Here is a 41,740-nt window from a genome sequence, read left to right on the forward strand (position 1 = left end):
GCCCATGCGCAAGGTGACGTTATAGGTCTGCCCCACTTTCAGCGCGCCGCGCGCCGCCACCAGCCAGCGGCTGGGCCGCCGGATCAAAAACAGCGCGTCGTCCAGGGTAGCGAAGCTTTGCTGCAGGCCGCCCAGCGAGACATGGTATTGCCGCGTCAGCACGTTGTATGACAGGCGGCTGGTCTGGCGCGCCACGATGGCTTTTTCATCGAACCAGTACCAGCGCGGCCGGGTCAGTTCGATTTCCGTCGTGAAAAACAGCGGCACGCCATGCTGCACCGCGTCGTCGAGGTCGTGATTGAGGTCGAATGAATAACTGGCGGCCAGCTTGTAGCCCTCTTCGCCCGACTCGATATAGGCGCGCGTGATCTCGACCACATCGGCGGCATGCGCGCGTGGCGTCAGGCATGCCAGCAGCATCAGCAGGGACAGGAATCGGAAAAATGTCACGTGGTGGCCGGTGGTATCCGTGAAAAAAGGGGCGACGTATCGCTCAAGCCGCATTTTTTTGAAATAGCGCATAGAACAAACCGTCATGGTCCTGCTCCGCGCTGCCGGTCGGCAACAGCTGGCCAGGGGCTGTCAAACGGGTCGCGTTATTGCGCACCGCAAATGCCGCCGCCTGCGCCTCGGACTCCTGTGGCCACAGTGAGCAGGTCACGAACAGCAATTTACCATCGGGGCGCAGCATCTGCCACAGATTGTCCAGAATTTTGGACGAAAGTGTTGCAAGTTGCAATGCATCACCCTTGCGGCGCAGCCAGCGGATGTCCGGGTGGCGGCGCACGATGCCCGAGGCGGTGCACGGCACGTCGGCCAGGATGCGGTCGTACTGCTGGCCGTCCCACCAGGCGCTCGATTGCGCGTCCTGCGCCTTCAGGGTCGCGTCCAGGCCCAGGCGCTCGAGGTTTTCGGCGATGCGCGGCAGGCGCTTGGCGTCGGCGTCGATGGCTGTCACCTGCACGTCGGCCAGTTCCAGGATATGGCAGGTCTTGCCGCCGGGTGCGGCGCAGGCGTCAAGCACGCGCATGCCATCGTGCAAGTCGAGCAGCGGCGCGGCCAGCTGCGCGCCGGCATCCTGCACCGACACCACGCCCTGTTCGAAGCCGGGGATCAGCGCCACGCCGATCGGCTTGTCCAGGCGCACCGCAAACGGCCCGACCTGGCGTGCGGCGATACCGGCTTCCGCCAGCACGGCCAGGTAAGCTTCCACCGTGCTCTTGCGGCGGTTCACGCGCAGGGTCAGCGGCGGCACGGCATTGCCGGCCGTCAGGATCGCCTGCCAATCACGCGGATAGGCCACGCGCAGCGCGTCGATCCACCACTGCGGATAATTCCATTGCGCCAGCGGCTGCTGCAAGGCCGCTTCCAGCAAGGACTTGCGTTCGCGCAGGAAACGGCGCAGCACGGCGTTGACCATGCCCTTGGCGTGCGCCAGGTCCGGGTGCGAGGTGGCCACCGTAACGGCCTGATCGACCACCGTGAATTCCTCGTACGGCTGCTCGCCCGGCTCGGGCGACATCAGCGACAGCGCGCAGCACAGCAGCGCGGCCAGCATCGGCGGCTCGGGCGCCTTGGAAGTCATCAGGCCGACCAGCGTCTCGCTGCGGCCCAGCTGGCGCATGGTACGGTAGGAAATATCCTGGATCGCGCCGCGCGCCTGGGCGCTGGCATTCGACTGCGCAAACACTTTGGCCAGCGCCTGCGGCAGCGCCGTGCCGGTGCGCACCTGGGCCACGGCATTGGCCGCGCCCAGCAGGCAAAAGGCCAGCGAATCGGCGCGCAGGTCAGGCTGGAAGCCTGGCTGCAAGACCGGTTTCAGGTCGGGATGGTAGCTGGGACGCAATTTTGCGGCGGCAGGCGCGGCGGCAGGCGCTGGCCTGGTTTTCAGTTTCAGCGTGGGGCGCTTGTTCATAAATTATCCGGTGTGGCTGCGCGCGGCGGAAAAATCACGATCGCGCGTCATCATAAAGGGACGATTGTAGCGTTTGTCAGGCCCTCTGCACCAATCGATTGCAGCGATCCGGGCATTTCGCTGCAAAAAAGTGCATATATACAAGCGGAACTGGCCAGGTTGATGTTTTCATGCACCAATGGCCGCGTATTGTTCCAGCCGGCAAACCAGTATAATTACCGCAGTCCGGGCGACGGCATCGACCGTCGTCCGTCTTGCATTCTGATCCATTCTATTCAATCTTAACGCGGTTCCGCCGCCATCCTGCTCATGCTCGCCCAACAGAAACAAGAAATCATCGCCCTGTTCCAGGCCGCCCTCGCTCCCGTACTGGCCGGCACCTCGCTCGCGCCTGCCGTGGTGCTGGAGCGACCACGCGACGCATCGCATGGCGACGTCGCCTGCAATATCGCCATGCAACTGGCCAAGCAGTTGAAACAGAATCCACGCGAACTGGCGCAAACCATCGTCGCCGCCGTGCTGGCCAACCCGGCCGGCAAGGGCCTGATCGAGGCAGTGGAAATCGCCGGCCCCGGCTTTATCAACGTGCGCGTGTCGAACGCCGCCAAGCAGGCGGTGGTGGGCACCATCTTGCAAGAAGGCAGCAACTACGGCCGCAGCAACGCTGGCGCCGGCAAGCAGGTGATCCTGGAATTCGTCTCGGCCAATCCGACCGGCCCGCTACACGTGGGCCACGGCCGCCAGGCGGCGCTGGGCGACGCCCTGTCGTCCCTGTTCGACGCGCAAGGCTACAAAGTCACGCGCGAGTTCTATTACAACGACGCCGGCGTGCAGATCCAGACCCTGGCCAATTCGGTGCAGGCGCGCGCGCGCGGCTACAAGCCGGGCGACGCCGAGTGGCCGGAATCGGCCTACAACGGCGACTACATCCAGGAAATCGCCGACGATTTCAAGGCCGGCAAGACGGTCTCGGCCAGCGACGGCCAGCCCGCCACCGCGAATGGCAATATCGAGGACATCGATTCGATCCGCCCGTTTGCCGTCACCTACCTGCGCAACGAGCAGGACATCGACCTGCAGGCCTTCGGCGTGAAGTTCGACAATTACTATCTTGAATCTTCGCTGTACAAGGACGGCAAGGTCAACAGCGCCGTGGAAACCCTGGTCAAGGCCGGCCACACCTACGAACAGGACGGCGCGCTGTGGCTGCGCACCACCGACTATGCGGACGACAAGGACCGCGTGATGCGCAAGACCGACGGCACCTATACGTATTTCGTGCCGGACGTGGCATATCACCTGGTCAAGTGGCAGCGCGGTTTCGTGCAGGCGATCAATATCCAGGGCAGCGACCACCACGGCACCATCGCCCGCGTGCGCGCCGGCCTGCAGGCGCTCGACATGGGCATCGCGCAAGGCTACCCCGACTACGTGCTGCACAAGATGGTCACCGTCATGAAGGATGGCGAAGAGGTGAAAATCTCGAAACGCGCCGGTTCCTACGTTACCGTGCGCGACCTGATCGAATGGTCGGGCGGCGGCGATATCGCCAAGGGCCGTGACGCCGTGCGCTTCTTCCTCATCTCGCGCAAGGCTGACACCGAATTCGTGTTCGACGTCGACGTGGCCTTGAAAACCACCGATGAAAACCCGGTCTATTACGTGCAGTACGCGCATGCGCGCATCTGCCGCATCCTGGAAAACTGGGGCGGCGACGAAAGCGCGATTGCCGGCGCCGACCTGTCGCCGCTGGTGGCGCCAACCGAAGCGACCTTGCTGGCCACTCTGGCAGCCTATCCGGAAATGCTGGCGCGCGCGCAGGCCGAACTGGGACCGCACCAGGTGGCGTTCTACCTGCGCGACCTGGCCGCCAACCTGCACAGCTTCTATTTTGCGGAAAAAGTGCTGGTCGAGGACGAGGCCGTGAAAATGGCCCGTCTGGCGCTGGTACTGGCCGCGCGCCAGGTGCTGCGCAACGGCCTGGCACTGATCGGCGTCTCCGCGCCAAACAAAATGTAAACGCAAAGGTCCAAACCTTCATGAATCAAGCTTCCCGCTTTACTTCCAGCCGCCGCCAGCAGGGCAATACGCTGGTCGGCATCATTATCGGCCTGGTGGTCGGCCTGGGCATCGCCGTGGTGGTGGCGCTGGTCATTTCCAAAGGCAATTCGCCGTTCACCGACAAGTCGGGCAAGGTGGGCAAGTCGGCTGAGCCGACGGCCGGCCAGATCGCCGACCCGAACAAGCCGATGTATGGCAACAAGGAAGCGGCGCGGGAAGCGGCGCGCGATTTCTCGAAGGAGCCACGCGAACTGGCCTTGCCGGGCCAGATCACGGCGCCGGCGGCGCCACCGACCACGCCACGGCCGCCACCGCCGGACGCGCTGCAGGAATTGATCGGCACCCTGAAGGACAAGCCGGCGCCCAAGGCCACGGCTGCGGCGCCGACCGTGCCAGCGGCAGCTCCGGCGCCCGCCGTATCAGCCACACCGCCGGCGCAAGCCAAGGCCGATGCAGCCGGCGACAAATGGATTTATTATCTGCAGGCCGGCGCTTTCCATGAGATGGCGGACGCTGAAAGCACGCGTGGCAAACTGGCCCTGCTGGGCTTTGAGGCAGCCATCAGCGACCGCAGCACCGATGCCGGCGTGCTGCACCGCGTGCGTGTCGGCCCCTTCAACCAGCTCGATGCGATGAACCGCGCGCGCACCAAACTGTCCGAAAACGGTGTCGATGTCGCCGTTGTCAGGAATTCCAAATGAGTCATCAAAACAAGGAAGCAGCATGCGTTTTCTGAATACAGTATTGTTTGCCGTCGCCCTGTGCAGCGCCGCCTTCGCCCATGCGTCGCCAGCCGAGCCGAAGAACGGCGTCGAGTACGAAACCCTGGCCACGACCCAGCCGACCGAAGCGGGCAAGAAGATCGAAGTGACGGAATTTTTCGCCTATTACTGCCCGCATTGCAATGTGCTGGAGCCGCAACTGGCGGCCTGGGTCAAGAAGCAAGGCGACAATATTGTCTTCAAGCGCGTGCACGTGTCGCGCGACGCCAGCGTGGCGCCGCAGCAGCGGCTGTTCTTCACCTTGCAGGCGATGGGCCTGCTGGACCAACTGCATGGCAAGGTCTTCCAGGCCATGCATGTAGAGCATAACCGCCTGAACAGTGACGACGCCGTGTTCGACTTCGTCGCCAAGCAGGGCGTCGATCGCCAGAAGTTCATCGACACCTACCGCTCGATGGGCACTGCGGCCCGCGTGCGCAAGGCTGACGCCATGATGCAAGGCTATAACGTCACTTTCTGGCCGATGATCGCCATCGATGGCCGCTACATCACCTCGCCATCGCAGGCCGACCAGGGCAGCAAATCGGCGAAGAACGAAGAACAGCTGAACGCCCAGGCCCTGACGGTGATGGACGTGCTGGTGGCCAAGGCCAAAGCGGAAAAGAAATAAGCATGGGCATCACCTGATGCAACGGGTCTTTATCACCGGCGCGTCCAGCGGCCTGGGCGCCGCGCTGGCGCGCCAGTACGCCAGCGAAGGCGCGCAACTTGGCCTGCTGGCCCGCCGCGGCGAGGCGCTCGGTCAGCTGATCGCTTCCCTGCCCCGGCCCGAACTGCACCGCGCCTACGCCGTCGATGTCTGCGACCATGGCGCGCTGAAGCAGGCCGCCGACGATTTCCTGGCCCATGCCGGACGCATCGACGTGGTCATCGCCAGCGCCGGCGTCTCGGTGGGCACCCTGACCGAACACGCGGAAGATTTATCCGTCTTTGCCAGTGTGATGGCCATCAACGTCAACGCCACCGTGGCCACCTTTGCGCCATTCATCACCGCCATGAAAGCGCAAGGCAGCGGGCGCCTGGTCGGCATCGCCAGCGTGGCCGGCATCCGCGGCCTGCCCGGCGCCGAAGCCTACAGCGCCTCCAAGGCGGCCGTGATCAGCTACTGCGAATCGCTGCGCCTGGAATTGAAACCTGCCGGCATCCGCGTCGTCACCATCACGCCCGGCTATATCGATACGCCGATGACGCGCCACAACGCCTACCGCATGCCGTTCCTGATGCCAGCCGACGCCTTTGCGCGCCGCGCCGCGCGCGCGATTGGCGACGGCGACAGCTACCGCGTGATTCCCTGGCAAATGGGCGTGGTGGCCAAGCTGCTGCGCCTGCTGCCCAATGCCGTCTACGACCTGGCCTTTGCCAGCGCTCCCCATAAAGCCCGCCAGCCTGCGGCTGGCACGCAGCCGCTCCCATGACCCTCCATTCTGATTTGAACAGCGCGGCCATCGCCGCCCTTTGCGCCACCGGCGCCTCCCATGTCGCCATCGAAGTGGTCGACGAAACCGGCTCGACCAATGCCGACCTGCTGGCGCGCTGCGCGCAGCTCAGAGGCCCCACCCTGCGCATCGCCGGCCAGCAGACGGCCGGCCGCGGACGCGCCGGCCGGCCGTGGCTGTCGCAGGCGGACGCCAGCCTGATGTTCTCGCTGGCCTGGCGTTTCAAGGGACCGCTGCATGCGCTGGTGGGATTGCCGCTGGCTGTCGGCGTGGCGCTGGCCGAGACCATGGGTACGCTGGGCGTGCCGGTGCAACTGAAATGGCCGAATGACCTGATCAAGGACGGCAGCAAACTGGCCGGCATTCTGGTCGAAACCCGGCAGGCTCAAGATGCCGGCGTGTGGGCGGTGATCGGCTGCGGCATCAACCTGACCATGCCCGACGCGCTGGAACAGCAAATCGGCCGCAGCGTATCGGCCGTGCCCTGGCTGGCGCAGATGGAGCGCAACGCCCTGGTCGCCGCCTTGCTTGGCCGGCTGGCCGGCATACTGGCCGAATTCGACGATACCGGTTTTGCGCCGTTTACCGAGCGCTGGAACCAGCTCCACGCGTGGCAGGGCCAGCAGGTAAACATCCTCGACAACGGCCAGCTGCTGCAGCAAGGCATTGCCGCTGGCGTCGACCAGCAAGGCCGGCTGCTACTGGCAACTGAAGCGGGCCTGGTGGAAATCATGTCCGGCGACGTCTCCTTGCGCCTGGCGCAGGAGTGAGCACATGCTACTGCTGATCGACGCGGGCAATACGCGCATCAAATGGGCGCTGGTGGCACACGACAGCAGCTTGGGCGGCTGGCTGGCCAGCGGCGCGGTGGCGCATGCGCAGCTCGATACCCTGGGCGCGCAGTGGGCGCCACTGGCCGTCACGGAGGCGCTGCTGTCGAATGTGGCCGGTGCATCGATCAGTTCGCGCCTGCGCGCCATGCTGCCGGTCGCCGCCGATGATTTTATATCGCTGCCGCAGCTGGCCGGCGTACGCAACGGTTATCGCAATCCAGCCCAGCTCGGCTGCGACCGCTTTGCCGCCGCCATCGGCGCGCATGCGCTGGCGCCAGGCCAGGCCGTGATTGTCGCCAATTGCGGCACCGCCACCACCATCGACGCCATCACGGCCGACGGCGTGTTTTTGGGCGGCATGATCCTGCCCGGGCTGGGCCTGATGGCCAGCTCGCTGGCGCGCAATACGGCGCAGCTGCCGCAGATCGCCAGTACTTCCCCGCTGCCGGCCGGCTTTGCCGACAATACCGACGACGCGATTCTTTCCGGCTGCCTGGCTGCGCAAACCGGCGCCATCGAGCGCGCCGTGCGCATGCATGGCGCGCAAAGCTGCCTGCTGTCGGGCGGCGCCGCGCCGCGCATCGCCCAAACGCTGGCATTGCCGTTTCAACTGGTGGACAATATCGTCATGCTCGGCCTGCAGACGGCGGCCAGGGCAAACCGCGCGCAAGGAACACAACCATGCTGAAATTCGTCTTCTGGCTGCTGGCCGCCATCAACCTGCTGGTGCTGGCCATCGGCCAGGGCTACCTGGGCAGCTTTCGCACCGAAACGCGCGAACCGGCGCGCCTGAAAAACCAGCTGCACGCCGACAAAATCACCTTGCTGACACCAGCCCAGGCGACGGCGCCGGCAGCGCCGCCAACCGCAGCTGGGCCCGCACCCGCGCCAGCCGCTGCAGCGCCACAGCTATATGCCTGCACCGAAGTGGGCAACTTCGTGCTGGCCGACGCGCGCAAGTTTGAAGCCAGGCTGGAACCACTGGCGCTGGGCGAGCGCCAGTCGCGCCGCAACGTGGCCAGCCAGGATATTTCCAGCTATATGGTGTATATCCCGCCGCAAGGCAGCAAGGAAGGCGCCGACCGCAAGGCCGGCGAACTGAAGCAGCTGGGCGTGACGAATTACTTTATCATGGGCGAAGGCAGCCCGCAGCGCTGGGGCATTTCACTGGGCGTGTTCAAGTCCGAAACAAGCGCGCAAAGCCATCTGGCGTCGCTCAACAAACAGGGCGTGCACAGCGCCCGCGTGGCGCCGCGCTACAGTTCCAGCAAGCAGCTCGCTTACCAGTTCCGCGACCTCGATACAGCCACGCGCACGCGGCTGGCCGAGATCACGAAGCAGTTCGAGGAACAGGAACTGCGCAGCTGCAAATAACTAGCGTTCGATCACTATCGGCTTGACGCCGGCCGATGCCGGCAGGCTGGCCGCCGCGCGCGCCGCATCGGCGCGGCTGCCAAACGGCCCGCCGTACAAACGGAACAGCGGGCCGGCCGGCACCACGTCCAGCGTGCCCAGTGTTTGCGCATACGGCGCCAGCTGCGTGCGGCCCTCTTCGGCATTATCAAGACGCGAGTAGGCGCCCAGCTGCAGATAAAAACCGGTGGCCAGCGCCGTTGGCGCGGGCGCCGCGACGGTCGCGTCGAGCATGGCGGTGATTTCCGGCTGCACTACGGCGCGCATTTCCGGCTCGCTGTCAGCCGGCGTGTCGATCGACCTGGCGACAACTGACGGCACCGGTTTCGGCGCTGCGCGCGAGGCCAGGATGGCGTCGATATCGGCCGGCAGCAGCCGCTCGACGATTACCTGGTGGCTGCCCTTGCCGAGGAAGCCCAGTTTCAGCGCCGCCGTGTACGACACGTCGATCACGCGCGTGGCGTGGAACGGTCCGCGGTCGTTGATGCGCACGATGACCTGCTCGCCGCTGTCGATGCTGGTCACGCGTGCATACGACGGTATCGGCAGGGTCGGGTGGGCCGCCGTCATCTTGTACATATCGTAGATTTCGCCCGACGAGGTACGCTGTCCATGGAATTTCTTGCCATACCAGGTGCCCGTGCCGCGCTGGGTAAACGGCTCGTTGCCGGTGATCGGCGTATAGGTTTTGCCGAACACCACATAGGGGCGGTTCGAGCGCGTGGAATATGGCTCGTTGCGCACTTCCGCGTCGGGCACGTCGCGCAGGTTGGCCGGCGGATTGTCGCCCGGGCCGTCATCCTTGTAGTAGCCGCCACGGCCCGAACTGGCGGCCGGCAAGGCCGGCAGGGTCGGGTCCTGGCGCACCGGAATCTTGACCTTGCCGCCATGCGGCATCTTGACGTTATCGGGCTTTTGCGGCGCCGTGCCACAGGCGGCCAGGGTCAGCAGGACGGCCAGGCCAACCCCACGCGCATACAGGCGATCGAAGGGCGCGCGCATCAGGTCTGCACCAGCTTGCGGTGGCGCTGTATGCTCATCAGGATGCCGGTGGCCACGCCCAGCGTGATCAGGGCGGTGCCGCCATAGCTGAGGAAAGGCAAAGGCACGCCGACCACCGGCAGGATGCCGCTGACCATGCCCATGTTGACGAAGGCGTAAGTAAAGAAAATCATGGTAATCGCTCCTGCCAGCAGGCGAGTGAAAAAACTGGGGGCGTTGGCGGCAATCATCAGGCCGCGGCCCACCAGCAGCAAATACATCAGCATCAGGATCAGATTGCCGGCCAGGCCGAACTCTTCGGAATACACGGCGAAAATGAAGTCGGTGGTGCGTTCCGGCACGAACTCCAGGTGGGCCTGGGTGCCATGGGTCCAGCCCTTGCCCGTCATGCCGCCCGAACCGATGGCGATGATGGACTGGATGATGTGAAAGCCCTTGCCCAGCGGGTCCTTGGTGGGGTCGATCAGCATCATCACGCGGTCGCGCTGGTAGTCATGCATGTGCGACCAGGCAATCGGCAGATAGCAGCTGACGACAATCACCAGCCCCAGCATGATACGCCACGGCAGGCCTGCCAGGAAAATCACCGTAAAACCGGCCGCCACCACCAGCAGCGACGTACCCAGGTCGGGCTGGCGCGCGATCAGGTACACGGGCGCGAGCAGCAGCACGGCGGCAATCGCGAAAGACTTCCAGCGCAGCGCACCGGCATTGTGCTGGAAGAACCACGCCAGCATCAGCGGCGCGGCGATCTTCAAAAATTCGGAAGGCTGGATATCGATCACGCCGATATGCAGCCAGCGCCGCGCGCCCAGCTTGATGGTGCCGAACAGCGCCACGGCAATCAACAGCAGCACCGAGATCGTGTACGCCGGCACGGCGATGCGCATCATCATCTGCGGCGTGACATTGGCCGTCAGCCACATCACGAAGAAGCACAGCACGATATTGCGCAGGTGGTCTTCGATCTTGCCCGGAATGCCCAGGCTGGCCGACGCCAGCGTCAGCAAACTGGTTGCCAGCAGCATCAGGATGATCAGCATCAGCGGCGGATCGAATACCGCCAGATAGGGCTTGGCGCGCCGCCACAGCGAGCGCCTTTCGTTAATCGACATGCAGTTCCTTATTGCCTGGCAGGCGGCGTGCCAGCCTGTTCATCGGTGATTTCTTCGAGCGTGCGCACCTCGTCGACATCTTCCTTCGGCACCTTGGTGGTGTCCCTCTCCTTTTCGCCCGGGCGCTTGCCCAGCAGGTAATAGTCGAGCGCCTTGCGCGCGATCGGCGCGGCCACGCCGGCGCCAAAACCGGCGTTTTCCACCACGATCGCCATCGCGATGCGCGGCTTGTCGGCCGGCGCAAAGGCGGTAAACAAGGCATTGTCGCGCAGCCGTTCGGCCAGCAGCTTGGCATTGTACTTCTCGTTTTTCTTGATGCCCACCACCTGCGCGGTCCCGGTCTTGCCGCCCACCGTGTACTGCACGCCGGTAAAGATTTTCGCTGCCGTGCCGCCCGCTTCGCTGGTCACGCCGACCATGGCGCGCTTGATGGTGTCGATGTTTTCCTGTTTCAAAGGAATCCGGTAGCTTTCCTTGGGCACCGTCAGGGTGCGCGCGCGGGTAGCGGGGTCTTCGATGATCTTCACCAGGTGCGGCTTCATCACCACGCCGTTATTGGCCAGCGTCGCCGTGGCGTGGGCGATCTGCAGCGGGGTATAGGAATTGTAGCCCGAGCCGTTGCTGACCGAAATCGTGTCGCCGCCCACCCATTTCTTTTGCTGCGCCGTCTTGAAGCGGTTGCGCTTCCATTCGGTCGACGGCAGCACGCCGGTCTTCTCGTTATTGAGGTCGATGCCCGTCAGTTGGCCGAAACCGAACGGCTTCATGAAGTCGTGAATGGCGTCGATACCCATGTCGCGGCCCAGCTGGTAATAATAGGTATTGCACGACACAACGATGGACTTGTGCATGTCGACGGTGCCGTGGCCGCCGACCTTGTCGTCGCGGAACATATGCCCGCCCAGCATGAAAAAGCCCGGGTCGGAGATAGCCTGACTCGGCGTGCGCTTGCCCAGTTCCAGCGCGGCCAGCGCCATGAAGGGCTTGAAGGTGGAACCGGGTGCATAAGTGCCCGACAAGGGCCGGTTGACCATCGGCCGGTCCAGCGAGGTATTGAGTTCGTTCCAGCTTTGCTGGTCGATGCCGTCGACGAACAGGTTCGGATCGTAGCCGGGCTTGGAGACATAGGCCAGGATGTCGCCGGTGGCCGGGTCGATCGCCACGGCCGCGCCGCGCCATTCGCCGAACGCCTCTTCCATCACTTTCTGCAGCTCGATGTCGATCGACAGGATCAGGTTATTGCCTGGCACGGCGGCCGTGCGCGACAGGGTGCGCATGGCGCGCCCGCCGGCCGACACTTCCACCTCTTCGTAGCCGGTGGTGCCGTGCAGCTGCTTTTCGTAGCTTTTTTCCAGGCCTTCCTTGCCGATATGGTCGGTGCCGTTGTAATTGGCGGCGTCGTCGCCCTCTTCCAGCGCCTTCGACTCATTGCGATTGATGCGGCCGATAAAGCCCACCACGTGCGAGGCCACTTCGCCCATCGGATACTGGCGGAACAGGCGCGCCTGCACCTCGACGCCGGGAAAGCGGAAGCGCTGGGCCGAGAAGCGCGCCACTTCCTCGTCGGTCAGGCGCGTGCGCAGCGGCACGCTGACGAAGTTTTTCGACTCTTCCAGCAGTTTCTTGAAGCGGCGGCGGTCCTTGACGTCGATCTGTATCAGGGTGCCCAGTTCGTCGATCACCGAGTCGAGGCTGGCGCTCAGCTTGGACGGCGTGATTTCCAGGGTAAACGCCGAATAATTGCGCGCCAGGACCACGCCGTTACGGTCCAGAATCAGGCCGCGCGTGGGCACGATGGGCACCAGCGCGATGCGGTTGTCCTCGGCCTTGGTGGCGTAGTCTTCATGCTTGATCACCTGCAGCCAGATGAAGCGCGCCAGCAGCAGCGAAAAGCAGACGAAGACCAGCGCGCCCAGTATTGTCAGGCGCAGCCGGAAGAAATGCAGTTCGCGCTCGGTGTTTTTAAGTTCGGTCATGACAGGTCAGGCTCAGATCGGCCGGTTATGGTCGCGGTCCACGGCGCGGCGCTGCGGCGCCAGCAGCATCCAGGTGATGATCGGCCACAGGATCACGGCGATAAAGCTTTCGATGAAATTGAGCCAGCCCGGAAAACGGCCCGACACGATCAGCCGCGTCACCAGTTGCAGCGCCTGTATCAGCAGCAGCAGCGGCAGCACGTGCAGCGCCTGCGTCATGACCGGGAACCACAGCACGCGGCGGTGCATCATGATGGCGAAATACGACAGCAAGGTATAGGCCAGCGCATTTTCACCCAGCAGTGTCGAATCGTGCACGTCCATCATCAGGCCCATGAAAAACGCCACGCCAATGCCGACCTTGCGCGGCTGGTGGATGCCCCAGAAGACCAGCACCAGCGCGACGAAATCGGGCACGCCGACGAAATGGCCCCAGGGCAGCAGGTTCAGCAGGAACGCGCACAGCAGCGAAAAGCCGATGAACAGGGGGCTGACCGGCAACAGGATGTAATGCGGGCGGTTCATCGCGTGGTCTCCGTCGGCGCGGTGGCGGGCTTGGCGGCCGGCGCCGTGGTTGCCGGTGCCGGTGCGGTGGCTGCCGGTGTGGTGCCTGGCGCGGCGGGCGTGGTGGCGGGGGTGGCGGCCGGCTTGGGCGTATCCTTGATCGGCGCCATCTTGCCTGCGATCTTGCGGCCGACCTTGATTTCTTCGACCGGTGGGCGCGGTGGAATGTCGGGCGAACTGGTCAATATCAGCAACTGGGTATTGCGCTCGATACCGGCCAGCGGCTGGCACACCACGCGGCCGAACGGCCCGTGCGCATTGCGCTCGACCAGGGTCACGCGCGCCACGGCCAGGCCGGCCGGGTACAGGCCGTCGAGGCCGGAAGTAATCACGATATCGCCGATCTGGATGTCGGCCGTCGGTTCGGTAAAGCGCAGCTCCATGGTGCCGGACTTGCCGCGGCCATAGGCCACGCTGCGCACGCCCGTGCGCAGCAGCTGCACCGGAATCGCCTGCTCTTCATCGGTCAGCAGGGTCACTTCCGAAGTAAAGGGAAACACGCGCGTGACCTGGCCGACCACGCCCAGGTTGTCGATCACGGGCCGGCCCAGCTCGACGCCGTGCTGGATGCCGCGGTCGAGCACGATCTTGCGGGTCGCCGAATCGCGCGTGTCGTACAGGATTTCGGCCAGCATGGATTTGACCGGCACGCGCTCGCGCGCTTCCATCAATTTGCGCAGATGGTTGTTTTCCACGATATTGAGCTGCGCCTGCTGCAGGATCTGCGCCGAGGCGATCTGTTCGTGCTTGAGGTCGCGCACCTGTTTTTCCAGCGCCGACAACGACGAAAAATACGTGCCGACGCCAAGCGCCACGTCGCGCGGCACCAGCGCCGCCATCTGCACCGGATAGAGCACGGTGCCGACCGCCTGGCGCACGGCGGTCAGCGCGTGCATGCGCGAATCGACCAGCAGCAAGGCGATCGAAATGCCGGCGAACACCATCATCTTGACGCGGGCGGAGGCGCCCTGTTTGAAAAGTGGCGGAGGACTGTATTCCATGACTTCCAATAATCAGGCCAGGCGCAGAGCGCCAACGTGCGGGCCCCGGCCACATGCCGGCGCCTAAACCAACGCCGGAAACCCGCTTTCCGGCCGTTGATCCGATTACTCGTAGGAGAAGATCGAGCCGAGCTTGTCCATGCGCTCCAGCGCCATGCCGGAACCGCGCACCACGCAGGTCAGCGGGTCTTCGGCCACCAGCACCGGCAGGCCGGTCTCTTCCATCAGCAGGCGGTCCAGGTCGCGCAGCAGCGCGCCGCCACCTGTCAGCATCATGCCTTTTTCAGCAATGTCGGCGCCCAGTTCCGGCGGCGTCTGTTCCAGCGCGTTCTTCACGGCCGAGACGATATTGTTCAGTGGGTCGGTCAGCGCTTCGAGGATCTCGTTCGACGAAATGGTAAACGAGCGCGGAATGCCTTCGGACAGGTTGCGGCCCTTGACTTCCATCTCTTTCACTTCCGAACCCGGGAAGGCCGAACCGATGGCCTTCTTGATCGCTTCGGCCGTCTGTTCGCCGATCAGCATGCCGTAGTTGCGGCGGATGTAATTGACGATGGCTTCATCGAACTTGTCGCCGCCGACGCGCACCGAACCTTTGTAGACCATGCCGCCCAGCGAAATGATGCCCACTTCCGTGGTGCCACCGCCGATGTCGACCACCATCGAGCCGGTCGCTTCCGACACCGGCAGGCCGGCGCCGATGGCCGCGGCCATCGGTTCTTCGATCAGGTAGACCTGCGAAGCACCGGCGCCAAGCGCCGATTCGCGGATCGCGCGGCGTTCCACCTGGGTCGAGCCGCACGGCACGCAGATGATGATGCGCGGCGACGGACGGAAGAATTTCGAATCGTGCACCATGCGGATGAACTGTTTGAGCATCTGTTCGGTGACGGTGAAGTCGGCGATCACGCCATCTTTCATCGGACGGATCGCTTCGATATTGCCCGGTACCTTGCCCAGCATCTGCTTGGCTTCCTTGCCGACTGCCTGGATGGTCTTCTTGCCGTTCGGGCCGCCTTCCTGGCGGATCGCGACGACCGACGGTTCGTCAAGGACGATGCCCAGGCCGCGTACATAGATCAGAGTGTTGGCCGTGCCCAAGTCAATGGCCAGATCGGTGGAGATATACCTGCGTAAAAAACCAAACATGAGTGTCCTGTAGCGCATCGAGCTGCGCAAAAGCTGTTTATGGGGAGTTTCAAAGCGGGCGCTTTCAGGCTCCTTCGAAAACCCATGCAGGCGTTTTTCGGCGGTTCGCTTGGCGCTTGCGCAATCGTTTCTATGCTGCGGCAGCAGTCCATCGGCGCCGGCAACGCATTAACCCGCCATTCTACCTTATAATTTGAATGCGATTTGCCCAAAAACCATGGAAAAGTGCGACCCCGGCCGCCGCGAATTAGGCGGCATTCCCGAGTTTTTGTGAGCAAAAGAGCAGTAAATACCCGCGTTTTATCAAAGCGCCAACTTAATACTTATTGCGTGCCCCGCGCACCTTTCGCCATGTCCCTGACACTCTCCGATGTAAAACGCATTGCCCATTTGGCACAACTTGACATGGCCGACGACCAGGCCGCCACGTCCCTGGAACAATTGAATAAAATTTTTGCGCTGGCAGAACAAATGCAGGCCGTCAATACCGATGGCGTGGCGCCCCTGAGCCATCCGCTGGCCGCCCATATGGACAATATCGCGCTGCGCCTGCGCGAAGACCGGGCCACGGAAAGCAACCACCGCGAGGACTACCAGGCGGTGGCGCCGAAAGTCCAGGATGGGCTTTATCTGGTCCCCAAAGTGATCGAATAAAGCAGCGCCAGCTCACTCGCCCATTTGCCGAATACACCACACTAGAAACGCCATGCATACAAAATCCATCAAACAGCTGTCCGCGCTCTTGCAGAACAAGGAAATTTCCGCCGTGGCACTGGCGACGCATTTCCTCGACCGCATCGCCGCCGACGGCTCGAACGCCTTTTTGCACGTCGACCGTGCGCTGACCCTGGCGCAGGCCGAACAAGCCGATGCGCGCATCGCCAACGGCACCGCGACCGCCCTGACCGGCGTGCCGATCGCCCACAAGGATCTGTTTGTCACCAAAGGCTGGCGCACCACGGCCGGCTCGAAGATGCTGGCCGACTATGTCAGCCCGTTTGACGCCACGGTGGTGGAAAAATGCCTGGCCGCCGGCATGGTCAGCCTGGGCAAGGTCAATTGCGACGAATTCGCCATGGGGTCGGGTAACGAAAACTCGGCCTTCGGCGCCGTGAAAAACCCGTGGGACACGACCGCCGTACCGGGCGGCTCGTCCGGCGGCTCGGCCGCCGCCGTTGCCGCGCGCCTGACGCCGGCGGCCACCGGCACCGATACGGGCGGCTCGATCCGCCAGCCGGCCGCGTTTTGCGGCATCACCGGCATCAAGCCAACCTATGGCCGCGTGTCGCGCTTCGGCATGATCGCGTTTGCCTCCTCGCTGGACCAGGGCGGCCCGATGGCGCAAACCGCCGAAGACTGCGCGCTGCTGCTGAACGTGATCGCCGGCTTCGACGAGCGCGATTCAACCAGCCTGACGCCGGAACAGGGCGGCGTGGCCGAAGACTTTACGCGCCAGCTCGAACAACCATTGAGCGGCCTGCGCATCGGCGTGCCGCGCGAGTATTTTGGCGACGGCCTGGCCGGCGACGTGGAAGCGGCCGTGCGCGGCGCGCTGGCGCAATACGAAAAACTGGGCGCAATCCTGGTCGATATCTCGCTGCCGAACACCGCACTGTCGATACCGGCATACTATATGATCGCGCCGGCCGAAGCGTCGTCCAACCTGTCGCGCTATGACGGCGTGCGCTACGGCCACCGCGCCAGCGCCTACAAGGACCTGCAGGACATGTACAAGAAAAGCCGCGCCGAAGGCTTTGGCGCCGAGGTCAAGCGCCGCATCATGGTCGGCACCTATGTGCTGTGCCACGGCTATTACGACGCCTACTACCTGAAGGCGCAAAAGATCCGCCGCCTGATCGCGCAGGACTTCGAGGCGGTGCTGAACGGCCCGAATGCGGTCTGTGACGTGATCATGGGACCGGTCGCGCCGACTGTGGCCTGGGACCTGGGCGACAAGACCGACGACCCGGTGGCGAACTACCTGGCCGACATCTACACCCTGTCGACCAGCCTGGCCGGCCTGCCAGGCATGTCGATCCCGTGCGGCTTCGGCGCGGGCGACAAGAACGGCAAGCGCCCGGTCGGCCTGCAAATCATCGGCAATTACTTTGGCGAAGCCAAGCTGCTGAACGTGGCCCACCAGTACCAGCTGGTAACGGACTGGCACACGCGCGCGCCTGCCGGCGTTTAACTAAAAAAGAAACGAGAACACTATGCAATGGGAAGTCGTCATCGGTCTTGAGAACCACGTGCAGCTCACGACCGACTCCAAAATTTTCAGCGGTTCGCCGATCAAATACGGCGCCGAGGCCAACACCCAGGCCAGCCCGGTCGACCTGGCGCTGCCGGGCGTGCTGCCGGTGATGAACAAGCAGGCGGTCGACCGCGCCATCCGTTTCGGCCTGGCCGTCGGCGCCACTGTTGCGCCGCATTCGGTCTTCGCGCGCAAGAACTATTTTTACCCGGATTCGCCCAAGGGCTACCAGATCAGCCAGTTCGAAGACCCGGTGGTGATCGGCGGCGCTTTGACCTTCGGCTACGAAAAGGATGGCGAATTCGTCACCAAGACCGTCAACCTGACGCGCGCCCACCTGGAAGAGGACGCCGGCAAGTCGCTGCATGAAGACTACGCCGGCATGAGCGGCATCGATTTGAACCGCGCCGGCACGCCGCTGCTGGAAATCGTCTCGGAACCGGAAATTCGCAGCGCCGCCGAAGCCGTGGCCTATGCCAAGGCACTGCATTCGCTGGTGATGTGGCTGGGCGTCTGCGATGGCAACATGCAGGAAGGCTCGTTCCGCTGCGACGTCAACGTGTCGGTGCGCCCGGTGGGCCAGAAGGAATTCGGCACCCGCTGCGAAATCAAGAACCTGAACTCGTTTCGCTTTATCGAAGAAGCCGTGCACGTCGAAGTGCGGCGCCAGATCGAACTGATCGAAGACGGCGGCAAGGTGGTGCAGGCAACGCGCTTGTACGACCCGGACCGCAAGGAAACGCGCGAAATGCGCAGCAAGGAAGACGCGCAGGATTACCGCTACTTCCCCGACCCGGACCTGCCGCCGCTGGTCATTTCACCGGAATGGATCGCCCGCGTCAAAGCGGCCATGCCGGAACTGCCGGCCGCCATGCGCGCCCGCTTCATCAGCGAATACGCGCTACCCGACTACGACGCGCTGGTGCTGACGCAGTCGAAAGCGATGGCCACCTATTTCGTCGCCGTGGTCGACAAGGCCGGCAAGGACAACGCCAAGGCCGCCGCCAACTGGCTGATGGGCGATGTGGCCTCGACCGTCAACCGCGAAGGCGTCGACCTCGACGCGGCGCCAGTCTCGCCAGCCCAGCTGGCCGCCATGTTGAAACGCATCGCCGACGGCACGATTTCCAACAAGGCGGCAAAAGAGGTCTTTGCCGGCATGTGGGAAGCCAAATCGACTGACGAGAACCTGGTCGACACCATCATCGACGCCAAGGGCCTGAAACAGATCTCGGACTCGGGCGCTCTGGAAGCCATCGTCGACGAAGTCCTGGCGGCCAACGCCAAGTCGGTCGAGCAATACCGCGCCGGCAAGGAAGCGGCCATCAATGCGCTGATCGGCCAGGCCATGAAAGCATCGAAAGGCAAGGCCAACCCGGCCCAGCTGACGGAATTGCTGAAGGCCAAGCTGGCAGCTTGATCAGCTTGCATCATCACAAAAGGACGCCTCGGCGTCCTTTTTTTCGTCTCACAGACAGCTTTGTCTGGTGGCTTCACCTTCATGCGAGGGCATTTCAGCACCATTGAAAATTAAAGTATACATTTTTGTCTACAACGTTTAATCTTGCCTTATTGAATATCAGGCAAGAGGAAAACAGCATGGCCAAGACTCCCGCTATCCCGAAACCGACGGCAGCCGAACTCGATCTGCTGCAAGCGCTGTGGCCACTGGGCGCGGCCACCGCCAAGCGGGTGCACGAGGCGATGGCGGTGGACAAGCCGGCGATCAACTACGGCACCGTGCTGCGCCTGATGCAGATCATGCATGGCAAGGGCCTGCTGATCCGCGACGAAAGCGCGCGCTCGCACGTGTATGCACCGGCCCAGGCGCAGGACAGCCTGCGCACCAATCTGCTGAAAGACCTGATGCAGAAGGCGTTTGCCGGCTCGGCCAAGGCGCTGGTGCTGGCGGCGCTGCGCACCGGCGTATCGCGCGCCGAGCGCGAAGAGATTGAAAAAATGCTCAAGGACGAGCAGTCATGAACGCCCTGGTGCAGGCGCTGGGCTGGACCTTGCTGCACTTCCTGTGGCAAGGCCTGTTGATCGCCGGCGCCACCGCGCTGGCCCTGGCCGCCTTGCGCAATGCACGCCCCGAAGCGCGCTACGCGGTGGGCTGCGGCGCCCTGCTGGCGTGCCTGTGCTGGCCAGCCCTCGGTCTGTATCTGCGCCTGGCGGGCAACGCCAGCGCGGTGGACATATATGCGGGCGGGCTGCTGCCGGCCGCGCTGCTGGCGCCCGACAGCCTGCCCGACCTGCCGCTGCTGCTGCGCGCCGTGGTCGGCGTCTGGGCCCTGTGCGCCGCCCTGCTGGCCCTGCGCATGGCGCTGGGCATGCTGTGGATAGAGCGCAGCGCCAGCCAGTCGGCTGGCCGGAATGCGCAGTGGCAGGCGCGCCTGAGCGGCATGGCGCTGGAGGCCGGCATCACGCGTGCCATCCGGCTGCGCGTGATTGACGGTATCGCCAGTCCGCTGGCGGCCGGCATCTGGCGCCCGGTGGTGCTGGTGCCGGCCTCGCTCATTACCGGCATGCCGCCAGATTTGCTGTCGGCGCTGCTGGCGCATGAACTGGCGCATGTGCGCCGCCATGATTATCTGTTCAACCTGCTGCAAAACGTGATCGAGGCGCTGCTGTTCTTCCACCCTGCCGTCTGGTGGATTTCACGCGGCGTGCGCATCGAGCGCGAACATATTGCAGACGATTTCGCGGCAAGACAACTGGGCGAACCGCGGCGCCTGGCTCTTGCACTTTCCGAACTGGAGCGTCTCCAGTTCTCCACCCACCACCTGGCCGTCGCGGCCAACGGAGGAGATCTTATGTCACGTATCACACGATTGCTGCGCCCTGCACCACAAGCACTGAACTGGAAGGCGGCCGTGCCGCTGCTGGCCCTGGCGGGCGCCTGCCTGGGCATTTATGGCCAGGCGGTGGCCGCCGACAAGCCTACCCAGGCAGATCGCCCTCCAGTGCTCGACTTCAGCACCTGTGCCAAGCCGACCTGGCCCGCCGCCGCACTGCAGGCGAAGCAAACCGGCACCGTCAACTTGTCATTCCAGGTCACTGCAGCCGGCAAGGTCGAGAATTCGAGCGTGGCAAGCAGCAGTGGCTACCCGGCGCTGGACGAGGCCGCGCGCAGCGGGATTGCCAAATGCACGTTCAAACCGGCGCTCGCCGCCGGCAAGCAGATCAGCTCGCCGGTACGGATCCAGTATGTCTGGTCACTTGAATAATCGGGACCAGTTTGAGATGACCGGCGACACTTGAAGGTATGATCATGGCATCTCCACTACAGTGAATTTGCCATGAAAAAAATCAAAACCGGCCTGGTCGGCTACGGCTTTGCCGGCTCCACCTTCCACGCTCCTGTCCTGTCCACCATCGCCGCCTTGGAACTGGCGGCGGTCGCTTCCAGCAAGCCCGAACTGGTGCACAAGGACTGGCCAGACGCCACCGTGTATGCCGATCCGGCGCAGCTGTTTGCCGACGAGTCCATCGAACTGGTGGTGATCGCCGCCCCCAACGAAGCGCATTTCAGCCTGGCGCAAGCGGCCCTGCAGGCAGGCAAGCACGTGGTGGTCGACAAGCCGTTCACGATTACCAGCGTGGAAGCCCAGACGCTGATAGCCCTGGCGCGAGAGCGCAAGCTGGTGCTGAGCGTGTACCACAACCGCCGCTGGGATGGCGATTTCCTCACATTGAAATCACTGCTGGAACAGGGCACCCTGGGCCGCGTGACCAGCTTTGAATCGCATTTCGACCGTTTCCGCCCCGAGATCCGCCAGCGCTGGCGCGAGTCCGCCGCGCCCGGTGGCGGCCTGCTGTACGACCTGGGTCCGCATATGCTGGACCAGGCGGTTCAGCTGTTCGGCGTGCCGGAAAAACTGTATGCCGATATCGCCTTGCAGCGCGATGGCGCCGAGGCGGTCGACTACATGCATATCGTGTTGTACTACGACCGGCTGCGCGTGGTGCTGCAGGCAGGTTGCCTGGTCAAGGCGCCGACGGCGCGTTTTGCCGTGCATGGCGACGCCGGCAGTTTCGTGAAATTCGGCCTCGATCCGCAGGAAGATGCGTTAAAGGCTGGCGGCAGGCCGGGCCAGCCGGGCTGGGGCGAGGATGGCGTGCGCGGCGCGCTGCACCTGGGCACGCAGCCGGACGGCCAGTTCGAGCATCTGCAGCTGCAGCCGGGCCGCTACCAGGACTTCTACCAGGGCATGGCCGACGCCATCCGCAACGGCAAGCCGGCGCCGGTGGCCGCCGAGGATGCGCTGCTGACGATCAGGCTGATCGAACTGGCGCTGCAAAGCTCAAGTGAAGGCCGCGTGCTGAAGGTATCGGCGGCAGCGTAGTGCTAGGAAGCGCTCTGGTTGGTGCCGGCCGGCCAGACCAGCTCCACACGGGCCGAAGCACCCTGTTTCACCTGCACCTTGCGCGTCAGAGTTTTGCCCGATAGCGTGGCGCGCAGGGTGTAGCTGCCGGGCGCCAGCCGCGCCAGCAGGTACGGGCCGGTGGCGGTGACGTCCAGCGCCAGCGCGCCTTTCGCGTCGTGGATTTCCAGCTTCACGTCCGAGGCAAACTGCGCGCGCGCGTCGGCCTGCACGGAAAACACCAGGCTCAAAGGCCACTGGCCGCTGGCGCTCTTGAAGGCCGTCGATTCGTCGAGGCCCACGCCGCCACTCACATACTCGACCGCACCGCTTTTCTGCACGGCCGGCAGCGCGCCTTCGGCCTGCGCATGGGCCGGCACGTGCAGCATGACGGCAGACAATACAATCGCGTTCAGTACCGCGGTGGCGCCAAGGGCGAGTCGATGGCTTTGCATGGGAGTCTCCTCAGGTCAGGTTGGTTTAATACCGGCGCGTGGCTTCGGCAATCTTCTGGTCGGTCTTGAACTGGCTCAGTGCATACACGGCCCAGATGGTGGCCGGCAGCCAGCCGATCAGGGTGATTTGCAGGATCAGGCAAATGATGCCGGCGATCGGGCGACCGATGGTAAAAAAGGTCAGCCATGGAAAAATCAGGGCAATCAATAAACGCATGGTCTTTTCCTTGGTTGTGCATTAGTGAATTCATTATAGGTCCGCTTGCAGGCCGTGTCCGCGCGCCATCGCACACTACTTGGCCTTCAGATGCTCGATCAGCTGGCGCGCGTACAGCGGCAGTTCGCTGAACTGGCGTACGCAGATCGTCAGGTTGCGCACCGACCAGGGGTCAAGCAATGCCATGCAGCGCAGCGCCATCGTCTGCTGGCAGCGGCGCGCCGCCGCCTGCGGCACTACGCCGACGCCCACGCCGCTGGCGACCATGCGGCAGACGGCGTCGAAACTGCGCAGGCGCACGCGCACCTTGAGCGGCCGGCCGATACGCGCCGCGTGCAGGCCCAGGTATTGCTGCAGCGCGCTGTCGTCGGCCAGGCCGATGAAGTCGTGTTCCAGCAGGCTGGCAAAATCGACCGCGCCATCCTGGCCAAGGGCGCGGTGGTGCACGCCGTCGGCCGCCGCAATCGCCACCAGGCGGTCGGGCCGGAACAAAAACGTCTGCAAGCCGCGCATGTCGACCGAATCGGAGACGATGCCCATGTCGGCCAGCCCTTCCGAGACGCCCTTGACAATATCGTAGCTGAGGCGCTCTTCCAGGTCGATGGTAAGGTTGGGATGGCGGTCCAGGAAAGTGCCCAGCGCTTCGGGCAAAAACTCGCTGAGCGCCGAGGTATTGCACAGCAGGCGCAGCTGCCCTTTCAGGCCACGCGCAAATTCACCGAGATCGCCGCGCAGCTTTTCCATTTGCTGCAACACCAGCCGCGCGTGGTGCAGCAGGGTCTGGCCGGCCGGCGTGGCTTGTACGCCGCGCCGCCCGCGCAGCAGCAGCGGCATGCCGAGAGCATCCTCCATGCCGCGCACGCGCGCACTGGCGGACGCCAGCGCCAAGTGGCTGCGCGCGGCGCCCGCCGTCAGGCTGCCAGCTTCCACCACGTGCACGAACAGCTGCAAATCGACCAGATCAAAACGCATGATGCTACCTCCTGCACAGATCATAGCAGCCTTCGTTTTTGCCTCAGGCTGGCGCTGCCAAATCCCGCTTTGCACGGCCGCTGGCTGCGCGCAAAATCGTCCCATATTTACTCTTGAAACAGATCATGCAGACTTCGTTCCTGCTGGCCGTAGGCGCCAGCTTTATCCTCGCTGGCTTCGTCAAGGGCATAGTGGGCCTGGGCCTGCCGACGGTGGCCATGGGCCTGCTCAGCCTGGTCATGCCGCCGGTGCAGGCAGCGGCCCTCTTGATCGTGCCGTCGATGGTCACCAACGTGTGGCAGCTGGCGGCAGGTCCCGGCGTGATGCCGCTGCTGCGGCGGCTATGGCCCCTGCTGGCCTGGACTATGGCCGGCACGCTGCTTGGGGGTGCACTGCTGCCGCGTGACAGCGCGACCTGGACAGTGGTGGCGCTGGGCGTGGCGCTGATGGCCTATGCGCTGGCGGGACTGTGTTCGTTGCGGCTGGTGGTGGCGGTGCGCCATGAGCGCCTGCTGGCGCCACTGGTCGGTGCGGCAACCGGACTGGTGACAGCCGCCACCGGCGTGTTCGTGATACCGGCCGTGCCGTATCTGCAAGGATTGGGGCTGAAACGCGATGAACTGGTGCAGGCGCTGGGCCTGGCGTTTACCGCGTCGACTCTGGCGCTGGCGGCCAGCCTGGCGCTGCATGGAGACTTTCACCTGGGTGACGCCAAAGCTTCGGGCCTGGCCCTGCTGCCGGCCTTGGGCGGCATGCTGGCCGGCCAGTGGCTGCGCGGGCGCATCGCGCCGGAGCTGTTCAGGAAATGCTTTTTTGTCGGCCTGTTTGCGCTGGGCCTGCATTCGGCGGTGAAGCCATGGCTGGGGTGATCCACATCGCATGGCAGGGTGTATGCACACTGTGCGCCTGGGTCGACGGCGAGCAGGTGGGCATGCTCGATCTGAGCGTCGTGGGATGTGCAGTCACGGTCAACATGGTGTTCGTCAAGCCACCGTTTCGCCGCCGTGGCATCGGCGGCGCGCTGCTGCAGGCGCTGCGACAGCGCCATCCGCAGGCGCTTATTCCAGGCCGAGTATCGAGGCTACCGACGATTCAAGCTGCTCGACCAGTTCCGGCTGCATGAACTTGTAATCGTCGGGAATATCGAGCACGTGGATGGTTTTGCCCTCGAGCAGGCGGCCGAACTGCGCGCGCAGGCGCGACTGGTGCTTTTCTTCCATCACGAAGATGATCTCGCACCAGCCCACATCGTGTTCGCTGACAGGGTGGCGCGCATTCGAACTGGTGCCGCCCGAGCGCACCGACAGCGCCGGATGGCGGCGCCATACCCGCTCCGCCGTCGGGCTGCGCCACTGGTTGCGGCTGCAGACAAAAAGAACGTTCAAGCGCGCACTCAGATACCGTAGCGGGCGCGGTAGGCGGAAACGGCTTCCTTGTGCTTCAGCAGTTCCGGATCGGCGCCGGCGCCGTTCAGGTAGCCGAACAAATCATCGAGGTTGCCGATCGAGATGACGGGAATGCCATACTGTTTCGTCACTTCCTGCACTGCCGAACTTGGCGACAGCTGGCCGTCCGGACCCGAGCGTTCCATGCGGTCCAGCGCGATCAGCACGGCGCACGGTTCGGCGCCGGCGGCGCGTATCATGTCCACCGATTCGCGCACCGAAGTACCGGCCGAGATCACGTCGTCGATGATGACGACCTTGCCCTGGAGCTTGGCGCCGACGATGGTGCCGCCTTCGCCATGGTCTTTCGCTTCCTTGCGGTTGAAGGCGAACGAGGTGTTGCGGCCCTTGCCGGCCAGCGCCACGGCGGTGGCCGAGGCCAGCGTGATGCCCTTGTAGGCGGGGCCGAACAGCATGTCGAATTCAACACCCGAGTCGAGCAGGGTCTGGGCGTAGAACTGGGCCAGTTCGGCCAGGGTGGCGCCGTCATGGAACAGGCCCGCGTTGAAGAAGTACGGCGACTGGCGGCCGGCCTTGGTGGTGAACTCGCCGAACCGCAAGACTCCCTTGGATACCGAAAACGCGATAAACTGCTGGCGTAAATTATTCACATGAGCCTCATTTTTTAAAAGTGCCTGTATTTTAATCCGCGCGCTACGGCGAGACAATCGCTGCGTTTGCCGCCCACCTGCATTCTGACCATGCCAAAAATTATCTCCGCCAACCTGAACGGCATCCGTTCCGCCGCCAAAAAAGGCTTTTTCAACTGGATGGGCACGCAAACGGCCGACTTCATCTGCGTCCAGGAACTCAAGGCGCAACTGCCCGACATGACGCCGGAATTCCTCAATCCGCACGGCTACCATGGCCATTTCCACTACGCCGAAAAGAAGGGCTACTCCGGCACCGGCGTGTACAGCAAGGTGGAACCGGATGCCGTGCATATCGGTTTCGGCTGCCCTGAATTCGACGCCGAAGGCCGCTATGTGCGCTGCGATTTCGGCAACCTGTCGGTGATTTCCGTCTACTGCCCGTCCGGCTCGTCCGGCCCTGAACGCCAGGAAGCCAAGTTCCGCTTCATGGAGGTGTTTTTGCCGCACCTGCTGACATTGAAGGCGCTGGGACGCGAAGTGGTGATCTGCGGCGACTGGAATATCGCCCACCACGAGATCGACCTGAAGAACTGGAAGGGCAACAAGAAAAATTCGGGCTTCCTGCCCGAAGAGCGCGCATGGCTCACGCGCGTATTCGATGAAGTCGGCTTTGTCGACGTGCACCGTGGCCTCGACAAGCGCGAAGACCAGTACACCTGGTGGAGCAACCGTGGCCAGGCCTACGCGAAAAACGTCGGCTGGCGCATCGATTACCATGTGGCGACGCCCGGCATTGCGGCCCAGGCGCATACCGTCAGCGTGTACAAGGACGAGAAGTTTTCCGATCACGCGCCGTTGATCATCGATTACACGATCCGCGCGTAAGTTCTACAGGCTGCGCCGGCTTTCAAAACGGCGCAGCTCGCCCGTCAAGGGATCGGCAAAGGAAATCGCGCGCGCCAGCAGCTGCAACGGCTGCGACATGTCGTCTTCCTTGCATGGCAGCGCCAGCGGATAAAACGCATCGTTGACGATGGGGATGCCCAGCGCGGCCAGGTGCACGCGCAGCTGGTGCTTGCGGCCCGTGTGCGGCTGCAGGCGGTACAGGGCCAGCTCGCCACGTTCTTCGATGATGTCGATGATGGTTTCCGAATTCGGCTCGCCCGCTTCCTCGCGCATGATGAAAAACTTGTCGCCGTCGACCATGCGGCTGCGGTAGGTGAACGGAAAATCGCGGCCGTGCAGGCGCGGCGCCAGCGCTTCATACACCTTGCTGATTTCACGGCGCTGGAACAGCGTTTGATACGCGCCGCGGCTGGCCTGCCGGCGTGAAAAAATCACCACCCCGGCCGTCTCGCGGTCAAGGCGGTGAATTGGCGTCAGCTCGGCGCAATCGAGTTTTTTCTTCAGCCGCGTCAGCAAGGTCTCCTGCACGAAGCGCCCGCCTGGCGTCATCGGCAAAAAATGCGGCTTGTCGACCACCACCAGGTTTTCGTCTTCGAACAGGATCTGCTCCTGGAACGGTATCGGCGTTTCGCGTTCGAGTTCGCGGTAATAAAAAATGCGCATGCCGCGCCGGAACGGGCTGGCAGGCAGCAAGCGCTCGCCGTCGCCGTTGACCACCTCGCCGCGCGCCATGCGGTCTTGCCACTGCGCCGCGCTGATCTGCGGATAGCGCTCAAGCAGAAACGCCAGCATGTCCGGCCACTGCCCCTCGGGCAGCCACAGATAGCTGGCGGCCACGCCATCGCGCATTGGCAGTGGTGGTGCCGTCATGTCTTAGCGCGAGGCGACGGCGTTGCTGCGGTAGGCCGGCAAGTCGTTGACGGAGACACCCTTGCTGCGCGCATACAGCGGCAGCACCTGCGCCATATGGCTGTTCATCTGTGAAATACGGTCCTTGCCCGACGGGTGGGTCGACAGGAATTCCGGCGGCGCACCCTTGTTCAGCGCGGCCATTTTTTGCCACAGGATGACGCCGGCGCGCGGGTCGAAACCGGCGCGTGCGGCCAGGTCCATGCCGATCAGGTCCGCTTCGCGCTCGTCGTCGCGCGAGAACTTCAGCATCACGCCCTGCGCCGCCATATTGGTGGCGGTACCGGTGATGTTCGGGTCCACGCCCAGCCAGGCCGACAGGCCGGCGCCGACCAGCTTCGAGCCGACGGCGGCCAGGTTGCCCTTGCCGGCCTGCGCCTGCGAGTGCTCGCGCAGCGCATGTGAAATTTCATGGCCCATGACGATGGCCACTTCGTCGTCGGTCAGGTTCAGCTTGGTGATAATGCCGCTGTAGAAAGCGATCTGGCCACCCGGCATGCAGAAGGCGTTGACCTGGTCGGAATTGAGCAGGTTGATCTGCCAGTTCCAGTTGGCCGAAGCTTCGTTCCAGCGCGTGGCGAACGGGATGATGCGCTGGGCGATCGCGCGCAGGCGCTTGACCTGCGGGTCGCTGTCGGGCACCAGCGCGTTTTTTTCCTTGGCTTCGTTGACCAGCTGCGTATATTGCTGCTTCGATTGTTCATTGAAATCGACACCGCCGGCGAACATCCGCGTGCTCGACAGCGGACGTACCTTGATGCCGTCCTGGACCACGGCCTGCGCCAGCGCCGGCAGCGGCGCGAACGCAGTGGCCGCGCACAGGCTGGCGGCCATGGCAAGACGTTTGAAAGTAGTGGTGGTTGGCGTCATTTGATCAGGCTCCATGAAACAGGGTTAACAGTGCCCGCGATGGCGGGCCAATCTTGCACATTAGCATACAGTTTGGCCACCACCTTGCACTAAACCAACATGCAAGCATGGTCTCAGTGCACGGCCTTCTTGCGCAGGCGGAACACCGCCAGGTCACCGCGCAGGTTCGGCAGCACGGACACCATCTTGCCTTCGGCCAGGGCCACGCAATCGATCACTTCCAGGCCGCATTCCTCGGCCAGTTCGCGGAAGTCGTTGATGGTTGCGCAACGTACGTTGGGCGTATCGTACCACTGGTAGGGCAGCGATTTGGACACCGGCATGCGGCCCTTGAGCAAGGACACGCGGTGCGGCCAGTAGGCGAAATTCGGAAACGAGACGATGGCCTCGGTACCGACGCGCACGATGTCGCGCAGCAGCGGCTCGACCTGCTTCATCATCTGCAGTGACGACAGGCACAGCACCGTGTCGAAACTGTTGTCGCCGAAGATCGCCAGGCCCTTTTCCATGTCCTGCTGGATCACCTGCACGCCGCGGCGGGTGCTGGCCAGCACCTTGTCGTCGGCGATCTCCAGGCCGTAGCCGCTGCAGCCCTTGCCGCTGCTCTGCAGGTATTCGAGCATCACGCCGTCGCCACAGCCGACGTCAAGCACATGGGCCTGGTCCGGCACCCAGTGGGCGATAAAGGCCAGGTCGGGGCGCAGCGCGCTCAGTTCTTCGAAATTCATGCGGTCTCCTTCGTGCCCTGGCGCACGGCAGTGTTCTGTACGGCGGCCGGGACGCCAGCCTCGATCTCGTTCCACACCTGGCCGTAATAGGCGCGCACCATGTTCATGTAGCGCGCGTCTTCTAGCAAGAAGGCGTCGTGGCCGTGCGGCGCATCGATCTCGGCATACGTCACCTGGCGCCGGTTGCACACCAGTGCCTCGACGATTTCGCGGCTGCGCTCGGGCGAAAAACGCCAGTCGGTGGAAAACGAGGCCAGGAAGAACTTGGCTTTGGTACCTGCCAATGCCTTGGCCAGGTTGCCGCCGTGGGCGCGCGCCGGGTCGAAATAATCGAGCGCCTTGGTAATCAGCAGATAGGTATTGGCGTCGAAATACTCGGAGAATTTGTCGCCCTGGTAGCGCAGATACGATTCGATCTCGAAGTCGATGCCGAAACCGAATTTATAGTCGCCCGTCTGCGCCGCGTCGCGCAGCTTGCGGCCGAATTTCTCTGCCATGTCGTCATTCGACAGATAGGTAATATGGCCGACCATGCGCGCCACGCGCAAGCCGTTCTTCGGCACCACGCCGTAGGCATAAAAATCGCCGCCACGGTAGTCGGGGTCCGACAAAATGGCCTGCCGGGCGACGTCGTTGAAGGCGATATTCTGCGCCGACAGCTTGGCCGTCGAGGCGATCACCACGCAGTGGCGCAAGCGTTCCGGGTACATGATGCTCCAGGCCAGCGCCTGCATGCCGCCCAGCGAGCCGCCCATCACGGCGGCAAACTGTGTGATGCCCAATTCATCGGCCAGGCGCGCCTGCGCGCTGACCCAGTCTTCCACCGTCACGACAGGAAAAGTCGCGCCATACGGCTTGCCGGTGGCCGGATTGACATGCATCGGGCCGGTCGAGCCGAAGCAGGAGCCCAGATTATTGACGCCGATGACGAAGAAGCGGTCGGTGTCGAGCGGCTTGCCGGGACCGACCATATTGTCCCACCAGCCGGTGCTTTTCGGGTCGCCGGCATAGGTGCCAGCCACGTGGTGCGAGGCGTTGAGCGCATGGCAAACCAGCACTGCGTTCGATTTGTCGGCGTTCAGGGTGCCGTAGGTTTCATACATCAACATATAGTCCAGCAGCGATGCTCCGCTTTGCAGCTGCAGGGGTTGCGCAAAATACATGGTTTGCGGCGATACGATTCCAATGGATGACATGGTGTGTCGGTTTATCTAGGGGGCGGCCCCGCGGGCCATGGTTGATGCGGAGTCGCGATGAAAGGCTCCGCAGCTTCAGCAGGACGCATCTTGCCGCGCGCAATGCGTCCTGCTGGTGTTGAAACGACAGTTTACATCAGCTGCAGTTGTTCGACAGCTTCGGCGATCACATTTGGCTCCATCGACCGCATGATTTTGCGCATTTGTGGCGCAATCAGCGCCAGATCGCTATTGAGGATCTCCTGCTTGACGGCCAGCAGCTGGGCCGGATGCATGGAAAACTCGCGCAGGCCCAGGCCCAGCAGCAGCCGCGTGAGCTTGACATCGCCCGCCATCTCGCCGCACACGGCGACGTCGATGCCCGCCTTGTGGCCGGCGGCAATCGTCATCGAGATCAGTTGCAGCACCGCCGGATGCAGCGGGTTGTACAGGTGCGCCACTTCGTAGTCGACGCGGTCGATCGCCAGGGTGTACTGGATCAGGTCATTGGTGCCGATCGACAGGAAATCGAGCCGCTTGACGAACATCGGCAGTGCCAGCGCCGCGGCCGGGATCTCGATCATGGCGCCCACTTCAACCGCATCGTCGAACTTGATGCCTTCTTCGCGCAAGGCGGCCTTGGCCTGCGCGATCATGGCCAGCGACTGATCGATCTCGAAGGCATGCGCCAGCATCGGGATCAAAATGCGCACCTTGCCGTAGGCCGAAGCGCGCAAAATTGCGCGCAGCTGGGTCAGAAACAGCTGCGGCTCGGCCAGGCAATAGCGGATCGCACGCAGGCCCAGCGCCGGGTTCAGCGCCGTATGGTCGGACTGGTCGAGCGGCTTGTCGGCGCCGATGTCGAGCGTGCGGATGGTCACCACCTTGCCCTTCATCGACTGCACGGTCTGGCGGTAGGCCTCGAACTGCTCGTCCTCCGATGGAATCTTGTGGGCGCGGCCCATGAACAGAAATTCGGAGCGGAACAGGCCCACGCCGACCGCGCCGGACTCCAGCGCGAACGGGCAGTCGTCGGGCAATTCGATATTGGCCAGCAGGGTGATGGCGGTGCCGCATTTGGTGACGGCCGGGGTTTTTTTCAGCTTGCCCAGCTTTTTGCGCGCACGCTGCATCGCCACCTGGCGCTCGCGGTACTGCTCCAGCACCAGCGGGCTGGGGTTGGCGATCACCACGCCGGCATCGCCGTCGATGATCAGCCAGTCGTCCTGCTCGATCAGGGTCGAGGCCTGCGACATGCCGACCGCCGCCGGAATGTCGAGGCTGCGCGCAACGATCGCCGTGTGCGAGTTCTGCCCGCCGACGTCGGTAATGAAACCGACAAACGAGCGGTCGCGGAACTGCAGCATGTCGGCCGGCGAGATATCATGCGCGACCACGATCATCTGTGCCGTGAATTCATCTTCGGCGGCCGCCTTGGGCAGCAGCTGCTCGGTGCCGAGCAGTACTTTCAGCACCCGCTCGGCCACTTGCTGGATGTCGGCCTTGCGCTCGCGCAGATAGGGATCTTCGATTTCGTCGAACTGGGCCGACAATTCATCGATCTGCGTCAGCAGCGCCCATTCGGCGTTGTAGTGGCGCGAACGGATGATGTCGAGTGGCGCTTCGGAAATCATCGGGTCGGACAGGATCAGCGCATGCACGTCGATAAAGGCGCCCAGCTCGGTAGGGGCGTCTTTCGGCAGCTCGTTCCACAGGGTTTGCAATTCCTTGTGGACCGCGGCGATCGCATTTTGCAGGCGCAGCACTTCGGCTTCGATCTGCTCCTGGGCGACCAGGTAGTGCTTGACGTCAAGCGCTGCTGGCGCCAGCAGGTGCGCGCGGCCGATGGCGATGCCGCGCGAAACCGGAATGCCGTGGAGCGTGAAAGAAGCCATGGGGTGACCTGTGGGAAGACGGCTGCGGCTGCGTTCGGCGGACATTACTCGCCTTCGCCAAACCTGTCGTTGATCAGGGCGGTCAAGGCATCGACACACGCCTGTTCATCGGCGCCCTCTGCTTCCAGGGTCACTTTCGCGCCCTTGCCGGCGGCCAGCATCATCACGCCCATGATGGACTTGGCGTTGATGCGGCGCGCGTTGCGAGTCAGCCAGACATCGCTCTTGTAGCGGGCGGCCATCTGGGTGAATTTGGCCGAGGCGCGCGCGTGCAGGCCCAGCTTGTTGATGATTTCGAGTTCTTTTTGAATCATTTTTGTCTAGTCTCTATCCCTGAAAAAAAACTCCCACCGCCGTCAGGGCGGCGGCCATGGCACTTTTATTCGCCCACGCGAATGCGGTTGTCGACGCGCACGGCGCCGCTTTGCGCACCGGCCAGCGCCATCTCGACCACCACATCAAGCGTATCGCGGCGGTAGGTGATGGCGCGCAGCAGCATCGGCAGGCTGATGCCGGCGATCACTTCCACACGGCCCGCATCGGCCAGCTTGTTGCAGCAGTTCGACGGCGTGCCGCCTTTCACGTCGGTCATCACCAGCACGCCGGCGCCGTCGTCGAGGCGGCAGATGGCGGCCGAAGCCAGCTTCTGCACTTCGGCCAGGTCCTGATCGGCCAGCACGTCGATCGCTTCAAAACGCTCGGTCGGTCCGCGAAACACGTGCGCGCAGGCGGCAATGAAAGCCTGGCCCAGCGGCGCGTGTGTCATGAGCAAAATCCCTACCATATTGATTCCTTATGCCGTGTGCGCAGAAGACTGCGCCACGCCCTGCTCGACCGCATCGATAAACATGGCGGCCACGTCAAAACCGGTCTGCTGCGCAATTTCCTGGAAGCAGGTCGGGCTGGTGACGTTGACTTCCGTCAGGTAGTCGCCGATCACGTCCAATCCTACCAGCATCAGGCCCCTCGCGGCCAGGATGGGGCCCAGCTTTTCGGCGATTTCCAGGTCGCGCGCCGTCAATGGCTGGGCCACGCCCTTGCCGCCGGCCGCCAGGTTGCCGCGCACTTCGCCGTTTTGCGGAATGCGCGCCAGGCAATACGGCACCGGCTTGCCGCCGATCACCAGGATCCGCTTGTCGCCCTTGTCGATATCGGCGATGAAACGCTGCGCCATGATGGTCTGCGCGCCGTTCTCGCTCAACGTTTCGATGATGGCGCCCAGGTTCAGCGCGTCGGCCTTGACGCGGAAGATGCCGGTGCCGCCCATGCCGTCGAGCGGCTTGAAGATCACGTCCTGGTGCTTGGCATGGAAGGCGCGCAGGCGCGCTTCGTTCGAGGTGACCAGGGTTGGCGAGGTGAATTCCGAAAACTGCGCGATGGCCAGCTTTTCATTGTTGTCGCGGATTGCCGACGGCTTGTTGAATACTTTCGCACCCTGCTTTTCGGCCAGTTCCAGCAAATACGTGCCGTACACATACTCCATGTCGAACGGCGGATCCTTGCGCTCGATGATGGCGTCAAAAGTGGACAGCAGCACTTCCTCGCGTGACTCGACCTTGTACCAGTCGTGCTCGTCGCCGGTCAGGGTGATGTGCTGCACTTGCACCGTGACGATGCCTTCTTCCAGCGCCATGTCCTTCTGTTCGAAGGCGTAAATGGCGTGGCCGCGGCGGGCCGCTTCGCGCATCATGGCGAAAGTGGAATCTTTGTAAGTCTTGAAGCCTGCCAGCGGATCGGCAAGGAATGCAATTTTCATGAGGCGGTCCAGTCGGAATGCGGGAAGAAGAAGGCTTGATTCTAGCCGAGATCGCCAGGCGGGGTTCTGACCCCGCCTGGCCGGCCATGCGTCAGCGGTTCAATACACTTCGGGGTTCGGGTCCGTGCGTTCCATTTCCAGCGACGCGGCCAGCAAGGCCAGGCGCGCCACCACGCCGTACACATAGAAGCGGTTCGGCGCGGCCGTGCCCGGCTTGGCCTTCAGATCCGGTACCGCATGCTGCTGGGCAAACGCCAGCGGCACGTATTGCGAGCCGGGCGCGTTCAGGTTCTGGTCCACGCCCTTTTCAGCGTGCACGCGGTAAAAGCCTCCCACCACATAGCGGTCGATCATGTAGACCACCGGCTCGGCCACCGCATCCTTGATGCTTTCAAAGGTCGGCACGCCTTCCTGGATGATCACGTCGGTGACCAGCTGGCCATCCTTGACGATGGACATTTTTTCGCGCTGCTTGCGCGACAGGTCGCGCACTTCGCTGGCGTCGCGCACCGTCATGATGCCGGTGCCATAGGTGCCCGCGTCAGGCTTGACGATGACGAACGGCTTTTCCTTGATGCCGTATTCCTTGTACTTCTTGCGGATCTTGGCCAGCAGCACGTCGACGCTGGCGGCCAGCGCATCTTCGCCCTCGCCTTCCTGGAAGTTCACGCCGCTGCACTTGGCGTGGAAAGGGTTCAGCATCCAGGGATCGACGTCGATCATCTTGCCGAATTTTTTCACCACTTCATCGTAGGCCGTGTAGTGGTTGCTCTTGCGGCGCAAGGCCCAGCCCGCATGCAAGGGCGGCAGCAGGCTTTGTTCATGGATGTTTTGCAGGATGTCGGGAATGCCGTCGGACAGATCGTTGTTCAGCAAGATCGTGCAAGGATCGAAATCTTTCAAGCCCAGGCGGCGGCCATTGTTCAGGCGCACCAGCGGCTCGATCACCAGCATATTGCCGTCCGGCAGGGCCAGCGGCGTGGGCTGGGTAATCTCGGGCGACCAGGAACCGAAACGCACGTGCAGTCCCGTCTGGCGGAAGATCTGCATCAGGCGTGCCACGTTCTGCAGATACTGCGGCGTGGTGTTGTGCAATTCCGGCACGATCAAGAGGTTGCGGGCGTCCGGGCAATATTTGTCGATCGCGGCCATCGCCGCCTGCACCGACAGCGGCAGCATTTCGGTAGCCAGGTTGTGAAAACCGCCAGGGAACAGATTGGTGTCGACCGGGGCCAGCTTGTAGCCGGCGTTGCGCAAGTCGACCGAGCAATAGAATGGCGGCGTATGTTCTTGCCATTCCATGCGGAACCAGCGCTCAATGGCCGGCGTGGCGGCGAGGATCTTTTTTTCGAGGTCGAGCAGCGGTCCGGTCAGGGCCGTGACGAGATGGGGAACCATAGTTACATCCTTAAATTATGTGCAGTATTCAAAAAAGCACACAGAACTGCCGACTATATTACCGTGTAAGTAGCCCAAATCGGGGCAAAAGCCTTGTTTTAAAGACCTTCGCCGTTCCCCAGACGAAAAAAAGGCGCCTCAACGAGGCGCCTTTCCGGCAAAACAACTCACAACATCAATAATTAACCGTGGTAAGCCTGCTCGCCGTGGCTGCTGATGTCCAAACCTTCGCGTTCTTCTTCTTCCGGTACGCGCAGACCGATGACGATATCGACCAGCTTGTAGGCGATCACGGAAACCACGGCCGACCAGATGACCGTGGTGCCGACCGCTTGCGCCTGTACCCACACTTGATGGCCGATCGAATACGGATCGGTCGAGATTTTATTGGTGACATAGTCGAAAATGCCCTGGCCACCCAATTGTGGCGCAGCAAACACGCCGGTCAGGATGGCACCCAGGATACCGCCGACGCCGTGCACGCCGAACACGTCGAGCGAATCATCGGCACCGATCAGGCGTTTCAGGCCAGTCACGCCCCACAGGCAGACGATACCGGCCAGCAGGCCGATCACCAGGCCGCCCATCGGGCCGACAAAACCGGCCGCAGGCGTGATCGCCACCAGGCCGGCAACCGCGCCGGAAGCGCCACCGAGCATCGAAGGCTTGCCTTTGGTGATCCATTCACCGAATACCCACGACAGCGTTGCAGCAGCGGTCGCCAGCATGGTGTTGACGAAGGCCAAGGCAGCCAGGTCGCCTGCTTCCATCGAGGAACCGGCATTGAAACCGAACCAGCCCACCCACAGCAGGGAAGCGCCGATCATGGTCATCGTCAGCGAGTGTGGCGCCATCGATTCACGGCCGTAGCCGACGCGTTTGCCGATCATGATCGCGCCAACCAGGCCAGCGACAGCGGCGTTGATGTGCACCACGGTGCCGCCGGCGAAGTCCAGCGCGCCTTTTTGATAGATCCAGCCAGCCTTGGCGGCTTCAACCGCGACCGAAGCGGCGTCGGTGATCATGTCAGGACCGGTCCAGAACCACACCATGTGGGCCGCTGGCAGGTAGGCAAACGTGAACCACAGTACAACGAAAGCCAGTACGGCCGAGAACTTGGCGCGCTCGGCAAAGGCGCCGACGATCAGTGCGCAGGTAATCGCCGCAAACGTGCCCTGGAAGGCCACGAAGACGAACTCGGGAATGACCACGCCCTTGCTGAAGGTAGCGGCAACGGCAAAGGTGCCAGTGGCCGGATCCCAGATACCGTTCAGGAAGGCGCGGGCAAAGGTGCCGAAGAACGCATTGCCTTCAGTGAACGCCAGCGAGTAGCCATAGATGCACCACAACACGACCACCAGGGAGAACACCATGAACACCTGCATCAGCACCGACAGCATGTTCTTGGAACGCACCAGGCCGCCGTAGAACAGGGCCAGGCCAGGAATTGTCATCAGAATGACCAGGATGGCGCAGACCATCATGAAACCGGTGTCGCCCTTGTTGGGTACCGGTGCGGGCGCCGCCGCAGGTGCAGCAGCAGGAGCGGCGGCCACTGCGGCAGGCGCAGGAGCGGCGGCTGGCACGGCAAGCGGTGCGACTTCCGGCGTGGCGACAGCGGCCGTGGTGGCCGCGGCAGCTTCCGGTTTCGCAGGTGCATCGGCAAAACTTGGCGCGGAGACGCCAAATGCAAACAGACAGGCTACCCCAGCTAGCAATTTTGTTATATTTTTACGCATCAATATTCCCCTTAGAGCGCTTCGTTGCCGGTTTCGCCGGTGCGGATGCGGATGACTTGTTCCAGAGTGGTGACGAAAATCTTGCCATCGCCGATTTTACCGGTACGCGCGGCGCCTTCGATCGCTTCGATGGCCTGGTCGACGATGGCGTCATCGACGGCTGCTTCAATCTTGGTTTTTGGCAGGAAATCGACCACGTACTCGGCGCCACGGTACAGTTCCGTGTGGCCTTTCTGGCGGCCGAAACCCTTCACTTCCGTGACGGTAATGCCTTGCACATTAATAGCTGACAAGGCTTCGCGCACTTCGTCCAGCTTGAAGGGCTTGATGATCGCGGTAATCATTTTCATGGCAATCTCGCTTAAAAAGTTTTGGAAACAGTCAGTACTGCACCGGTTTTGGCCAGGTTCTTGCCGTTCGGCGCGAAGGAATCGATATTCGCCTTGACCGCCGCCAGCGACACGGTCACCACGCCGTAGTCTTTGGTCACGCCGATCTTGTAATCGTTGTAGCTGAGGGAACCGTTATGGGCGACCTTCTGGTGGCCGGCGTGCAGGTTCAGCATATAGCCGTCGGTGATTTCGACATTGGCGCCGACGTCGAGATAGCCGCTGTTCTTGCTGTCGGCCACGCCGAACAAATTAGTGGTCGAGTGGGAATACTTGATATAGGCAGGACCGAAACCGAGCTGGCCATACAGTTCAAAGGTATTGGCGTTGGTGCTCAGGCCATTCGACGGGTAGAAGTAGTACAAGCCGCCCACGTCGTAGCTGATGCCCTCGCTGATCTCGCCGCGCTTGCCGCCGTAGACATCCCATTCGATATTCGTGTCGCCACCACCGTCCTTGATCCATTTGATGCTCGACAGCCAGGTGCCCAGGTACAGGCCGGTCGGATTGTGCGTGTAATCGGCGCCGCCGCTGATGGCCGGTTTCAAACGCGTTTGCGACACGCCGCGATAACGGTAGTCGCTGGTCAGGGCCACGTTGTACGCCACCACATTGTCAGGCACTGCTTCGGCCGCGGCTGGCGCTGCGGCAACTTCCTGCGCCATGGCAGCACCGCACATCGCGGACATGGCAAATGCCAGCGTAGCTGCTACAGTCATGCTCTTGGACAGATTCTTCATGGCGATTCCCTTTTATTGAACTTTTAAAGCGGTTGAGGTTTAAAATCTGGTCTGGCGATCACAAAGCGTTCATTAACTCTTTAGCAGAATGCGTGCCAGCTTCATTGCCACCTTGACAGCTGAATTTCCGTCCATACATAGCCTGCAAGCCCTAGGAAATACGGAAGATGGCCGAGCAATCTTGTTGAACCTTTCACTTTCGCACCACATTAAAGCTGATGTGCACCGCAATGGTGCGATGCACTTGCAGCACCACTAAGGACATACCATGGACATGAATACTTTCTTTAACGATTTGCAGGGCAAGATCCACCAGGCCATCGAAAATTCGCCGGCCAAGGATATCGAAAAGAACGTGAAGTCGATGATGACCCAGGGCTTCGCCCGCCTGGACCTGGTCACGCGCGAGGAGTTCGATATCCAGGCACAGGTACTGGCCAAGACGCGTGCCAAACTCGATGCGCTCGAACTGCGCGTGATCGAACTCGAAGCACGCCTGAATGACTCCAAAACAGTCAATGTCAGCAAGCCCCTGTAAAGCAGTCAGTACTGGCGAACCTCAAGCGTCATGCCCAAGCAAGCACTAGACTGATCCTGCCCGCGCACCGCGGTGCAGGGAGATGTCATGAGCCTGGCAGTCTTGAAAAGCCGCGCCCTGGCCGGCATGGAAGCACCCGAGGTCAATGTCGAAGTGCATCTCGCCAATGGCCTGCCCTCGTTTACCATCGTTGGCCTGCCTGACACCGAAGTCAAGGAGTCACGCGACAGGGTGCGTGCCGCGCTGCAAAACTGCGGCTTCGACATGCCGGCCAGGCGCATCACGGCCAACCTGGCGCCAGCCGACCTGCCGAAGGAATCGGGACGCTTCGACCTGCCGATCGCGCTGGGCATCCTGGCCGCCTCTGGCCAACTTCCCGCCGAACGACTGCATGAATATGAATTTGCCGGCGAGCTGTCGCTGTCGGGACAGTTGCGGCCCATCCGTGGCGCGCTGGCGATGACGTTTGCCATGCAACGCAGCAAAAGTGGCGCGCCGCGCGCCTTCATTTTGCCGCACGCTAATGCTGATGAGGCAGCGCTGGTGCCGAACGCCAGCATCTATCCGGCCCACAGCCTGCTCGAAGTGTGCGCCCATTTTGCAGCGCGCGATCAGCGCACCGCCCTGCAGCGGCACCAGCCAGCCTTGCTGGCGCCGCATTTTTCCTATCCCGACTTTGCCGACGTACAAGGACAGCACCATGCGCGGCGGGCGCTGGAGGTGGCTGCCGCCGGTGGCCACAGCCTGCTGATGGTGGGGCCGCCCGGCGCCGGCAAGACCATGCTGGCCAGCCGCTTTCCCGGCATCTTGCCGCCGATGAGCGATGAAGAGGCACTGGAAGCGGCGGCCGTACATTCGCTGGGCGGCAACTTCAAGGTGGAAAACTGGAAACGCCGGCCGTATCGCGCGCCGCACCAGACGGCCTCTGGCGTGGCCCTGGTCGGTGGCGGCAATGTGCCGCGTCCCGGAGAAATTTCACTGGCCCATTGCGGCGTACTGTTTCTCGACGAAATCGCCGAATTCGAGCGCAGGGTATTGGACGTGTTGCGCCAGCCGATGGAGTCCGGCGTGATCACCATTTCGCGCGCGGCGCGCCAGGCCGAGTTCCCGGCACGTTTTCAACTGATCGCCGCCATGAATCCCTGCCCCTGCGGTTATCTGGGCCATGCGTCCGGCCGCTGCCGATGCACCCCGGACGCCGTGCTGCGCTACCATGGCCGGCTGTCGGGTCCGCTGCTCGACCGCATCGATTTGCAAATCGAAGTGCCGGCCATGGCGCCGGCAATGCTGGGCGCGAAGGCGGTTGCCGGTGAAAGCACGGCGGCGATCGCCGCGCGCGTGGCGGCAGCGTTTGCCTTGCAGCTGGCGCGCCAGGGAAAAGCCAACCATCAACTGGACAATCAGGAAATCGCGCTATATTGCCAGCTCGACGCACCTGGCGAACAGCTGCTGCACGGCGCCATGCTGCGTCTGCACTGGTCGGCACGCACCTATCACCGCGTATTGCGTGTGGCGCGCAGCATTGCCGACCTGGCCGGCAGCAGCACCATCACCAGAGTGCATGTTGCCGAAGCCATACAGTACCGGCGCGTATTGCATGTTGCCTGAGCCGTGCGCGTGCGCGATTGCATGCAACAGGCAGCACTGCTACCATCGCCTGATGAAAAAAACATCATTCACCGCCATCGCCAGCGTGCTGGCCACCGCCACCATCCTGGCCGCTTGCAGCCCCAAATTCGACTGGCGCGAATATCGCAGCCCGGATGCGCACTTCACAGCGCTGTTTCCCGGCAAGCCCGCCGTGCTGACGCGCGAGATAGATCTCGATGGCAAGAAGGTCAGCCTGACCATGACGGCCAGCGAAGTCGATGGCAATACCTTTGCCATCGGCAGCGCCGAGCTGGGCAGCGCGGAACAGGCACAGGCCGCCTTGCCGGCCATGAAGCAGGCCTTGCTCAACAATATCAAGGGCACAGTGCGCAGCGAAAAGTCGGCCACGGCGGCCAGCAGCAACGCCGCTGGCACGCACCAGAAAAGCAGCGTCAGCATCGAAGCCACGGGCACCCAGAATGGCCAGCCAGCCTTGCTGGTCGGACGCTTCGTGGCGCAGGACAAGCGCATCTTCCAAGTCGTTATTCTCGGGCAGGAAAGCAAGCTGTCGCGCGAGAATATCGACACCTTTATGGACTCGGTCAAGATTGAGTGAGAAATTTCTGCTTAGCCCAAACTTAAAATCACGGCCTTGGCACTTGTAAATAAGTGTCCCGTCCAACACATGTTGCTGTCCGGCTTGCAGACGCCCTGTGCAAAAATCCAAGTCGTGATATGGTTTCATGACTAACAACAAGAATTCAGAAAGCCTATTATGTTGATCTCATTCAAATCCAAATCCTCCCCTGCAGTCCTGATGTACCAGGAACACGCGCAACGTATCCTCGACATCCTGCACAAGAGCCCGACGCGCGGCGTGATCACGCCTGCGGAAGCAGGCCACGCGCTGGAGCTGCTGGAAAAAGAAGTGGCTGAAACCAAAGCCCACCCGGAAAACGACATCGAACACGATGCGCATACGCCAGAAACCCTGGAAGATGGCGAGTCGGGTGAACACGCACGTGCGCAAAAAGTCCATTTTTCTCAGCGCGCCTTCCCGCTGATGGAAATGCTGCGCTCGGCCAAGGCCGAAGGCGAGAGCATTATCTGGGGTATTTGATACCGTACCAGAAAGTAATGGACGAAAAAAAAACCCCGCTCATCACTGAGCGGGGTTTTTCTTTACTACGAATAACAAGCCTGACGATAACCTACTTTCACACTGGTTGCAGCACTATCATCGGCGCAGAGTTGTTTCACGGTCCTGTTCGGGATGGGAAGGGGTGGTACCAACTTGCTATGGTCATCAGGCATAACTTTTTCAACAACCTGCTCCCAACGGGGCAGCAGGCCATCTGATCTGAGGAGGAGAATTATATAGCAATCCGCGTCGACAAGGTGGCCAATATATCGATTTCTGACACAATAAAACAGCAGACGAAAAAAAACCCCGCTCATCACTGATCGGGGTTTTTCTCTACTACGAATAACAAGCCTGACGATAACCTACTTTCACACTGGTTGCAGCACTATCATCGGCGCAAAGTTGTTTCACGGTCC

The 41,740-nt window shown here is 62.7% G+C and carries 45 protein-coding genes and 1 rRNA gene (1 of these 46 running past the window's edge); 20 read left to right on the plus strand and 26 right to left on the minus strand.

What is annotated here, in order from left to right; translation table 11 throughout:
* Together AC0Z42_RS16190 and rsmB are read right to left on the minus strand one after the other, a co-directional pair.
* On the minus strand, positions 1–420 hold the 5' portion of the coding sequence (locus AC0Z42_RS16190) for a DUF4390 domain-containing protein (RefSeq protein WP_485469266.1). Its footprint begins 105 nt before the window's first position; only the first 420 of its 525 coding nucleotides appear in the window; it begins with the start codon at positions 418–420; its stop codon lies off the left edge, out of view.
* 73 nt (positions 421–493) lie between these two features.
* Positions 494–1,915, minus strand: coding sequence for a 16S rRNA (cytosine(967)-C(5))-methyltransferase RsmB (gene rsmB / locus AC0Z42_RS16195; protein ID WP_485469219.1), 1,422 nt, complete (start codon positions 1,913–1,915; stop codon positions 494–496).
* 309 nt (positions 1,916–2,224) lie between these two features.
* Here rsmB and argS point away from each other — a divergent pair, with 309 nt between their 5' ends.
* Genes argS through AC0Z42_RS16230 form a run of 7 tightly spaced genes read left to right on the plus strand, consistent with a single transcriptional unit; the run spans position 2,225 to position 8,401 of the window.
* On the plus strand, positions 2,225–3,934 hold the full coding sequence (gene argS / locus AC0Z42_RS16200; protein WP_485469220.1) for an arginine--tRNA ligase: 1,710 nt from the start codon (positions 2,225–2,227) through the stop codon (positions 3,932–3,934).
* A gap of 20 nt (positions 3,935–3,954) precedes the next feature.
* A complete protein-coding gene (locus tag AC0Z42_RS16205) occupies positions 3,955–4,677 on the plus strand; it encodes an SPOR domain-containing protein (protein WP_485469221.1) in 723 nt (240 codons plus the stop codon).
* 22 nt (positions 4,678–4,699) lie between these two features.
* Entirely contained in the window at positions 4,700–5,368 is a 669-nt protein-coding gene (locus AC0Z42_RS16210; RefSeq protein ID WP_485469222.1) for a thiol:disulfide interchange protein DsbA/DsbL, read from the plus strand.
* Between the two features lie 16 nt (positions 5,369–5,384).
* Complete coding sequence (locus AC0Z42_RS16215; protein ID WP_485469223.1) at positions 5,385–6,173, plus strand: SDR family oxidoreductase; 789 nt, start codon at positions 5,385–5,387, stop codon at positions 6,171–6,173.
* A complete protein-coding gene (locus AC0Z42_RS16220) occupies positions 6,170–6,964 on the plus strand; it encodes a biotin--[acetyl-CoA-carboxylase] ligase (protein ID WP_485469224.1) in 795 nt (264 codons plus the stop codon). The genes AC0Z42_RS16215 and AC0Z42_RS16220 overlap by 4 nt, the downstream gene beginning before the upstream one ends.
* 4 nt (positions 6,965–6,968) lie before the next feature.
* On the plus strand, positions 6,969–7,715 hold the full coding sequence (locus AC0Z42_RS16225) for a type III pantothenate kinase (protein ID WP_485469225.1): 747 nt from the start codon (positions 6,969–6,971) through the stop codon (positions 7,713–7,715).
* Positions 7,709–8,401, plus strand: a complete 693-nt coding sequence (locus AC0Z42_RS16230) for an SPOR domain-containing protein (protein ID WP_485469226.1) — start codon at positions 7,709–7,711, stop codon at positions 8,399–8,401. Before AC0Z42_RS16225 ends, AC0Z42_RS16230 begins: the two co-directional genes overlap by 7 nt.
* Here AC0Z42_RS16230 and AC0Z42_RS16235 read toward each other — a convergent pair whose 3' ends face one another.
* The 6 genes from AC0Z42_RS16235 to AC0Z42_RS16260 all read right to left on the minus strand — a co-directional run bounded on the left by AC0Z42_RS16235 (position 8,402) and on the right by AC0Z42_RS16260 (position 15,247).
* Positions 8,402–9,442: a septal ring lytic transglycosylase RlpA family protein gene (locus AC0Z42_RS16235; protein ID WP_485469227.1), complete on the minus strand. Its 1,041-nt coding sequence runs from the start codon at positions 9,440–9,442 to the stop codon at positions 8,402–8,404.
* Entirely contained in the window at positions 9,442–10,557 is a 1,116-nt protein-coding gene (gene rodA / locus AC0Z42_RS16240) for a rod shape-determining protein RodA (RefSeq protein WP_485469228.1), read from the minus strand. Before rodA ends, AC0Z42_RS16235 begins: the two co-directional genes overlap by 1 nt.
* 8 nt (positions 10,558–10,565) lie before the next feature.
* Positions 10,566–12,533 carry a penicillin-binding protein 2 gene (gene mrdA, locus AC0Z42_RS16245; RefSeq protein WP_485469229.1) on the minus strand — a complete coding sequence of 656 codons (1,968 nt, stop codon included), beginning with the start codon at positions 12,531–12,533 and terminating at the stop codon, positions 10,566–10,568.
* Positions 12,534–12,545: 12 nt separating this feature from the next.
* Complete coding sequence (gene mreD / locus AC0Z42_RS16250; RefSeq protein WP_485469230.1) at positions 12,546–13,058, minus strand: rod shape-determining protein MreD; 513 nt, start codon at positions 13,056–13,058, stop codon at positions 12,546–12,548.
* On the minus strand, positions 13,055–14,098 hold the full coding sequence (gene mreC, locus AC0Z42_RS16255) for a rod shape-determining protein MreC (protein ID WP_485469231.1): 1,044 nt from the start codon (positions 14,096–14,098) through the stop codon (positions 13,055–13,057). The genes mreD and mreC overlap by 4 nt, the downstream gene beginning before the upstream one ends.
* A 105-nt stretch (positions 14,099–14,203) precedes the next feature.
* Positions 14,204–15,247 carry a rod shape-determining protein gene (locus AC0Z42_RS16260; protein WP_010393186.1) on the minus strand — a complete coding sequence of 348 codons (1,044 nt, stop codon included), beginning with the start codon at positions 15,245–15,247 and terminating at the stop codon, positions 14,204–14,206.
* Positions 15,248–15,598: 351 nt separating this feature from the next.
* Here AC0Z42_RS16260 and gatC point away from each other — a divergent pair, with 351 nt between their 5' ends.
* The 6 genes from gatC (at position 15,599) to AC0Z42_RS16290 (ending at position 21,847) form a co-directional block, all read left to right on the plus strand.
* Positions 15,599–15,901, plus strand: coding sequence for an Asp-tRNA(Asn)/Glu-tRNA(Gln) amidotransferase subunit GatC (gene gatC / locus AC0Z42_RS16265; protein ID WP_485469232.1), 303 nt, complete (start codon positions 15,599–15,601; stop codon positions 15,899–15,901).
* A gap of 52 nt (positions 15,902–15,953) precedes the next feature.
* Positions 15,954–17,438 (plus strand): Asp-tRNA(Asn)/Glu-tRNA(Gln) amidotransferase subunit GatA, encoded by a 1,485-nt coding sequence (gene gatA, locus AC0Z42_RS16270; RefSeq protein ID WP_485469233.1) that lies wholly within the window; start codon positions 15,954–15,956, stop codon positions 17,436–17,438.
* A gap of 22 nt (positions 17,439–17,460) precedes the next feature.
* A complete protein-coding gene (gatB, locus tag AC0Z42_RS16275) occupies positions 17,461–18,921 on the plus strand; it encodes an Asp-tRNA(Asn)/Glu-tRNA(Gln) amidotransferase subunit GatB (RefSeq protein ID WP_485469234.1) in 1,461 nt (486 codons plus the stop codon).
* Positions 18,922–19,100: 179 nt separating this feature from the next.
* Entirely contained in the window at positions 19,101–19,484 is a 384-nt protein-coding gene (locus AC0Z42_RS16280) for a BlaI/MecI/CopY family transcriptional regulator (RefSeq protein ID WP_485469235.1), read from the plus strand.
* The gene (locus AC0Z42_RS16285) at positions 19,481–20,728 is read left to right on the plus strand and encodes a M56 family metallopeptidase (protein WP_485469236.1); all 1,248 of its coding nucleotides are present in this window, start codon (positions 19,481–19,483) and stop codon (positions 20,726–20,728) included. The genes AC0Z42_RS16280 and AC0Z42_RS16285 overlap by 4 nt, the downstream gene beginning before the upstream one ends.
* A gap of 72 nt (positions 20,729–20,800) precedes the next feature.
* Complete coding sequence (locus AC0Z42_RS16290; protein WP_485469237.1) at positions 20,801–21,847, plus strand: oxidoreductase; 1,047 nt, start codon at positions 20,801–20,803, stop codon at positions 21,845–21,847.
* A gap of 2 nt (positions 21,848–21,849) precedes the next feature.
* Here AC0Z42_RS16290 and AC0Z42_RS16295 read toward each other — a convergent pair whose 3' ends face one another.
* The 3 genes from AC0Z42_RS16295 to AC0Z42_RS16305 form a co-directional block, all read right to left on the minus strand.
* Positions 21,850–22,320, minus strand: coding sequence for a carboxypeptidase regulatory-like domain-containing protein (locus AC0Z42_RS16295; RefSeq protein WP_485469238.1), 471 nt, complete (start codon positions 22,318–22,320; stop codon positions 21,850–21,852).
* 25 nt (positions 22,321–22,345) lie between these two features.
* On the minus strand, positions 22,346–22,537 hold the full coding sequence (locus AC0Z42_RS16300) for a YqaE/Pmp3 family membrane protein (RefSeq protein ID WP_065308202.1): 192 nt from the start codon (positions 22,535–22,537) through the stop codon (positions 22,346–22,348).
* A gap of 75 nt (positions 22,538–22,612) precedes the next feature.
* Entirely contained in the window at positions 22,613–23,509 is an 897-nt protein-coding gene (locus AC0Z42_RS16305) for a LysR family transcriptional regulator (RefSeq protein WP_485469239.1), read from the minus strand.
* Between the two features lie 125 nt (positions 23,510–23,634).
* On the opposite strand from AC0Z42_RS16305, the gene AC0Z42_RS16310 reads away from it, so the two are divergent.
* Positions 23,635–24,378 (plus strand): sulfite exporter TauE/SafE family protein, encoded by a 744-nt coding sequence (locus AC0Z42_RS16310; RefSeq protein WP_485469240.1) that lies wholly within the window; start codon positions 23,635–23,637, stop codon positions 24,376–24,378.
* Positions 24,366–24,632, plus strand: a complete 267-nt coding sequence (locus AC0Z42_RS16315) for a GNAT family N-acetyltransferase (protein WP_485469241.1) — start codon at positions 24,366–24,368, stop codon at positions 24,630–24,632. The genes AC0Z42_RS16310 and AC0Z42_RS16315 overlap by 13 nt, the downstream gene beginning before the upstream one ends.
* On the opposite strand, the gene AC0Z42_RS16320 is transcribed toward AC0Z42_RS16315, so the two are convergent.
* Positions 24,568–24,894, minus strand: coding sequence for a low molecular weight protein tyrosine phosphatase family protein (locus tag AC0Z42_RS16320; protein WP_485469242.1), 327 nt, complete (start codon positions 24,892–24,894; stop codon positions 24,568–24,570). The two genes, AC0Z42_RS16315 and AC0Z42_RS16320, sit on opposite strands and share 65 nt — an antisense overlap.
* An 8-nt stretch (positions 24,895–24,902) precedes the next feature.
* Positions 24,903–25,565, minus strand: a complete 663-nt coding sequence (gene pyrE / locus AC0Z42_RS16325) for an orotate phosphoribosyltransferase (protein WP_485469243.1) — start codon at positions 25,563–25,565, stop codon at positions 24,903–24,905.
* Positions 25,566–25,655: 90 nt separating this feature from the next.
* Here pyrE and AC0Z42_RS16330 point away from each other — a divergent pair, with 90 nt between their 5' ends.
* Positions 25,656–26,432: an exodeoxyribonuclease III gene (locus AC0Z42_RS16330; RefSeq protein ID WP_485469244.1), complete on the plus strand. Its 777-nt coding sequence runs from the start codon at positions 25,656–25,658 to the stop codon at positions 26,430–26,432.
* 3 nt (positions 26,433–26,435) lie between these two features.
* Here AC0Z42_RS16330 and AC0Z42_RS16335 read toward each other — a convergent pair whose 3' ends face one another.
* The 12 genes from AC0Z42_RS16335 to AC0Z42_RS16390 form a co-directional block, all read right to left on the minus strand.
* Entirely contained in the window at positions 26,436–27,323 is an 888-nt protein-coding gene (locus AC0Z42_RS16335; protein WP_485469245.1) for a pseudouridine synthase, read from the minus strand.
* A 3-nt stretch (positions 27,324–27,326) separates the two neighbouring features.
* Positions 27,327–28,232, minus strand: a complete 906-nt coding sequence (locus AC0Z42_RS16340) for a M48 family metallopeptidase (RefSeq protein ID WP_485469246.1) — start codon at positions 28,230–28,232, stop codon at positions 27,327–27,329.
* 113 nt (positions 28,233–28,345) lie between these two features.
* Positions 28,346–28,960, minus strand: a complete 615-nt coding sequence (metW, locus tag AC0Z42_RS16345; protein WP_094443154.1) for a methionine biosynthesis protein MetW — start codon at positions 28,958–28,960, stop codon at positions 28,346–28,348.
* Entirely contained in the window at positions 28,957–30,156 is a 1,200-nt protein-coding gene (gene metX / locus AC0Z42_RS16350; protein WP_485469247.1) for a homoserine O-succinyltransferase MetX, read from the minus strand. Before metX ends, metW begins: the two co-directional genes overlap by 4 nt.
* Before the next feature lie 131 nt (positions 30,157–30,287).
* A complete protein-coding gene (gene ptsP, locus AC0Z42_RS16355) occupies positions 30,288–32,030 on the minus strand; it encodes a phosphoenolpyruvate--protein phosphotransferase (protein ID WP_485469248.1) in 1,743 nt (580 codons plus the stop codon).
* Positions 32,031–32,074: 44 nt separating this feature from the next.
* Positions 32,075–32,344: an HPr family phosphocarrier protein gene (locus AC0Z42_RS16360; RefSeq protein ID WP_485469249.1), complete on the minus strand. Its 270-nt coding sequence runs from the start codon at positions 32,342–32,344 to the stop codon at positions 32,075–32,077.
* Between the two features lie 65 nt (positions 32,345–32,409).
* On the minus strand, positions 32,410–32,814 hold the full coding sequence (locus AC0Z42_RS16365) for a PTS sugar transporter subunit IIA (RefSeq protein WP_485469250.1): 405 nt from the start codon (positions 32,812–32,814) through the stop codon (positions 32,410–32,412).
* 9 nt (positions 32,815–32,823) lie between these two features.
* Positions 32,824–33,786, minus strand: coding sequence for a glutathione synthase (gene gshB, locus AC0Z42_RS16370; RefSeq protein WP_485469251.1), 963 nt, complete (start codon positions 33,784–33,786; stop codon positions 32,824–32,826).
* Between the two features lie 99 nt (positions 33,787–33,885).
* A complete protein-coding gene (gene gshA / locus AC0Z42_RS16375) occupies positions 33,886–35,184 on the minus strand; it encodes a glutamate--cysteine ligase (protein WP_065308189.1) in 1,299 nt (432 codons plus the stop codon).
* A gap of 182 nt (positions 35,185–35,366) precedes the next feature.
* Positions 35,367–36,923 carry an ammonium transporter gene (locus AC0Z42_RS16380; RefSeq protein ID WP_485469252.1) on the minus strand — a complete coding sequence of 519 codons (1,557 nt, stop codon included), beginning with the start codon at positions 36,921–36,923 and terminating at the stop codon, positions 35,367–35,369.
* A gap of 11 nt (positions 36,924–36,934) precedes the next feature.
* Entirely contained in the window at positions 36,935–37,273 is a 339-nt protein-coding gene (locus AC0Z42_RS16385) for a P-II family nitrogen regulator (protein WP_065308187.1), read from the minus strand.
* A gap of 11 nt (positions 37,274–37,284) precedes the next feature.
* A complete protein-coding gene (locus AC0Z42_RS16390) occupies positions 37,285–38,052 on the minus strand; it encodes a TorF family putative porin (RefSeq protein WP_485469253.1) in 768 nt (255 codons plus the stop codon).
* 268 nt (positions 38,053–38,320) lie between these two features.
* Between AC0Z42_RS16390 and AC0Z42_RS16395 the strand changes: the two genes are divergently transcribed.
* From AC0Z42_RS16395 to AC0Z42_RS16410, 4 genes are all read left to right on the plus strand, one after another.
* Positions 38,321–38,590 (plus strand): accessory factor UbiK family protein, encoded by a 270-nt coding sequence (locus tag AC0Z42_RS16395; protein WP_485469254.1) that lies wholly within the window; start codon positions 38,321–38,323, stop codon positions 38,588–38,590.
* Positions 38,591–38,677: 87 nt separating this feature from the next.
* On the plus strand, positions 38,678–40,198 hold the full coding sequence (locus AC0Z42_RS16400) for a YifB family Mg chelatase-like AAA ATPase (RefSeq protein ID WP_485469255.1): 1,521 nt from the start codon (positions 38,678–38,680) through the stop codon (positions 40,196–40,198).
* A gap of 52 nt (positions 40,199–40,250) precedes the next feature.
* On the plus strand, positions 40,251–40,796 hold the full coding sequence (locus AC0Z42_RS16405) for a hypothetical protein (RefSeq protein WP_485469256.1): 546 nt from the start codon (positions 40,251–40,253) through the stop codon (positions 40,794–40,796).
* Positions 40,797–40,955: 159 nt separating this feature from the next.
* Entirely contained in the window at positions 40,956–41,300 is a 345-nt protein-coding gene (locus AC0Z42_RS16410; protein WP_485469257.1) for a DUF1840 domain-containing protein, read from the plus strand.
* A gap of 78 nt (positions 41,301–41,378) precedes the next feature.
* On the opposite strand, the gene rrf is transcribed toward AC0Z42_RS16410, so the two are convergent.
* Positions 41,379–41,491, minus strand: a 5S ribosomal RNA gene (gene rrf, locus AC0Z42_RS16415).
* Positions 41,492–41,740: the final 249 nt, after the last annotated feature.

This window comes from Janthinobacterium sp. 1L-D-8-B-C4, from assembly GCF_057291295.1.

Excerpts from the sequence above, each read along its gene's own strand:
- AC0Z42_RS16205 (WP_485469221.1), top strand. The coding sequence starts at position 3,955 with ATGAATCAAGCTTCCCGCTTTACTTCCAGCCGCCGCCAGCAGGGCAAT.
- gshA (WP_065308189.1), bottom strand. The coding sequence starts at position 35,184 with ATGGTTCCCCATCTCGTCACGGCCCTGACCGGACCGCTGCTCGACCTC.
- AC0Z42_RS16225 (WP_485469225.1), top strand. The coding sequence starts at position 6,969 with ATGCTACTGCTGATCGACGCGGGCAATACGCGCATCAAATGGGCGCTG.
- AC0Z42_RS16210 (WP_485469222.1), top strand. The coding sequence starts at position 4,700 with ATGCGTTTTCTGAATACAGTATTGTTTGCCGTCGCCCTGTGCAGCGCC.
- AC0Z42_RS16360 (WP_485469249.1), bottom strand. The coding sequence starts at position 32,344 with ATGATTCAAAAAGAACTCGAAATCATCAACAAGCTGGGCCTGCACGCG.
- AC0Z42_RS16220 (WP_485469224.1), top strand. The coding sequence starts at position 6,170 with ATGACCCTCCATTCTGATTTGAACAGCGCGGCCATCGCCGCCCTTTGC.
- AC0Z42_RS16315 (WP_485469241.1), top strand. The coding sequence starts at position 24,366 with ATGGCTGGGGTGATCCACATCGCATGGCAGGGTGTATGCACACTGTGC.
- AC0Z42_RS16230 (WP_485469226.1), top strand. The coding sequence starts at position 7,709 with ATGCTGAAATTCGTCTTCTGGCTGCTGGCCGCCATCAACCTGCTGGTG.
- AC0Z42_RS16305 (WP_485469239.1), bottom strand. The coding sequence starts at position 23,509 with ATGCGTTTTGATCTGGTCGATTTGCAGCTGTTCGTGCACGTGGTGGAA.
- argS (WP_485469220.1), top strand. The coding sequence starts at position 2,225 with ATGCTCGCCCAACAGAAACAAGAAATCATCGCCCTGTTCCAGGCCGCC.
- AC0Z42_RS16340 (WP_485469246.1), bottom strand. The coding sequence starts at position 28,232 with ATGACGCCAACCACCACTACTTTCAAACGTCTTGCCATGGCCGCCAGC.
- rsmB (WP_485469219.1), bottom strand. The coding sequence starts at position 1,915 with ATGAACAAGCGCCCCACGCTGAAACTGAAAACCAGGCCAGCGCCTGCC.
- AC0Z42_RS16395 (WP_485469254.1), top strand. The coding sequence starts at position 38,321 with ATGGACATGAATACTTTCTTTAACGATTTGCAGGGCAAGATCCACCAG.
- AC0Z42_RS16390 (WP_485469253.1), bottom strand. The coding sequence starts at position 38,052 with ATGAAGAATCTGTCCAAGAGCATGACTGTAGCAGCTACGCTGGCATTT.
- rodA (WP_485469228.1), bottom strand. The coding sequence starts at position 10,557 with ATGTCGATTAACGAAAGGCGCTCGCTGTGGCGGCGCGCCAAGCCCTAT.
- gatB (WP_485469234.1), top strand. The coding sequence starts at position 17,461 with ATGCAATGGGAAGTCGTCATCGGTCTTGAGAACCACGTGCAGCTCACG.
- AC0Z42_RS16295 (WP_485469238.1), bottom strand. The coding sequence starts at position 22,320 with ATGCAAAGCCATCGACTCGCCCTTGGCGCCACCGCGGTACTGAACGCG.
- AC0Z42_RS16310 (WP_485469240.1), top strand. The coding sequence starts at position 23,635 with ATGCAGACTTCGTTCCTGCTGGCCGTAGGCGCCAGCTTTATCCTCGCT.
- AC0Z42_RS16235 (WP_485469227.1), bottom strand. The coding sequence starts at position 9,442 with ATGCGCGCGCCCTTCGATCGCCTGTATGCGCGTGGGGTTGGCCTGGCC.
- metX (WP_485469247.1), bottom strand. The coding sequence starts at position 30,156 with ATGTCATCCATTGGAATCGTATCGCCGCAAACCATGTATTTTGCGCAA.
- AC0Z42_RS16400 (WP_485469255.1), top strand. The coding sequence starts at position 38,678 with ATGAGCCTGGCAGTCTTGAAAAGCCGCGCCCTGGCCGGCATGGAAGCA.
- gshB (WP_485469251.1), bottom strand. The coding sequence starts at position 33,786 with ATGAAAATTGCATTCCTTGCCGATCCGCTGGCAGGCTTCAAGACTTAC.
- AC0Z42_RS16405 (WP_485469256.1), top strand. The coding sequence starts at position 40,251 with ATGAAAAAAACATCATTCACCGCCATCGCCAGCGTGCTGGCCACCGCC.
- AC0Z42_RS16330 (WP_485469244.1), top strand. The coding sequence starts at position 25,656 with ATGCCAAAAATTATCTCCGCCAACCTGAACGGCATCCGTTCCGCCGCC.
- mreC (WP_485469231.1), bottom strand. The coding sequence starts at position 14,098 with ATGGAATACAGTCCTCCGCCACTTTTCAAACAGGGCGCCTCCGCCCGC.
- AC0Z42_RS16335 (WP_485469245.1), bottom strand. The coding sequence starts at position 27,323 with ATGACGGCACCACCACTGCCAATGCGCGATGGCGTGGCCGCCAGCTAT.
- AC0Z42_RS16300 (WP_065308202.1), bottom strand. The coding sequence starts at position 22,537 with ATGCGTTTATTGATTGCCCTGATTTTTCCATGGCTGACCTTTTTTACC.
- ptsP (WP_485469248.1), bottom strand. The coding sequence starts at position 32,030 with ATGGCTTCTTTCACGCTCCACGGCATTCCGGTTTCGCGCGGCATCGCC.
- mrdA (WP_485469229.1), bottom strand. The coding sequence starts at position 12,533 with ATGACCGAACTTAAAAACACCGAGCGCGAACTGCATTTCTTCCGGCTG.
- gatC (WP_485469232.1), top strand. The coding sequence starts at position 15,599 with ATGTCCCTGACACTCTCCGATGTAAAACGCATTGCCCATTTGGCACAA.
- AC0Z42_RS16380 (WP_485469252.1), bottom strand. The coding sequence starts at position 36,923 with ATGCGTAAAAATATAACAAAATTGCTAGCTGGGGTAGCCTGTCTGTTT.
- mreD (WP_485469230.1), bottom strand. The coding sequence starts at position 13,058 with ATGAACCGCCCGCATTACATCCTGTTGCCGGTCAGCCCCCTGTTCATC.
- AC0Z42_RS16260 (WP_010393186.1), bottom strand. The coding sequence starts at position 15,247 with ATGTTTGGTTTTTTACGCAGGTATATCTCCACCGATCTGGCCATTGAC.
- gatA (WP_485469233.1), top strand. The coding sequence starts at position 15,954 with ATGCATACAAAATCCATCAAACAGCTGTCCGCGCTCTTGCAGAACAAG.
- AC0Z42_RS16280 (WP_485469235.1), top strand. The coding sequence starts at position 19,101 with ATGGCCAAGACTCCCGCTATCCCGAAACCGACGGCAGCCGAACTCGAT.
- AC0Z42_RS16365 (WP_485469250.1), bottom strand. The coding sequence starts at position 32,814 with ATGGTAGGGATTTTGCTCATGACACACGCGCCGCTGGGCCAGGCTTTC.
- metW (WP_094443154.1), bottom strand. The coding sequence starts at position 28,960 with ATGAATTTCGAAGAACTGAGCGCGCTGCGCCCCGACCTGGCCTTTATC.
- AC0Z42_RS16385 (WP_065308187.1), bottom strand. The coding sequence starts at position 37,273 with ATGAAAATGATTACCGCGATCATCAAGCCCTTCAAGCTGGACGAAGTG.
- AC0Z42_RS16215 (WP_485469223.1), top strand. The coding sequence starts at position 5,385 with ATGCAACGGGTCTTTATCACCGGCGCGTCCAGCGGCCTGGGCGCCGCG.
- AC0Z42_RS16285 (WP_485469236.1), top strand. The coding sequence starts at position 19,481 with ATGAACGCCCTGGTGCAGGCGCTGGGCTGGACCTTGCTGCACTTCCTG.
- AC0Z42_RS16410 (WP_485469257.1), top strand. The coding sequence starts at position 40,956 with ATGTTGATCTCATTCAAATCCAAATCCTCCCCTGCAGTCCTGATGTAC.
- AC0Z42_RS16290 (WP_485469237.1), top strand. The coding sequence starts at position 20,801 with ATGAAAAAAATCAAAACCGGCCTGGTCGGCTACGGCTTTGCCGGCTCC.